This is a genomic window from Holdemania sp. 1001302B_160321_E10, from assembly GCF_015552275.1.
GTDB lineage: Bacteria > Bacillota_I > Bacilli_A > Erysipelotrichales > Erysipelotrichaceae > Holdemania.
Genome location: NZ_JADNEM010000018.1, coordinates 1 through 57,671 on the forward strand (window position 1 = coordinate 1; position 57,671 = coordinate 57,671).

49 protein-coding genes, 1 pseudogene and 1 riboswitch (1 of these 51 running past the window's edge) are annotated in these 57,671 nt (G+C 51.3%); of the genes and pseudogenes, 32 read left to right on the plus strand and 18 right to left on the minus strand.

Annotated features, from left to right (window positions below; genetic code table 11):
* Both I2D94_RS18325 and I2D94_RS11525 read left to right on the plus strand, forming a co-directional pair.
* Window positions 1-191, plus strand: a 191-nt coding sequence (locus I2D94_RS18325; RefSeq protein WP_229056867.1) for a hypothetical protein, incomplete at its 5' end; no start/stop codon positions are given.
* Window positions 192-283: 92 nt separating this feature from the next.
* Window positions 284-2,896 (plus strand): response regulator, encoded by a 2,613-nt coding sequence (locus I2D94_RS11525; protein WP_072684636.1) that lies wholly within the window; start codon window positions 284-286, stop codon window positions 2,894-2,896.
* A 244-nt stretch (window positions 2,897-3,140) separates the two neighbouring features.
* Here the strand turns inward: I2D94_RS11525 and I2D94_RS11530 are convergent, their stop codons facing one another.
* Together I2D94_RS11530 and I2D94_RS11535 are read right to left on the minus strand one after the other, a co-directional pair.
* Window positions 3,141-3,536, minus strand: a complete 396-nt coding sequence (locus I2D94_RS11530) for a DUF2871 domain-containing protein (RefSeq protein WP_072684637.1) — start codon at window positions 3,534-3,536, stop codon at window positions 3,141-3,143.
* Between the two features lie 21 nt (window positions 3,537-3,557).
* Complete coding sequence (locus I2D94_RS11535) at window positions 3,558-4,121, minus strand: TetR/AcrR family transcriptional regulator (RefSeq protein WP_159432795.1); 564 nt, start codon at window positions 4,119-4,121, stop codon at window positions 3,558-3,560.
* Window positions 4,122-4,295: 174 nt separating this feature from the next.
* Here I2D94_RS11535 and I2D94_RS11540 point away from each other — a divergent pair, with 174 nt between their 5' ends.
* A complete protein-coding gene (locus I2D94_RS11540) occupies window positions 4,296-4,967 on the plus strand; it encodes a hypothetical protein (RefSeq protein WP_072684639.1) in 672 nt (223 codons plus the stop codon).
* Window positions 4,968-5,087: 120 nt separating this feature from the next.
* Here the strand turns inward: I2D94_RS11540 and I2D94_RS11545 are convergent, their stop codons facing one another.
* Window positions 5,088-5,852, minus strand: a complete 765-nt coding sequence (locus I2D94_RS11545; RefSeq protein ID WP_072684640.1) for an HAD family hydrolase — start codon at window positions 5,850-5,852, stop codon at window positions 5,088-5,090.
* A gap of 133 nt (window positions 5,853-5,985) precedes the next feature.
* On the opposite strand from I2D94_RS11545, the gene I2D94_RS11550 reads away from it, so the two are divergent.
* On the plus strand, window positions 5,986-6,510 hold the full coding sequence (locus I2D94_RS11550; RefSeq protein ID WP_072684641.1) for a GNAT family N-acetyltransferase: 525 nt from the start codon (window positions 5,986-5,988) through the stop codon (window positions 6,508-6,510).
* Between the two features lie 17 nt (window positions 6,511-6,527).
* On the plus strand, window positions 6,528-7,319 hold the full coding sequence (locus I2D94_RS11555) for an alpha/beta fold hydrolase (RefSeq protein ID WP_072684642.1): 792 nt from the start codon (window positions 6,528-6,530) through the stop codon (window positions 7,317-7,319).
* Window positions 7,320-7,548: 229 nt separating this feature from the next.
* Here I2D94_RS11555 and I2D94_RS11560 read toward each other — a convergent pair whose 3' ends face one another.
* The 5 genes from I2D94_RS11560 to I2D94_RS11580 form a co-directional block, all read right to left on the minus strand.
* A complete protein-coding gene (locus I2D94_RS11560; RefSeq protein ID WP_072684643.1) occupies window positions 7,549-8,721 on the minus strand; it encodes an FMN-binding protein in 1,173 nt (390 codons plus the stop codon).
* 322 nt (window positions 8,722-9,043) lie between these two features.
* On the minus strand, window positions 9,044-9,985 hold the full coding sequence (locus tag I2D94_RS11565) for a carbohydrate kinase (protein ID WP_195396998.1): 942 nt from the start codon (window positions 9,983-9,985) through the stop codon (window positions 9,044-9,046).
* Complete coding sequence (locus I2D94_RS11570; RefSeq protein WP_195396999.1) at window positions 9,982-11,298, minus strand: glycoside hydrolase family 32 protein; 1,317 nt, start codon at window positions 11,296-11,298, stop codon at window positions 9,982-9,984. The genes I2D94_RS11565 and I2D94_RS11570 overlap by 4 nt, the downstream gene beginning before the upstream one ends.
* Complete coding sequence (locus tag I2D94_RS11575; protein WP_072684646.1) at window positions 11,295-13,196, minus strand: sucrose-specific PTS transporter subunit IIBC; 1,902 nt, start codon at window positions 13,194-13,196, stop codon at window positions 11,295-11,297. The genes I2D94_RS11570 and I2D94_RS11575 overlap by 4 nt, the downstream gene beginning before the upstream one ends.
* A 240-nt stretch (window positions 13,197-13,436) precedes the next feature.
* Complete coding sequence (locus tag I2D94_RS11580) at window positions 13,437-14,420, minus strand: LacI family DNA-binding transcriptional regulator (protein WP_072684647.1); 984 nt, start codon at window positions 14,418-14,420, stop codon at window positions 13,437-13,439.
* 674 nt (window positions 14,421-15,094) lie between these two features.
* Here I2D94_RS11580 and pflB point away from each other — a divergent pair.
* From pflB to pflA, 4 genes and pseudogenes are all read left to right on the plus strand, one after another.
* Window positions 15,095-17,152: a formate C-acetyltransferase gene (pflB, locus tag I2D94_RS11585; RefSeq protein ID WP_195397000.1), complete on the plus strand. Its 2,058-nt coding sequence runs from the start codon at window positions 15,095-15,097 to the stop codon at window positions 17,150-17,152.
* A 3-nt stretch (window positions 17,153-17,155) separates the two neighbouring features.
* Entirely contained in the window at window positions 17,156-17,395 is a 240-nt protein-coding gene (locus I2D94_RS11590) for a hypothetical protein (RefSeq protein ID WP_072684649.1), read from the plus strand.
* A gap of 26 nt (window positions 17,396-17,421) precedes the next feature.
* Window positions 17,422-17,652, plus strand: a pseudogene (gene grcA3, locus I2D94_RS11595) (autonomous glycyl radical cofactor GrcA3); the annotation flags it as partial.
* Window positions 17,653-17,658: 6 nt separating this feature from the next.
* Window positions 17,659-18,408 (plus strand): pyruvate formate-lyase-activating protein, encoded by a 750-nt coding sequence (gene pflA, locus I2D94_RS11600; protein ID WP_195397001.1) that lies wholly within the window; start codon window positions 17,659-17,661, stop codon window positions 18,406-18,408.
* Between the two features lie 170 nt (window positions 18,409-18,578).
* On the opposite strand, the gene I2D94_RS18330 is transcribed toward pflA, so the two are convergent.
* From I2D94_RS18330 to I2D94_RS11620, 4 genes are all read right to left on the minus strand, one after another.
* Window positions 18,579-18,788 (minus strand): hypothetical protein, encoded by a 210-nt coding sequence (locus tag I2D94_RS18330; RefSeq protein WP_229056868.1) that lies wholly within the window; start codon window positions 18,786-18,788, stop codon window positions 18,579-18,581.
* Window positions 18,788-19,288 carry a flavodoxin family protein gene (locus I2D94_RS18335; protein ID WP_229056869.1) on the minus strand — a complete coding sequence of 167 codons (501 nt, stop codon included), beginning with the start codon at window positions 19,286-19,288 and terminating at the stop codon, window positions 18,788-18,790. The genes I2D94_RS18330 and I2D94_RS18335 overlap by 1 nt, the downstream gene beginning before the upstream one ends.
* A gap of 69 nt (window positions 19,289-19,357) precedes the next feature.
* Window positions 19,358-20,167, minus strand: a complete 810-nt coding sequence (locus tag I2D94_RS11615) for a MerR family transcriptional regulator (RefSeq protein ID WP_195397002.1) — start codon at window positions 20,165-20,167, stop codon at window positions 19,358-19,360.
* Window positions 20,168-20,608: 441 nt separating this feature from the next.
* Complete coding sequence (locus tag I2D94_RS11620; RefSeq protein WP_195397004.1) at window positions 20,609-22,456, minus strand: FAD-dependent oxidoreductase; 1,848 nt, start codon at window positions 22,454-22,456, stop codon at window positions 20,609-20,611.
* A gap of 131 nt (window positions 22,457-22,587) precedes the next feature.
* Between I2D94_RS11620 and I2D94_RS11625 the strand changes: the two genes are divergently transcribed.
* The 5 genes from I2D94_RS11625 to I2D94_RS11645 all read left to right on the plus strand — a co-directional run bounded on the left by I2D94_RS11625 (window position 22,588) and on the right by I2D94_RS11645 (window position 28,216).
* Window positions 22,588-23,481 carry a LysR family transcriptional regulator gene (locus tag I2D94_RS11625; RefSeq protein ID WP_195397005.1) on the plus strand — a complete coding sequence of 298 codons (894 nt, stop codon included), beginning with the start codon at window positions 22,588-22,590 and terminating at the stop codon, window positions 23,479-23,481.
* A gap of 332 nt (window positions 23,482-23,813) precedes the next feature.
* A complete protein-coding gene (locus I2D94_RS11630) occupies window positions 23,814-25,352 on the plus strand; it encodes a hypothetical protein (protein WP_139248615.1) in 1,539 nt (512 codons plus the stop codon).
* A gap of 13 nt (window positions 25,353-25,365) precedes the next feature.
* Window positions 25,366-26,235: a substrate-binding domain-containing protein gene (locus I2D94_RS11635; RefSeq protein WP_195397006.1), complete on the plus strand. Its 870-nt coding sequence runs from the start codon at window positions 25,366-25,368 to the stop codon at window positions 26,233-26,235.
* Window positions 26,236-26,454: 219 nt separating this feature from the next.
* Window positions 26,455-26,670: a hypothetical protein gene (locus I2D94_RS11640; protein WP_072684656.1), complete on the plus strand. Its 216-nt coding sequence runs from the start codon at window positions 26,455-26,457 to the stop codon at window positions 26,668-26,670.
* 199 nt (window positions 26,671-26,869) lie between these two features.
* Entirely contained in the window at window positions 26,870-28,216 is a 1,347-nt protein-coding gene (locus I2D94_RS11645; protein ID WP_072684657.1) for an MATE family efflux transporter, read from the plus strand.
* Between the two features lie 144 nt (window positions 28,217-28,360).
* Here I2D94_RS11645 and I2D94_RS11650 read toward each other — a convergent pair whose 3' ends face one another.
* Window positions 28,361-29,452, minus strand: a complete 1,092-nt coding sequence (locus I2D94_RS11650) for a YdcF family protein (protein WP_195397007.1) — start codon at window positions 29,450-29,452, stop codon at window positions 28,361-28,363.
* Window positions 29,453-29,551: 99 nt separating this feature from the next.
* Between I2D94_RS11650 and iadA the strand changes: the two genes are divergently transcribed.
* The 8 genes from iadA to I2D94_RS11690 all read left to right on the plus strand — a co-directional run bounded on the left by iadA (window position 29,552) and on the right by I2D94_RS11690 (window position 41,909).
* Window positions 29,552-30,685 (plus strand): beta-aspartyl-peptidase, encoded by a 1,134-nt coding sequence (gene iadA / locus I2D94_RS11655; RefSeq protein ID WP_072684659.1) that lies wholly within the window; start codon window positions 29,552-29,554, stop codon window positions 30,683-30,685.
* A gap of 133 nt (window positions 30,686-30,818) precedes the next feature.
* Entirely contained in the window at window positions 30,819-32,021 is a 1,203-nt protein-coding gene (locus I2D94_RS11660; RefSeq protein WP_072684660.1) for a helix-turn-helix domain-containing protein, read from the plus strand.
* A gap of 74 nt (window positions 32,022-32,095) precedes the next feature.
* A complete protein-coding gene (locus I2D94_RS11665; RefSeq protein WP_072684661.1) occupies window positions 32,096-32,797 on the plus strand; it encodes a DNA-3-methyladenine glycosylase in 702 nt (233 codons plus the stop codon).
* Window positions 32,798-32,855: 58 nt separating this feature from the next.
* Window positions 32,856-33,395 carry a methylated-DNA--[protein]-cysteine S-methyltransferase gene (locus I2D94_RS11670; protein ID WP_072684662.1) on the plus strand — a complete coding sequence of 180 codons (540 nt, stop codon included), beginning with the start codon at window positions 32,856-32,858 and terminating at the stop codon, window positions 33,393-33,395.
* A 363-nt stretch (window positions 33,396-33,758) separates the two neighbouring features.
* A complete protein-coding gene (locus I2D94_RS11675) occupies window positions 33,759-34,385 on the plus strand; it encodes a flavin reductase (protein WP_072684663.1) in 627 nt (208 codons plus the stop codon).
* Window positions 34,386-34,444: 59 nt separating this feature from the next.
* Window positions 34,445-35,203 carry an SDR family NAD(P)-dependent oxidoreductase gene (locus I2D94_RS11680; RefSeq protein WP_195397008.1) on the plus strand — a complete coding sequence of 253 codons (759 nt, stop codon included), beginning with the start codon at window positions 34,445-34,447 and terminating at the stop codon, window positions 35,201-35,203.
* Window positions 35,204-35,827: 624 nt separating this feature from the next.
* The gene (locus tag I2D94_RS11685) at window positions 35,828-38,596 is read left to right on the plus strand and encodes an ATP-binding protein (protein WP_195397009.1); all 2,769 of its coding nucleotides are present in this window, start codon (window positions 35,828-35,830) and stop codon (window positions 38,594-38,596) included.
* Window positions 38,597-39,095: 499 nt separating this feature from the next.
* Window positions 39,096-41,909 (plus strand): transporter substrate-binding domain-containing protein, encoded by a 2,814-nt coding sequence (locus I2D94_RS11690; protein ID WP_195397010.1) that lies wholly within the window; start codon window positions 39,096-39,098, stop codon window positions 41,907-41,909.
* Window positions 41,910-42,296: 387 nt separating this feature from the next.
* On the opposite strand, the gene I2D94_RS11695 is transcribed toward I2D94_RS11690, so the two are convergent.
* Together I2D94_RS11695 and I2D94_RS11700 are read right to left on the minus strand one after the other, a co-directional pair.
* Window positions 42,297-42,500 (minus strand): hypothetical protein, encoded by a 204-nt coding sequence (locus I2D94_RS11695; protein ID WP_139248617.1) that lies wholly within the window; start codon window positions 42,498-42,500, stop codon window positions 42,297-42,299.
* Between the two features lie 97 nt (window positions 42,501-42,597).
* Window positions 42,598-43,611, minus strand: coding sequence for a LacI family DNA-binding transcriptional regulator (locus I2D94_RS11700; protein ID WP_072684667.1), 1,014 nt, complete (start codon window positions 43,609-43,611; stop codon window positions 42,598-42,600).
* Window positions 43,612-43,921: 310 nt separating this feature from the next.
* Here I2D94_RS11700 and I2D94_RS11705 point away from each other — a divergent pair, with 310 nt between their 5' ends.
* From I2D94_RS11705 to mglC, 3 genes are all read left to right on the plus strand, one after another.
* The gene (locus I2D94_RS11705; protein WP_072684668.1) at window positions 43,922-44,956 is read left to right on the plus strand and encodes a galactose ABC transporter substrate-binding protein; all 1,035 of its coding nucleotides are present in this window, start codon (window positions 43,922-43,924) and stop codon (window positions 44,954-44,956) included.
* 79 nt (window positions 44,957-45,035) lie between these two features.
* Window positions 45,036-46,544, plus strand: coding sequence for a sugar ABC transporter ATP-binding protein (locus I2D94_RS11710; RefSeq protein WP_195397011.1), 1,509 nt, complete (start codon window positions 45,036-45,038; stop codon window positions 46,542-46,544).
* A gap of 14 nt (window positions 46,545-46,558) precedes the next feature.
* A complete protein-coding gene (gene mglC / locus I2D94_RS11715) occupies window positions 46,559-47,560 on the plus strand; it encodes a galactose/methyl galactoside ABC transporter permease MglC (RefSeq protein WP_072684670.1) in 1,002 nt (333 codons plus the stop codon).
* Between the two features lie 49 nt (window positions 47,561-47,609).
* On the opposite strand, the gene I2D94_RS11720 is transcribed toward mglC, so the two are convergent.
* The gene (locus I2D94_RS11720; RefSeq protein WP_195397012.1) at window positions 47,610-48,134 is read right to left on the minus strand and encodes a hypothetical protein; all 525 of its coding nucleotides are present in this window, start codon (window positions 48,132-48,134) and stop codon (window positions 47,610-47,612) included.
* Between the two features lie 165 nt (window positions 48,135-48,299).
* Window positions 48,300-48,800 (minus strand): zinc ribbon domain-containing protein, encoded by a 501-nt coding sequence (locus I2D94_RS11725; protein WP_195397013.1) that lies wholly within the window; start codon window positions 48,798-48,800, stop codon window positions 48,300-48,302.
* A 209-nt stretch (window positions 48,801-49,009) separates the two neighbouring features.
* Here I2D94_RS11725 and I2D94_RS11730 point away from each other — a divergent pair, with 209 nt between their 5' ends.
* From I2D94_RS11730 to I2D94_RS11755, 6 genes are all read left to right on the plus strand, one after another.
* Window positions 49,010-50,287 (plus strand): CobW family GTP-binding protein, encoded by a 1,278-nt coding sequence (locus I2D94_RS11730; protein WP_195397014.1) that lies wholly within the window; start codon window positions 49,010-49,012, stop codon window positions 50,285-50,287.
* A 3-nt stretch (window positions 50,288-50,290) separates the two neighbouring features.
* Entirely contained in the window at window positions 50,291-51,229 is a 939-nt protein-coding gene (locus tag I2D94_RS11735; protein ID WP_195397015.1) for a GTP-binding protein, read from the plus strand.
* A 304-nt stretch (window positions 51,230-51,533) separates the two neighbouring features.
* Entirely contained in the window at window positions 51,534-52,043 is a 510-nt protein-coding gene (locus tag I2D94_RS11740; RefSeq protein ID WP_195397016.1) for a methylated-DNA--[protein]-cysteine S-methyltransferase, read from the plus strand.
* Window positions 52,044-52,085: 42 nt separating this feature from the next.
* Window positions 52,086-52,583, plus strand: a complete 498-nt coding sequence (locus I2D94_RS11745; RefSeq protein WP_072684676.1) for a GNAT family N-acetyltransferase — start codon at window positions 52,086-52,088, stop codon at window positions 52,581-52,583.
* A gap of 128 nt (window positions 52,584-52,711) precedes the next feature.
* Window positions 52,712-53,542 carry an undecaprenyl-diphosphate phosphatase gene (locus I2D94_RS11750; RefSeq protein WP_195397021.1) on the plus strand — a complete coding sequence of 277 codons (831 nt, stop codon included), beginning with the start codon at window positions 52,712-52,714 and terminating at the stop codon, window positions 53,540-53,542.
* A 74-nt stretch (window positions 53,543-53,616) separates the two neighbouring features.
* Complete coding sequence (locus tag I2D94_RS11755) at window positions 53,617-54,819, plus strand: cytochrome c biogenesis protein/redoxin (protein WP_072684677.1); 1,203 nt, start codon at window positions 53,617-53,619, stop codon at window positions 54,817-54,819.
* A 551-nt stretch (window positions 54,820-55,370) separates the two neighbouring features.
* On the opposite strand, the gene I2D94_RS11760 is transcribed toward I2D94_RS11755, so the two are convergent.
* Window positions 55,371-56,156, minus strand: a complete 786-nt coding sequence (locus tag I2D94_RS11760) for a copper homeostasis protein CutC (protein WP_072685048.1) — start codon at window positions 56,154-56,156, stop codon at window positions 55,371-55,373.
* A gap of 231 nt (window positions 56,157-56,387) precedes the next feature.
* Window positions 56,388-56,488: riboswitch (purine riboswitch) on the plus strand.
* A 61-nt stretch (window positions 56,489-56,549) separates the two neighbouring features.
* On the opposite strand from I2D94_RS11760, the gene I2D94_RS11765 reads away from it, so the two are divergent.
* A protein-coding gene (locus tag I2D94_RS11765; RefSeq protein ID WP_072684679.1) for an NCS2 family permease crosses the window boundary here: on the plus strand, window positions 56,550-57,671 show its 5' portion. 192 nt of this gene lie beyond the right edge of the window; only the first 1,122 of its 1,314 coding nucleotides appear in the window; its start codon is at window positions 56,550-56,552; its stop codon lies beyond the right edge, outside the window.

Genomic DNA, 57,671 nt, shown 5'->3' on the forward strand with positions numbered 1-57,671 from the left:
ACAGGGAGATACAAGATGACTATAACTCATTTGCACGAGTAAATGCAGTCCGCGTCTTTGCAAAAGTAAATGCAATTCCTTTTAGTCTTAAGGCTGCGTTTACTTTTTCAATTCACTTAAAAACTAACAATATCCGTAAAAACAGATGTTTTTTCAATATGGAATTGTTTTTTTCTTATTTTAATTTATAATGAATAGGATTGAAGAATTTTCGGCCATCGCACTTAGAAAAAAGGCTAAAATGAACCTCAGGTGCTGATCAAACAAGTAAGGGAGAAAAAAGATGAAGTCTAACTTTGCTTCCAGTAAAGCAACTGTGGCCAGTACGCTGGTTATTTGCGTCATTTCGATTATTTTTTCATTGAGTTGCATTTATTCCATACGGAACATGGAGGCCGCGGCTTCCCGCATTTATGATCATCCATATACAGTTTCCAATTCCTCCCGCGAAATGCGTTCGCGGCTTTTGGACATGAAACAGTTCATCAGTATTTTCCTGACGGACAGCTTCCATTCCATTGAAGAAACAGAAGACCTGCTGAACAGCCGGTATACGATGCAGCAGCAGTCGCTGGATCGGATTGCCGAAAATTATTTGGGGCCAGCGGCGGATACCGAACGCCTGCAGGAAAAAATGAACGCGCTGATCGAGGCGCAGGCGGTCTTGCTTCAACAGGTTCCCAACCTTACGAACGTTGAAATTAACGATTATTTGAATGAGAATATCTATCCGATTTACGATGAAGTCAGCGACACGCTGACAACGATTATCACGTTTGCCAATCAGAAAATTTTATCGCTTGAAAAAGAGATGAAAAGAACAAGTTCGCTGGCGATCATCACCGCGATCCTGCTTTCCCTTTTCATTATTGTATTAAGTATCAAAACGACGCGCAATCTCGAACGCCGCCGCGTTCATGACGTCGCCGATCGGGAAAAAATGTTCGATTTACTGTCCACGAACGTCGATGACGTCTTCTTTATTTATAGTTTAAAGGACAAGCTGATGGAATATATCAGTCCCAACTGCACGCGGATTCTGGGATTGGATGAGGAACAGTTGGAAGACTATGATAATTTTATGTCGCGGCTTTCGGAAACGGACAGCGCCGCACTCTATCAATTATTTCATTCCGGCGTTCTCCGCAGCCAGGCTGAGCTGAACCTCAAGCTGGAAGTCCATGGACAACGGGAGAGCTGGCTGTTATTAAAAGTTTATCCAATTTTAGTTGACGATCAGGTTGTACGGTATATTATCAGCATCAGCGATCAGACTGAGGCGCTTCTGGCGCAGCAGAATCTGCGCGACGCTCTGGCTCTGGCGCAGAAAGCCAACGATGCGAAAAAAGACTTTTTATCGCGGATGAGCCATGAAATTCGCACGCCGATGAATGCGATTATCGGGATGGCGACGATCGCCGCGGCGAACATTCAGGATCAGCGGCGGGTAGAGGATTGTCTGACAAAGATCGGGTTCTCTTCCAAACACCTCCTTTCGCTGATCAACGACGTGCTGGATATGTCAAAAATTGAAGAAGGCAAGCTGACGATCAGCCGCGAACCGTTTGAATTCCGTCAGCTGATTCAGTCCATAACCGCGATCATTGATTCTCAGGCTCGTTCCCGCAATCAGAATTTTGAAGCGACGGTCGTTGATTTCACTGAAGAAGTCATTATCGGCGACGCAATGCGTGTGAATCAGATTTTATTGAATCTGTTGTCCAACGCCGTCAAGTTCACGCCGGAAAATGGAAAGATTCGCCTGGAAGTCCGGCAGATCGGTTTCCGCAACAATCAGGTGCGCCTGCGCTTTACCGTCAGCGATACGGGGATCGGCATGAACGAGAAATTTTTACAGAAGCTCTATATGCCGTTTGAACAGGCGGATGGATCAATTTCGCAGCGGTTTGGCGGAACGGGATTGGGAATGTCGATCACGAAGAATCTGGTATCGCTTTTAGGCGGAACCATTCAGGTCTTCAGTAAAGAAAACGAAGGGACGACGTTTATCGTCGAGCTGGCGTTTGATCGGATGGAAGCTTCGGCGCACGTTTCTGAGACGCAGAAGCTGGAAACGCTGGGCGTTCTGGTTGTCGACGATGATCAGGACACCTGTATCCATACGTCGATCCTGTTGGAAAAAATGGGAATTCAGGCAAAGTGGGTTCTGACGGGCGAAGCCGCGGTGCAGGTCATTGCGGATGCGCATGGAACGGACGACGAATTTGACGTCTGCTTCATCGACTGGCAGATGCCGGATATGGACGGCATTGAAACGACACGCCAGATTCGCAAGCTTGTCGGGGCGGATACGTTGATTATCATCATTTCAGCTTATGATTGGAGTCCGATCGAACAGGCGGCCCGGGAAGCGGGAGCGAACGCGTTCATTTCCAAGCCGATGTTTGCCTCAACGATTTATAATACACTGATGGCGGTAACGCGCCGTCCGAATTTCGAGTCCGCACCGGCTCTGGACTTACCCAAGACAGTTACGCCGCATGATCTTTCCGGCCGGCGGGTCTTATTGGTTGAAGATAACGAATTGAATATGGAAATTGCGACGGAGATTTTAAGAATGGCAGATATGCAGGTGGAACATGCCCTCAATGGTCAGGATGCGGTGGATCAGATATTAAATTCTGAGGCGGATTACTTTGATCTGGTCCTGATGGATATCCAGATGCCGGTTATGAATGGCTATGAAGCGACTCAGGCTATCCGGAATTCGAATCATCCCAACGCTAAAACGCTGCCGATTCTGGCTATGACAGCGAATGCGTTTGTTGAGGATATCGCGCGGGCCAAGGAAGCGGGAATGAACGCCCACATTGCCAAGCCGATCGACGTCAGCCAGCTGTATACGACGCTGACGGAAATCCTGAATCAGGCATAAAGACAAGAATGAACCGCTGAATCGGGAAAAATCCGGCTGGTAATGTAATTCCGGGTGAATTGCGCTGTCTAATCCAAAGTAAAAGAACTTGACTACTTTCCAGTCAAGTTCTTTATTAATTTGTGCGCTCTTTTGCGCACCGGCGGGATCAGGCTTTGTTTTCAATTCCGGGAGAATCTGAACGAGAAGCTGAATAGCCGAAGATCACCGCCAAAGCGAAAGAGCAGCGCTTCTTAAGTGTCAATTAAGCGCGGGAACGGATCAGATTCAGGATCCAGACTAACCCGACGCCCCATAAAATATGGCCTAAACCGGCGATCCCGGCGATCATGGCGCCGACTGCCATTCCCTGCACTTCCATCCAACCGTGAACTAAGAACAAGGCGACAGTCCAGATCAGGCCGACGTTATAAACGATGAATGCCTTGCGGAAAGAAGCAGTTTCGGTGAAATCAATGAACTTGCTTAACAGCGCGACGATCAGGAAAAATAAGACGCCTAACAGAAACAGATGGCCATGAGCCAGCGACAGATAAGTCCGGCCTGTATAATTGAGCATCCGCGTAACTTCGCGGTAGAAGACGCCGGCGGCCATGGCGGCCAGGGCATAGATAAAAGCGGTATTGATCAGTTTTTTCATTCAATGAATTTCCTTTCTTTTTTATTGGTTTTGAGTTTGTTCAGCTGACGCCAGGACGACTTTTAGCCAGTCCCGCAGCGAAGCATAGCAGTAACCGCGGTTTTCCAGACAACCCAGCAGGCTGTAAAACAGGAAAGCTGCCCGCTCGTTGAGCTGATCGTCAGTTTCATCAGGAAAGCTGTTCTTGAGCGCTAAGGCCAACTGATGGGTCAGATGTTTCTGGGCGTGCAGTTCCCGGCTCTTGGCTTCTTCTAAAGCCGCAGGAGATAACCCGGAGGCGGCATGCAGAAATTCTGCCGAGAATTCGTCGACACTTTCCTTCATTGTGGAATAAAGCCAGTCCAGCTTGACTAAAACGTCGCCCTCGGGAAACGTCTTCTGGTGAAAACAATTTTGCCAGAACTGCTGGACCACGTCCAGAACCAGACTGTCTTTCGTCGGATAATAGTTATACAATGTGCCTAACGCGATATTGCATTCGCGGGCTAAATCACGCAGCTTTAATCCGCTTAAGCCGCCGGTGCGCGACAGCTCGATTGCTTTTTCGATTAAAGTCTGCCTTAAATTCGGCAAGAGTTTAGGCAAAGAAATCCTCCTTTCATGATATGAACTATGTTCATTATAGGAAGAAGAAGCCTGAAAGTCAACGCTGACGCTCAAAATGAACAAAAAAAGAAAGGGATGAAAAAGCCGTAAAAGTGTTGACAGAAGCGATCTTGACGACTATAATGAACAATGTTCATAAAAGGAGGGAAAGTTATGCAGGCTATTGTTGAAACTGTATTCGACATCGTTTATCTTTGTACGGTGATCACGCTCGGACTGATCATGATCCGCGCCGGGCGCGGGCATCGTCAGTATGTTTTGTTCGGCATCATGGCGGTGACCTTAGGCGCAGGGGATGCATTCCATCTTGTGCCCCGGGCGCTTGCGTTGTGTACGACGGGATTGGAAAATTATACGTTCGCGTTGGGAATTGGAAAATTCATCACGTCCATCACGATGACGATTTTCTATGTTTTATTGTATTATGTCTGGCGTCAGCGGTATCAGGTGAGGGGAAAGCAGGGACTGACCAGGATTGTCTATCTGTTGGCGGCGCTGCGGATCGCGCTGTGTCTGTTCCCGCAGAATGGCTGGACCAGCGCCAACGCTCCGCTATCCTGGGGAATTTACCGCAACATCCCATTCGCTTTACTGGGATTGTTGATCATCGTGTTGTTTTATCAAAGCACAAAGGAGCATCACGACGCGGCGTTTCGCTTCATGAGCCTGACGATCATTCTCAGTTTCGGCTTTTATATTCCGGTTGTGCTGTGGGCGGATACCCTTCCGTTAATTGGAATGTTGATGATTCCGAAGACCTGCGCTTATGTGTGGACGGTGTGGATTGGCTATTCCGCCATGCGCAAAGAGCTTCAGGCAAAATAAAGACGCAGCGCGTCTGAGAATACAAACAGCCGCGGTCTGGAGAAATCCGGCCGCGGCTGTTTTGATCGAATGAGATTTGGTTGGGCCGTTAAGAGTTAACGAAAATCCCGGCGGTATTCGTTATTGAAAATCGGCGAGGTGTTTTTCTAACCACCAGGCAACGCCGTCATCTTCATTGCTCAGTGTGTGCTGATCGGCAGACGCTGAGATTTCCCCAACGGCATTGGCCATCGCGACGCCGCAGCCCGCTTCTTGAAGCATTTCCAGATCGTTGTAATCATCCCCAAAGGCGACAACCTCGCTCAAATCCAGCCCCAGATGATCACATAGCGCCCGCAGCGCACTGCCTTTATTGACCTGATCTGCTGTAATGACAAAGATGTCCGGATTTTCGGTTAACGGAACGGCTTTCATGCCATAACTGGAAAAGTCAATCGCCTCAACTGCCGCGTGATTGGACGTTACGATGAAGATTTTCTGGATCTCATGCGTTTCAAAATGATCAAGATCCAGCCGCAGCGATTCGCCTTTGTTGATGTAATACTCGTTGGTCGTATACCCTTGCGTCGGATAGAACAGCGTAATATGCACCGGCTCGATTTTCCGGACAACTTGAATCAGATCGATTACTTTCTGATTGTCAATTTCCGTGCGGTGAATGACCTCGCCTTGATGATAGACGATCGAACCATTGGTGCAGATCATCGAACGGGCGTGAATCAGATCGGCATAGCGCTGAGTCCGTATGATCGCCCGGCCGGTCGCCACGACAATTTCCGTTTCCGGCGGCAGTTTAGCGAAGGCGTCTATGGTTTTTTGAGACAATGATTTATCTTCGTGAAGCAGCGTCTGGTCGAGATCGACGACGACACATTTGTATTTCATTAGAACAATCCCCCTTATAATCATTGAGTATAGCATTTCAAGCCTCAGGGAACAAGCGGCAAAAGGCGGTGTCATGCCCTAATCATGGTATAATGAATAAAACTGGAAATTTGCGGACAGGAGGGATATGTTCATGATTGAAATTCGTAAGGCAGAAGCGGAAGATCGGGAAGCCGTTGCCCGGCTGATCGAACAGCTGGAGGAAGCGCCGATGGATCGGGAAGTTTTTAACGGTGTTTATCTGGAAAATTTGAATAACCCGCAGATTGTGTATCTGACCGCGCTGTCAGAAGGAAAAATTCGCGGCTTTGTGAGCGTGCACGTGCAGAAGCTGCTTCATCACATAGCGCCGATCGCGGAGATTCAGGAGCTGGTCGTCGACGAACAAGCCCGCGGTCAGGGCCTGGGAAAGTTGTTATTCGGGAAGGCGAAAGAAATCGCGGCGCAGGCAGGCTGTCCGCAGCTGGAATGCGCGTGCAATCAACGCCGGACTTCCAGTCATGCCTTTTATAAAAAGCAGGGAATGACGTGCCGGCATTTTAAGTTTACGCTGCCGCTCAGACCGACCGATGTGAAAGCAATATCAGACCCGAGTGAGTCATCGGATTGTTCGTTGACACGGGCTGATCGTGAAAGATCAGCGTCATCCATGCGATAGAAAGAGGGGAAGAAACGATGCTTCAGGAGTTTTTCAGTCCTTCAGCGCAGGCGTTTTTGCGTTATGAGGAAAGGCCGGGAACCGGCCCGGCGCTGATTCTGATTCACGGAATTGGGTGTACCGGCGGCCTGGATTATTCCCAGGTGGCTTCCGCACCGGCCTTGCGGGGAAAACATTGCGTCCTGATCGATTTAATCGGCGCGGGCGAAAGTGAGAAACCGCGGGAGTTTACCTATACCGTCGCGGCTCATGCGCAGGTTCTGACCGAGCTGATCCGCGAGCGGTTCAGCGGTTCTGTAATTCTGTATGGTCACAGTCTCGGCGGGCCCATCGCATTAAGCGCCGCAGAAAACTGCCGTGCCCACGTCCGGGGCTTGATTCTCAGCGAAGCGAATCTCGATCCCAGTCCATCCGATCAGCCCAGCTACAAAACGGCGCAGTTCAGCGAAGCTGTATTTGTGGAAAAAGCCTATCCCCATCTGTTCGACACGGTAGGAAAACCCCATGGAATTCCGCCAACCTGGGCCCTCACGCTGCGGACCTGGCTGCCGGAAGCGATGCACCGGCTTTCCGTGGATGCGGTGCGGGGCGGAAAGCCGTCATGGCGGCAGCGTCTCTATGATCTGGATTGTCCGAAGACGTTTTTGTTCGGGGAGAAATCGCTGCCGGATCCGGATGTCGAGGAACTGGCTCATCATGGCATCAGCGTGCGCATTTTGTCCGGCGTCGGTCACAACATGGCGTATGAGGATCCATCGCTTCTGGCGCAGGCGCTGGCCGATTTTCTGATTCAGGTTGAAAGCGATTGAGAAAATGCGCCTTGACGATAAAAACAATAGGCATTATTGAAGATGACTCCACGATCAGCGATCGGATCGCGGACCTTTGACCGGCCACGCCTGTCAGGGGATCTGTGCTATTTGTCTGTGCCTGGTGAATCGGTGAGAATTTCCGGATGGGAATAGCATAAAGAAGAAAAAAGACTGGAACGTTTCGGTTTTTACCTTTCACGTTACAGTCTCTTTCTTTATTTTCAGCCTATAAACTGTTGTAATATTCGATAGCGAACTGAACCGCTTTTACCAGTCCGTTGGATGTTTTTGTCGCCCCGGCAACCGCATCGACGGAATCCGGCGCTTCCTGATTGTCGATCAGCTTCTGAATGAATTCTGAACCTTCCGCAGTTAACAGGCCGCCGACCGTATCGGTTTCCTGATCGTCACGGACTGTGATCGCCGTGATTTTTTTCGTGCTGTCATCGAAGCTGACATGCGTTTCAATTTCTCCGGCATAGCCCTGCGTCACGACTTCCACCGTAGTGACACCCTCCGCGGTGCTGTGATTGGTGACGCCTTCAAATAATTCGCCATGGATCGCCATGTAGACCATCCGCTGGAAATCGCCGACAAACGCGATGGTCGCGCCGGTGATCGTATCACGTTCCTCGATCGGCTCGCTCTGCTGGTTTACTGTTTTGAACATTTCATAGACGTCTTGAAGCGTCATGTTGTTAGCCAAGATGTAATCCGCGATCGCGTCGATCTGTTCGCCATAGCTGCGTCCGCCATGGAAGCCGGCGAAGGAAACACGCTTTGTGCCTTCCACAAACGCGCCGTCTTTATAGAGATCAAAAAGCGCAAGCAGATCCTTCAGCGGCGTATCCTCCGTCAGCTGAAGCTTGGCTTCGTTGGCCAGATATTGATAAATCATCAGCGAATCTTCCATGTTCAGCTGTTCGCCGGTGTAGTTGGTGATTGTCAGATCCTTAAACGTCGAAGCGTCGGTCAGATCCTTGCAGACGGCGGTGATCATGTACTGTCCGAATTTCGTTTCATAGCCGTTCATGCCCAGATTTGTCAGCTCAAAGCCATCGCCGGTTTTAGTCACAGCGGCGTCGGAGACGTTCATCTGATAGCCCATGATGTCTTTCTTGGAGTATTCTCCTTCCAGTCCCTTGTTGCGGATGATATCGAAGTTCAGTTCGGTGATGATGCCGTCGGTCGTTTTACCTTCAAAGATAAACGTGTCGTTTTTCGGCTTGCCGGCCGAGGTGGTGCCGACCATTTCATATTCGGCGGAAAAGCTTTCGACCACAGGAGCGGTAGATTCCTCTGGCGTCGGCGTTGGCGTATCCTCCTTCGGCGTTGAAGCGCAGGCTGTCAGGCCCATGGCCATGGCGCAGGCAGCCAGGATCGCGAGCAGTTTTTTCATTTCTTAAATCCTCCCTTTGTTTAACTTTTATCATATTTGAAAAATAAAAACAACTTGTTAGCGGATGAACGAACTATTCTGAAGCAGGAACATAAATTTCTGGTTTAAAAGCTTAAACCGCGGGACCATCGTTTCCAGAATTTGTGATGACTCTTTATCAACGGTTTGTCCAGGCGAAGCGGAAACGCAAGGATCAGGTGAAATTGATGAATTAAAAAAGATCCTGCACTTCAGGCAGGATCCAGGTAAAAGGGAGGGGATTATTGGCCGTGACTGATTTTAAGGAGAGAAGCAGTGAGAGGATGAGCAGGAAAATTGGAAATTATTCTGTCAGCGTGGTCGGATAGGAGGAAATTGCGCCTTTCTGCTGGATGCTGGCGGCGCAGAAAGCGGCGCTGGCCCGGAGGTAGCGGCGCAGCTGTTCTGGGGAACAGGCAGTCAGATCGCTGACCTGATCGCGGGCGCATTGATAAAGGAAGGAGCCGATAAAGCCATCCCCCGCCCCGGTCGTATCCAGCGCTTCTACGGATAAGGAAGGTTCGTAAATTTCCGCGCCGCGCGTCAGGGCATAAGCGCCCCGGCTGCCGCAGGTATACAGCACCAGCTGCGTCCGCTCGGTAAACAGGAACGCCTTCGCTTTTTGCAGATCCGTCGTTCCGGTGATGAATTCCAGCTCTTCGTCGGATATCTTGATGATCTCCGCCTGCGGCAGAAATTCCCGCACCGCTTTTTGACAGGCTTGGGCATCGGGCCACAAGGGCAGGCGGATGTTCGGATCGAAGCTGATCAGCGCGCCTTGTTCGCGAGCCATCGCGATGGCCTGCCTGTGAGCCTGGCGCATTGGAAAATCGCCCAGGCTGACGCTGCAGAAATGCAGGAAGCCGCAATTCTGGAAGCCTTCTTTCCGGAGCTGGTCCGGCCGCATCAACATGTCTGCGCCGGGTTTGCGGTAGAAGCTGAATTCCCGGTTGCCATCCGCTTGCAGAGCGACGAAGGCCAGCGAGGTGTTGGCCGCGGATGTCCGCTCGATCATCGTCGTATCGACGCCATAAGACGCTAATTCGCTGACGATTTTATCGCCGAAGCCGTCCTGGCCCAGCTGCGTGATCATCGCACTGGTTCCGCCCAGGCGGGCAAACGCGCCGCAGACGTTGCACGGCGCTCCGCCGACATGCGGCTCAAACGACGCCACGTCCTGAAGCCGGCCGGTCTGGGCGGGGATGAAGTCGATCAGCGCTTCGCCGATCGCAATCAGTTTTTTCATTCGGAATCCCTGCTTTCTATTTCAATTCGCGGCGCCTGATACAGCGTAAAGTCACAGCTGGCGGCGACATTGCGGACGGAACCTTCAAAGAAACAGCGCGAGGTCAGGCTGACATCGCCGTCATTGATGAAAATTTCAACACTGGAGACGTCCATATACAATTCCAGACTGTCCAGTTTGTCCAGCTCGACATGCCGCTGAGTCCGGCCGCAGCCGCATTGCGAACAATCCAGCGTCAGTAAGCCGTTTTCATAAACAAGTTTCAGGCCGTCGATCGTTAAGGTCAGCGCCCCATGCGGGCAAGCTTTTAAAACGAAGGTCTCCGGCGCCTTCGTCTGCCTGACGGTTTTGGTCAGAGCTGGCCCGGCCTGCAGCTCTTCAATGACCCGCTGCTTCAGCCGGCCGTCTTCAAAGCGCAGCTCGCGCGGTAAGGTCAGCGCATGCATCCAGGTTTTTGTCGGTATCGTATAGTCCGTGTCCGGCAAGCCCATCCAGCCGATCAGAATCCGCCGGCCGCGAGGATCCAGAAACGTCTGCGGCGCGTAGAAATCGAAACCGTGATCGAGCGTGCGGTATGTTCGTGCTTCATCGCCATGGAGGATGAAATAGCCGTTGTCGTAAACATTTTCATAGTGATAACCCTGACGCTCTAGCCCCTGCGGACAACAGAGCAGCACATCGGCTTGATCAAAATGAAGCAGATCCGGGCATTCCCACATATAGCCCATCTTCGCGGCGGAACGCAGCACGGCATCCAGCCGCCATCGTTGTAAATCACGGCTGCGGTAAAGCAGGGCGCAGCCTTCGTCGTCCAGCGTGCGCGCCCCCAGAATCATTTCATAGCCGTCGGCGGTTGGATTGACCTTCGGATCGCGGACATGGCACGAGCAGAAATCCGGATAATCGGCGTTGGTCAGCACGACCTGTTTCTGATCAAAGCGCAGCCCGTCTTGACTGACGGCGTGGATTGTATTGTGCTGGCGGCCGGAGCGGATGTAATCGTGATCGCCCGGTTCCTTGACGTTGCCGGTGTAGAAGAGGTGCAGCTGCCCGTCCAGCGAAAGCGCGCTGCCGGAATAAGCGCCGTGCGATTCAAAGCGTTCCACCGGTTTGACCGCCAGACCGCAGTCGGTGTAATGGCGGAAATCGATCGTTGTGAAGTGTCCCCAGCACTTGCGGCAGCCGCCGGTCAGGCTGTCAGGATCCGCTTGATAATAGATCTGGATTTTCCCGTCATGGACGCACAGCCCGTTGGGATCGTTCAGCCATCCCCGCCGGGGCGACAGATGATAAGTTAAGCGGTAATCGGTCATTGTTTGTCTCCTAAGGTGATGATCGGCTGGGCTTGCGCTGCTTCACCCTCAAAGGTCCAGTGAAACGGTGTCGGCGCGGTGAAGATGCAGCAGATTTCCGTCGAACAGCCCTCGTCTTCGATCTGTTTCAGATTCATGATTGCCAACGGTTCCCCGGCGCGGACGTTCTGGCCTTCCTGAACGAGAATCGTGAACGGTTCGCCGTTTAAGCTGACGGTATTGATGCCCATGTGGATCAACATCTCCACGCCGTCCTCGTTGACCAGTCCGATTGCGTGTTTGGTCGGAAAGATGAATTTCACGGTGCCGTTGATCGGTGCGCAGACTTCTCCGCAGGTTGGGAAAACCACGAAGCCGTCGCCCATCAGCTTTTCACTGAATGTCCCATCAGTGGACTGCTCGATCGGTTTTACCATACCGGCAGCCGGTGCTAAGAGCGTCTGGTTGTCCACCGCGGGAAGCGCGTTCCGTTTGTCTGTCTGCGGTTTTGTATTTCCAGTTGGGTTCTGTTGCTTTTTCGTGAAGACCAGCGTCAGGATGAAGGCGGTGACCATGCTTAACGCCAGCCCGATCGCAAAGTGCAGCCAGTCGGCCGGACGGATTGAGATGAAGCCCGGCAGGCCCGCGGCGCCCAGCGCGACGGCTAAGACATGGTGGAAGGCGACGTAGGCCGAACCCACAGCGGAACCGATGATCGCCGCGTAAAACGGCGTTTTCAGCTTCAGGTTGACGCCGAACATTGCCGGTTCGGTGATCCCCAGCAGCGCGCTGATTCCGGAAGCCGAACACAGACTTTTCAGCTTGGAATCTTTAGTTGTTGCCAGAACAGCCAGCACGGCCGCACCCTGCGCAACGTTGTTCATGGAGGCGGTGACAAAGATGAAGCTGCCGCCGGTGACTGCGGTTTCCGCCAACAGCTGCGTTTCAATCGCGATGAAGCTGTGGTGCATGCCGGTTAAAACGATCGGAGCGTAGAACAAACCGAACAAACCGCCGCCGATGAAGCCCAGCGAATGATACAGCCACGAAATCCCGAAGGCCAACAGGTTGCCGGCGGTGCGCATGATTGGTCCGACCGCAAGGAAGGTGACAAAGCCGCAGACGAGAATTGAAATTAGCGGCGTCGTCAGATTATCCAGCCAGCTCGGTGTGATTTTATGCAGCGAGGTTTCCAGTTTGGCGAGGAAGAACGACATCACCAGAACCGGCAGCACCGTGCCCTGGTAGCCGACCGCTTCGATCGACAAACCAAACAGATTCCATGTCGGAACGAGCGCGCCGGTACCATAGCTGTACGCGTTCATCAGTTCCGGATGAACCATGATCATGCCCAGGACTGCGCCCAGGTAAGGATTGCCGCCGAATTTCTTCGTTGCGCTGAAACCGATCAGCACCGGCAGAAAAGTAAAGGCGGCGTTGGAAAACAGGTTGATCATGGCCGCCAGATCAGCGAACTGCGGAGCCAGCTCGATTAAGGTTTTTCCACTGACAAATAAGCCTTCGGCGGTGAAGATATTGTTGATGCCCATCAACAGGCCGCCGGCGACAATCGCCGGAATGATCGGTACGAAGATATCGCTGAGCATCTTGATGAAGCGGTTGATCACGCTGCCCCCGGCTTCCGCTTTGGGCTGCGGCTGGACAGGCTGGCTGCCGGTCAGCTTCAGGACTTCGTCACAGACCTGATTGACGGTGCCGGAACCGAAGATGATCTGAAACTGCCCTTTGGCGTTGAAGACGCCCTTGACGCCTTCAATTTCGGCGATCGTGTCGGCGTCGATTTTGGATTCGTCCAGGCAGGTTAAACGCAGCCGGGTCGCGCAGTGCATGACGTTGCTCAGGTTTTCCCGGCCGCCGACGGCGGCGACGATCTGAGCGGCGATGGATGGATAATTCATAGTTTCTTCCTCCTTGTGGTACCGTTCCCATAATTAATATAGACCTGTCATTCGGAAATGTCAACAGGAAATATGGGAACGGTACCATATTTTTTAATAATCGTTTATTTTTATCGTTTTCCCTTTCTTTCAACTTGGCTTTTCTCCCATTTTCGGCGTTGATTTTTTTATCATGATCTGAAGGACGGTGAAAAAAAGCGGGCTGTGCCCTTCATAGCGACAGGGGAAAACAAAAAAGCGCTATCGGTCGATAACGCTTTCGCCTTCGATTAAAGTATACCCGATCTTAACGGATTCCACCGGATTGCCCGCGATCAGTTCGAGAATCAGCTCGGCGGCGGTGCGGCCTTCCAGCTCATAGTCGAAACGCACCGTGGTTAACGCCGGAGTCAGGACTTCAGAGACATCGTAGCCGCCAAAACCGACTAACGATACATCCTGCGGAATCCGCAGCCCTGCGCTGTGCAGTTCCTTAAATGCGGCCAGCGCCAGATTGTCCGTTGCGCAGATCAGACAGTCCGGGCGGTGCGTTTTGAGGTATTCCCGCACAACCTGACGGGAGGTCGCAAAACTGAAATCGGTTTCCAGAAAATCAATCCGGGAAAGTCCGGTTTCCTGTAAGCCGTCCAGAATTCCCTGCTTGCGCGTGATCCCGACGGCCTTATCCGTTTCGCTGACGCCCAGCAGGCAGACCGCTTGATGATGAGTCTGTCCGATCCGCAGTCCAACCTCGCGGCCGGCTTCGTAATCGTTCAGTGTGATCGTGACGACGTCCGCCATTTCCTGCGCCAGCACGATCACCGGCAGGCGCAGCTTATGGATGATCCGTTCATGTTCCGGCGTGATCTGCGTGGCTAACAAAATAATTCCCTCGACGTTCATCCGGCTGAAGCTTTCCAGACTCGACAGCTCGCGGATTTCATTGTGATTTGTGTTGATCAGCAGCGGCGTATAACCCGATAAGCGCAGCTGCTCGTCCAATGCCGTCAGCACCCGCGCACTGGTGCGGGAATCAATCGAGGGCGTGATCACCCCGATCTGATAGGAATGCCGGGCTTTCAGCGTCTTCGCTACGGAATTGGGCTGATAGTGATATTCCCGGCAGACCGCTTCAATCCGCAGCCGCGTTTCTTCTTTGACATAACCGCCGTTAAAGTAGCGGGATACTGTGCTTTTGCCTACGCCCGCAAACTCGGCGATTTCCTTCATCGTTATTTTCGTCATTCTGTCGTCTTCCTTTATGCGTTTCATCATAGCATAACCGCCGGGCCGGATTCAAGGCATGTGGGTTAAACCTGCGGCGAAGAGCCGATCTATATTGATCAATTTCTAAACTGAGGGCAAAGGTATGATCGTCTTGTTTTCAAGCGGCATAAGGGTAAAAATGTGATGCTGCATCAGAATCGAAGGGAAAATCAGGGTTTTGTCATTTCGCCCTGGATTCACACTTCCCCTTCACTTTGCAGCGTCGTGACTAATTCTGGGTGTCTTAGCGGACGTCTTTTCCTTGTTGCCTGTTCGCTGAAGCGTATAGAAAGTTTTGGCGCCTGTTTGCGGTTTAAAAGATAAAAAAACGGGAAGAAGCTCAGAACAGAAGAAAAGCGGGTTCGGGTTGCCATGGGAAGCAAGTGGACGGAAGCGGCCTGTGCAGGCAGGGGAGCATCGCCATGGGAAAGAATAAAAAAGGACTCGATCCGCAGAGAGTCTTGCTTGACAATGCAGGATAAATTGGCTATTCTACCATTGTTAGAATAACCTAACATATTTTTTAAACTTGTAACCGATTACAATGGAAAATGATGTTTCCGACCTCTGTTTTTTTATTCTCAAACACGGTAAAATAAAACGGTCTTGTCCCCTGCGACAGGAAATCTTACAAACAGTTATAGGAGGATACTATGGAAGACTGCTACAAGGGATTTGTTGAAGGCGTCTGGTCCCGCGAGATCAACGTCCGCGACTTCATCCAGAAGAACTACACCCCGTATGACGGCGACGATTCGTTTCTGGCGGGGCCGACGGAAGCCACGCTGAAACTGTGGGATCAGGTCATGGAGCTGAGCCGCCAGGAGCGCGAAGCCGGCGGCGTCCTGGATATGGATACCAAGATCATCTCGACGATTACTTCCCACGGCCCGGGTTATCTGAACAAGGATCTGGAAAAGATCGTCGGCTTTCAGACCGACAAACCGTTCAAGCGTTCCCTGCAGCCTTACGGCGGCATCCGCATGGCGCAGAAAGCCTGCTCGGACAACGGCTATGAAGTCGACCCGGAGATTGTCGATTTCTTCACCGTCCACCGCAAAACTCACAATGCGGGCGTGTTCGACGCCTATACCCCGGAGATGCGGGCCTGCCGTTCCAGCCATGTTATCACCGGTCTGCCGGATGCTTACGGCCGCGGCCGGATTGTCGGCGACTATCGCCGGATTGCGCTGTATGGCGTTGATCGTCTGATTGAAGACAAGCAGCATCAGAAGGATTCGACGCGCGTCATCATGTATTCCAACGTCATCCGTGAACGGGAGGAACTGTCGGAACAGATCCGCGCGTTACAGGAGCTGAAAAAACTCGGTGAAATCTACGGCTATGATATTTCCCGGCCGGCCAAGGATACCAGGGAAGCGATCCAGTGGCTGTATTTCGGCTATCTGGCGGCCGTTAAGGAACAAAACGGCGCGGCGATGTCGCTGGGCCGGACCTCGACCTTCATTGATATCTACGCTCAGCGCGACCTGGACAACGGCGTTTACACCGAGGAAGAAATCCAGGAATTCATTGATCATTTCATCATGAAGCTGCGGCTGGTCAAGTTTGCCCGTACCCCGGAATACAACGAACTGTTCTCCGGCGATCCGACCTGGGTCACGGAATCGATCGGCGGCGTCGGCATCGACGGCCGGCATCTGGTCACCAAGTCTTCCTTCCGTTACCTCCATACCTTAAAGAATCTGGGCACCGCGCCGGAACCGAACCTGACGGTGCTGTGGTCGACGCGGCTGCCGCAGAACTTCAAGCGATTCTGTGCCAAGACCTCGATCGAGTCCTCGTCCATCCAGTATGAAAACGACGATCTGATGCGCGTTACCCATGGCGACGATTACACGATCGCCTGCTGCGTCTCCTCGATGCGCATCGGCAAGGAAATGCAGTTCTTCGGCGCCCGCGCGAATCTGGCGAAGTGCCTGTTGTACGCGATCAACGGCGGCGTCGATGAAATTTCCGGCAAGCAGGTCGGACCGGAATACCGGCCGATCACTTCGGAATATCTGGATTACGACGAAGTTATGCACAAATACAAGCAGATGATGAAGTGGCTGGCGCAGGTCTATGTTAACGCGCTGAACATCATCCATTATATGCACGATAAATATTGTTACGAAAAGCTGCAGATGGCGCTGCATGACAAGGACGTCAAGCGCTGGTTTGCCACCGGCATCGCGGGTCTGTCCGTCGTTGCCGATTCACTCTCCGCGATCAAATATGCCAAGGTCAAGGCGATCCGGGATGAACGCGGCATCGTCGTTGATTATGAAGTTGAGGGCGACTTCCCGAAATACGGCAATGACGACGAACGCGTCGATGCGATTGCCAGCGAGATCGTCCACACCTTCATGACCTACATCAAGGGCAACCACACCTACCGCGGCGGTATTCCGACGACCTCGATCTTAACGATCACCTCCAACGTCGTCTATGGCAAGAACACCGGTTCCACGCCGGACGGCCGCAAGAAGGGCGAACCGTTCGCACCGGGCGCCAATCCGATGCACAAGCGCGACAGCCACGGCGCCGTTGCTTCGCTGGCTTCGGTTTCCAAGCTGCCGTTTGCGGATGCGCAGGACGGTATCTCCAACACCTTCTCGATCATTCCCAACGCGCTGGGTAAGGAGATCGTCACCAGCGGCGATCTGGAAGTCGAGCTGGAGCTGGATGAAATTGAAAGCAACGAATAAACGATGAAGCAGGAACAGCTGATCGACGATTTGATCGCGCAGCTGGACCAGTCCTTCGCCGCCGGCGTGGGCCATGTCAACGTCAGCGTCGAGGGATCGACGGTTCAGCTGGAGAAGATCGACAAAAATGAAGAAAGCCTGGTCAAAGAAGTGGAAACGCTGGGCTGTCTGGATTGTGAAAAACAGAATCTCGCGTGCAAGACCCCGACGTTAATGGAGGGGCTGGACCGGAACGAAGAATAAAGGAGGAAACGAATATGAGTACGATGGATCAACAGATCGACAACCTGGTATCGCTTTTGGACGGTTATGCCGAAAAGGGCGGACATCATCTGAACGTCAACGTTTTCAACCGGGAAACGCTGCTGGACGCTCAGGCGCATCCGGAAAAATATCCGCAGCTGACCGTGCGCGTCAGCGGTTATGCGGTCAACTTCAACAAGCTGACGAAGGCGCAGCAGGACGAAGTCATTTCGCGGACCTTCCACGAACAGATTTAACGGCGTATGAGCGAAGGCCGGATTCATTCGCTGGAAAGCTTCGGCACCGTCGACGGGCCGGGCGTCCGGCTGGTTGTGTTTGTCCAGGGCTGTCCGATGCGCTGCCGGTATTGTCATAATCCTGATACCTGGCGGTGCGAGGGTGGTCAAATGATGAGCGCAGCGGAAATTCTTCGGACATACAAACGCAACGAAGCGTTTTACCGCGGCGGCGGAATCACGGTGAGCGGCGGGGAACCGCTGGGACAGAAGGAATTTGTCAGGGAGCTGTTTGCGGCGGCGAAGCAGGCTGGAATTCACACGTGTCTGGATACGTCGGGGATTTTATTTGATCCGTCCCATCCGGAAGCGTTCGATTCTCTGCTTGAGGTCACGGATCTGGTGCTGCTGGACATCAAGCAGATCGATCCGGCTCAGCACCGCTGGCTGACCGGACAGGACAATGAGCGGATTCTGGCGTTCGCCAGGTATTTGAATGCGAAGCAGGTTCCGGTCTGGATCCGGCACGTCTATGTCAACGCGTCCCTGAACCCGCCTGAGCAGTTATTCGCGCTGGGTGAGTTTTTAGGCACGCTGCACAATGTGAAAGCGGTCGACGTTCTGCCTTATCATACGATGGGCAAAGTCAAGTATGAGCAGCTGGGGCTGGCCTACCCGCTGGAAGGGATTCCGCAGGCGACGATGGACCAGGCCCGCCAGGCCCGCTCAACCATTCTTCAAGGCATGCGAAAAGCGCGGCGTCAGACTGTGTCCTGATAGGAACAATCTGAAAGCTGACTGGCATAAAAAAACACGCTGATGGAATTTCTGACTTCGGAGATTCTATGCAGCGTTGTTTTTGTGTGAGTCCGGCGAAGATCAGCATGAGATTTTCGCGGTTTAATCCCTGATCAGATACGCAAACCCGATGCAGGCAATTTCGGCGGTTAGTCCTGTGCGGTATAAATTGTTTTTCCAAACGTATAAGCGGTGTCCAGATAGCCGGTATCCTCAATGTGCTTCGGATCCCCGCAGCCCCCGCAGCCGCCGGCCAGGACATGACCTTTGTCATGCCAGCCCAGATAATTTGAAATCACGTGCTGATAATAGGATAACGCCTGCTCGAAGGTCCACCAGTTGTCATCCGCCGCGCTCATCAGTAAAGCACAGTCCAGATCCGGGTATTTTCATACCGGCCGAACGGCGGATTCGGATCTTCGCTGCAGGTCGCGTACAACCGTTCCAGAACATTTTTGATGACACCGGTCAACGTCCAGTAACGCAGCGCTGAAGCGAAGACGACAAGATCGGTGTTTTTGATCGCTTCATAAATTTCTGTCATGTCGTCCTGCTGCACGCAGCCTTTGCCATACCGGCATTGATCACACCCCAGACAACAGCGGATATCCCGGCTGCCAAGAAAAATCGAAGTGACTTCGTGACCTTGCGAAGCGGCGCCCTGGGCAAAACTGTCGGCCAGCTTCACCGTGTTTCCTTCCGGCGAAGCACCGATTAAAATCAAAATCCGTCGTGATGGGACATCTGTAAACGAGCCGATTTCCTGCGCCGCACAACCAGGCAGGATACTCATTGTCGCAACGCCGCAGGTGCCGACGGCTGCACTTTTAAGAAAAGTTCTTCGAGACATAATTCCCATGATTATTCTCCTCCTTGTTTCTCATCATAAAGTCTGGAATAACTCGAGAGTCAAGGATTTTCTGGAAATTTATTGAACTTCGGCCGGAATCCAGAGTTCATATCTGCGAGTTTGTTTTCCCTGGTCATAGTCCAGGCTTAATACCCGGCAGATCCAATCTCCTTTTAATTGAATCTGCATCTGCCTGAGCTGCGTCAGTAACGGAAGCAGGTCTGAGGATTGAATGACGGCCTCTGTTTGAATGATCGTTCTAAGACATTTTTGATCCGGCAGACTGCGAATCGGATTCTGAGTTTGAAATCCATGCCGGGCTGCCGCCTCCGCTGTGACAATAAAACCAAAATCGAAATCACTTCTCTGCGCTTCAAGGAGATCGACAGGAGCGAGAACGGCGCAGGTAAATAAGTTCCGGTATTGCATGACCGGCTGATAGAGCGGACTGAAAATCATCGCTTCATTCAATTCGTCATGATGGCTGTAACAAAAGAAATAACTGAGTGGCGTATCAATCCAATCCCATCGCATCAGCATTGATGGAAAAAGCGCGCGGGCTTGCTTATAGCCGCTCAATTTATTTAGGGCCAGCTGTGTATCCTCTAATTGATGCCGGAGCGCTTGTTCCCGTTCTTCCAGCAGCCGACTCATTTCGGTTTCCGTCAGGGTATGCATCAGGATTTCGACTTCCCGGATTGTAAAACCCAATGCTGTCCAGTTCGCGCAGTCGTAGAGCCGGCGGATTTCACTGGCGGAATATTCTCGGTAGCGGCTTTCCGGATCCCGCGGCGGATTGATAATCCCTTTCTTTTCATAAAAACGGATCGCGTCGGGACTCATATTCAGAAGCTTGGCAATGACATTGATTTTAACAGGCTGAGTCATCAGATCATCCACCCTGTCTTTCATTTTAACATTGAATATCCTTTTTGCGGGAATTAAGATTATGGAATAAGCAGCTATGGTTAAGCTTTCCCAGATTAGTAATTAAACGAAAGAGAAGGCAGAGAACGAGCAAAAAGCTGTGTTATTTCTATTACGCAAAAGGGAAGATTCCCGCTTCAGAAAAAGATGAAAGAAAGGATCATGAAGGAAAGAAAAACATTGATGGCTCATTTTTGAAAAAGGGATTCATTTTATTCGCTTTCTTGTGCGTTTGGCAAAATTGTAGATTGTCATTCGTCTCAAAAAGCATTCTGTGCAAACTTTCGCGGCGTGATCTTCTTTCTTCACACGGGAAAAGTGCGGCTTGGGTTCGATTGCTTGTCAGGCTGAATATAAAAGAAAAGAGCGATCCGAATGGAGGCTCTTTTCGTTATTGATTGGTTATTTTAAGGCTTCGGCGATCGCTTCCGCGGCCAGTTTGCCGGAGGTCAGCGCCCAGCCGTTGTTGGCGCCGGATGGGGAATCGTCGCCCATGACGCCGCCGACGGTTTCCCCCGCCGCGTACAGCCCCGGAATAACCGTGTCGGAAGTATTCTTCACTTCCAAATTTGTCGTCACAACCAGACCGCCCATGGTTGTCGCAAAGCGCGGTTTCTGTTCGACCAAATAATACGGGCCTTCACCGATCTCTTTTGTCAGATACTCGGCAGCGCGGCCAAATTCTTCATCCTTGCCGTTTTGCACAAAGGTGTTGTACGTCTTGACGGTATTTTCCAGCGCTTGAGCGTCCATGCCGACGATTCCGGCCAGTTCCGCCAAAGAATCCGCATGCGCGAAGACTGGCGTCGTCTTGCCGTTATTGTCCAGCCAGCCGTTGATATCGCCTTCGGAGATTCCGCCGGTAGCCAGCTTGCTTTTAAAGAGATCGAAGGTGGAGGCGTCCATCAACAGGTATAACATGCCGTCCGTCTGCTTCAATTCGGTTTCCAGAATCGTCCGGTTCGACGCTTTTTCATTGACGACGCGCTGACCTTCCTTGTTGATCAGAATTGCGCTTTCGCTGAAGGCCGCGATGTTGCCGGCGATCGTGGACTTCGCGATGCCTTCGGAGACTTCGATGCCGTTGGGATAACGTTTGCCGTATTCCATCAATCGGGTTGCCGCGTTAACGTTTTCCGCCGTGGCCATCACGATGCCGTCGCCCGTGGAGGACGCCGGTCCATAATACAGCGCGCTTTTCATCTCGTCATTTAACAGATCCTTGTTATTGCCATAACCGCCGGTCGCTAACAGCACGGCTTTGGCGTTGATCGTATACTCTGTTTTCTCATCCGCCGCTTTGACCCCGACAACTGCGCCGGTCTGGTCAATGATCAGCTCGCTGGCGCGTGTACTCAACAGAACTTCCGCGCCGCTGGCTTCGACGGCTTCCCGCAGCACTTTCGCGGCTCCCGCGCCGCCGCCTTCATACGCTAATTCGCGGTCGTGCGAATATTCCGCCAGCTTGTGCAGTCCGCCGTCCAGATCAAAGTTCAGCTTAACACTGTCATGCAGCCAGTCGGTCGTTGCGCCGACATTCTCTGCGTACAGCTGGATCAGTTCCCCAACGTTCAGGTTTGCGCCGTTGGCCATGAAATCCTCAACCATGCTTTCGACTGAATCGTCGCTCACGCCGGCCTGCTTCTGCAGGTCGCTGCCCATCACGACCTGATTGCCGCCGCTGATCGAAATCGCGCCGCCCATAAACGACATCTTTTCCACCAAGACGACGTTTAAGCCTGATTCTTCAGCCCGGATTGTCGCAGCCATGCCCGCTGCGCCGCCTCCGACAACGACCAGATCGGTATCCAAGGTTTTGGCTTCTTTTTCTGCCGCCGTTTTGTTTCCGGCCGTCTTCAAGGCTTCCACATCGCCTCCAGCCTGCGTGACGCAGTCTTCCACCGCGGCTAAAATCGCTTCGCTGGTATGCGTGGCGCCGGATACGACGTCGACCGCCAAGGTCTGTCCGTCAACGATCGCCTGCGGAATCGAGGTCAGCGGCGCGGATGCGATCGCTTCGGTTTCCTGCTGATTTTTGACGACGACGCTGCTGATCGCGTCGGCGGTGAAGGTGACTTCCAGTTCTACCGGGCCGTTATTGCCCTGGGCGGAAGCCGTGTAGGTTCCCGCTTTGTACTGCCCGGATGCCGGTTCTTCGTTCTTCGGCGTTCCGGAACACGCCGCTAACGAGAATGCAAGCAGACAGGCGGCCAGCGCTTTGCCGGTCTTGATTGTCCAATTCTTTTTCATTGCTTTTCTTTCCTCCTGAGTTGCCTTTTTATTGTAAGCATATCAATTTTGTGAATAAAGAAATAAAATAGAAAATATTCATAGCTGGAAGCTATAAATTTAAGTATAATAAAGAAAAAGAGGAATTCGTTATGAACCTGAATCAGCTGATTTATTTTGAAACGCTGGCTCAGCTTGAACATGTAAGCCGGGCCAGTGAAAAACTGAATATCGCTCAGCCCAGTCTGTCCAAAGCGATCGCCAATCTGGAACAGGAGTTAGGCGTCGATTTGTTTGAGAAACAAGGCCGCAACGTCGTGCTGACCCGGCAGGGGAAGCTTTATCTGGACTATGTTCAGAAAGCGCTCAAAAGTCTGGAGGAAGGGCGCTCTGCTTTACAGCGGATGCAGTCGGAGCTGAATCTGCGGATTGATATCGGGTTTGTGTCTTCTTTACAGGCGCGGATGATGCCGCAGCTGTTGGCAGACTATCGCCAGGCGACCGGTTCGCAGACGCGCTTTGCCTGTTATGAAGGAACGACGGTCACCTTGTTGGAACAGCTGGAGGAAGGAACATTGGATCTGGCTTTGGGCTCTGAGCCCCGGGATCCCGTACGGTTTGGATCGGATCCGGTGTTCCGTCAGGAGCTGGTCGTGCTGACGCCGAAAACAGCGCGCTGGCAGGGCGTTTCATCTTTATCGTTAGAGCAGGTTGCGGCGCAGCCGCTGATCCTGCATACCCGCAATACCGGGATGCGGAAGATTGTGCTCGATTTGTTTGAGGAAGCAGACTTAAAACCGGAGGTGGCTGAAGAAGCAACGGAAGAAAGCATGATCGCTTCACTGGTCGCGATGGATCTGGGAATCGCGATCGTGTCGCTGTCGCCCGCCGTGCAGCTGCCGACGGTGAATATCCTGCGGCTGGATCATCCGAAAAATTACCGGTATATCCATTTGATTTATTTGCGTCATCATTATTTAAGTCCGGCGGTCCGGCATTTTCAGAACTATGTCCTGAAGTGGGCGCAGACTCCTGCCGCTGCCTGAGACAGGCTGTTTTAAAATCGGTTCACGCGGCTGATTCTTTTGATCGGCCGTTTTTTTATGGATGACAGACCGGCGGTAGTCTTTGAAACCGGAAGATTCTGGATTGTACAGAAGTTGGATATTCCTGCTAAAATGACCGTAATAAAAGTGTAAGAGTCGGGTTGTTCGGATAATGGTAAAATAAAGGTGAAACCGGAAGACCGGTTTGGAATAAAACGTCGGCTTGCAAGCTGCGCAGCGAAGATGTGATATGTTCAGGAATTTATGACGATCAATCCGTTTTACGGAAAAGCCGCGGGGCAGATCGGAAAACGTTCAATTAGAAGGTAGGGATGGCTATGGCGCAACCTTGGAAACGACTGTACTGCTTTCTCATAACCGGACTTCTGCTTTTAGGCGGCTGCGCTCCGGCGATGAGGAAAGCGATGCAGAATGAGGAAAATAAACCGGGTGAGGAAGTTTTGAAGCGGCCGGAAGAAGAGAATTTAAGCTTAACGGAACAGGCGCGCGTGTATCCGATTGAACTGACGCCGGGGCGGATCTGGCTGGTGAACCGCGATGGCGAAACGGTCGGCGCGCAGTCCCAATCAGCATTGATTTACGATCAGCTGACACGCCAGCCGCAATACAAAGTAAAAACGAGGCGGTATCTGGACGGGGAAACGGACGAATATGGGCAGCCTGTTTATACCAACCAGTCGGCGTTGTTCTCGCTGGAGGATGAGTGTCTGGCTGATTGGGATGATGTGATTTACGAGGGCGGCGCCGGCCGTCTGGTCATTCGGCGCGACTACGCCGACGAATTTGATTCGATGATGGATCTTCCGGAAACCTACCGGACTGCGCTGGTGGACGGCGTGACGCAGACGGTGGTGCAGGAGGCGATCTTTCAGCTGAAAGCGATTGACGAGGAACATCTGATCGCGCTGGACAAAGACCGCCGGCTGTTGGGCGTCGTCGATCGTGAAGGCCGGGCGGTATCGGGATTTCCGGCCGCAGAAACGTATTATGATCCGGAAGCGGCGTTGGGACGGATTGTCGCCAGCTCGGTCAGCTTTCTGGACAATGAGGCGCGCCGGACCGATACGCTGCTGGACGTCAACCTGAATCCGCTGTTCAGCGCGCCGCGCATCAATATGGTTTATAAGGGGCTGCATGGTCCGTATTTTATTACCTATCAGAAAAACCGGACTGAAATCATCAGCGCGGATACGCTCAAACCGGTCTATGTCGTCGATCCGGAACAGGAGTTTACGTATTTTGACGGCGAAGTGCTGATCGTCTATGGTGAAAACGCGCAGACCGGCGAAGAAACCATGCGCCTGCTTGATGTGGATGGCAACGAACTGTTTTGCGCCGAAGATCTGATCAGCGCCCAGCCGCAGTCGTCGAAGGCCCGGGCCGAACAGTTTCTGGCGGTCGAAGCGGAAACCGCGATGGTGATCGACCGGAACGGGCAGGTCTTAAAGTCTCAGACGATTCCAGGATTGTCAGGATTGTATTGCGATCGGGAAGGTTTTTATTTCTACGAGGCTTATAATCCGGAAGGCAAGATCCGGACAGGGATGCTCGATGCAACTCTGCAGATCGTAATCCCGGCCGAAACTTATGAAACGCTGGCGATCGCAACGCTGCAGGACTATCTGATCGAACCGATGGATTATTTATTGGCATCGCGCAGCGTTAAGAACGCGGAGCTGACGGATATTCTGGATTTAAACGGAAATGTGATCTTTGCCGGGGCGAGTCGGATTTTCAGCCGTGGGCAGGATCGCTTCGCCGTCTTGCGGGGTGAGGAAGCCGGTCTGATCAACGGGCAGGGCGAGTGGCTTGTAAAGCGGTCGGTTTACAGTCTGGGTTGGGATGATTAAGGAGGAATGCGGGATGAAACGAATAGCGGGATTGTTGATCGCAGCCGGTCTGGTATTGAATGGCTGCGTGGCAAAGTCTGAACCCGAGCCGGCATATCAGGCCGAAAGTTTTCCGCTGGCGGCGGCTTCCTGGCCGCTGCAGTCCTTACTTCAGAATTTGCATCGGCAGCTGAGTCCGGATCCAGACTGGCTTCCGCCCGAGGCCAGCGGCAGTACGCAGGCGGCCTGGCGCAGCCTGATTCAGGTGGTCAATCCGCAGCCGCGGATGATTTTGGCCTATGAGCCTTCCGCCGCGATGCGTCGGGAATTACAGGATTATGATACGCTGTGGCAGGCGCAGACGATCGGCTATGACGCGCTGGTGATGATCACCGGCAGCGAAAATCCCGTCGATTCGCTGAGTCTGGACCAGATCCGCGATATTTACGCGGGGAAGATTACCAACTGGAAGCAGGTCGGCGGACTGGACCAGCCGATCCGGATTTACGCACAGGATGAAAACAGCGGTCTGCAGACGGCGTTTGAACGTCAGGTCATGCAGGGCGTTTCGATTGTCAATCCAACGCTGGACTGGTTCTATGAGCGGGCCGGCGTCGTGCGTCAGGCGGTTGCGGCTTTCACTCCCACCTCAGACGCGCTGGGCTTTTCCAGCCGGCTTCTGGTCAGTCAGGTCAATCCGTCGCCCGATCTCAAGCTCCTTCGCGTCAACGGCGCATCGGCAAATGCGAAAACGTTGGAAAACGGGAAATATCCGCTGAAACTCCCCGTCTTGCTGGCAAGCAACACCGCCTCGGACGCAACGATTGCGGGAATTACCGACTGGCTGTTAAGTGTACCAGGGAAGCGGTGGTTAAGCGATCAGGGGCTGTTTCCCACTCAATAAAAGAAGATGAAAATCATGCTTGGTTTGAAGTCAGCGTCGGCTGTGCTGACGACCCGGCTGTTTTTGACAGCAGTCAGACGGCTTCCGCTCCCATTCGGGAAGAAACCGCAGCGCCTGCCGCGATTTCCGGCATAGAACCAGCCGCGGTGTCCATTTCATTTTTCAGGAAGAACTTCGTTCTCAAAGTCAATCCCACAGGTGTTCACTCTTTAAGAAAGGATGGATCATTCCGACGTCAAGCTGTTGGCTGCAGACGGCGTGAGACCGGATTCTGATTCTATCGCCAGGGATCAATATTCACTGATCCATGAATTTAACGCGGTGATCCGGGCGGACGAGGCGCTGGACTGTCCGGCGTGGATTTTGCCTGAATGGCTGAAAACGGACGACGCCCGCCAGCGGATCCGGGATGAAGGCGATGTCCTGGCGAATTAATGGAGTTTGTAAGCTGTCCCTTCCAGTTTTGATCACAGGTGTAAAAATCCGTTTCCGATGGCTTCCGGCGCGGATTTTTTTATCGTGAAATTTTTATTCATCTACCCTTTACAAATGCAGGAAATTCTTACCGGAAACGGGTGACTTTTTCAGACTGATATGCTACACTGAATTCTGTTTTCGGGATAAGGAGAAGGTTATGGAGAAAGAAGAAACTTTATTATCGGGGGATATTAAAAAGACGTATGTTTCCTATCTGATTCCGACGATCGTGGGGATGCTGACAAATTCGGTCTACTGCATCGTCGACGTCATGTTCGTCGGTTTGTGCATCGGCGCGCAGGGCTTGGCGGCATTTAACATCGCGATGCCGGTCTATACGATTTATTCTTCGTTAGGCTTAATGCTGGGGGTTGGCGGCGCGGTGACCATTTCCGTGCTGATCGGCAAGGGGCAAAAGGAACAGGTCGACAAGGTGTTTACGCTGACTGTTTTGTGCTGCATGCTGATCGGCATGGTGATGAGCGCCTACGGTTTGCTTTTTCCAGACGCCTTCGCGCGGATGCTCGGCGCCAGTCCGCAGCTGATGCAGGGAGTGAAAGATTATTTACAGCCCCTGCATTGTGTCGCGCTGATCTATATTCTCAACTGTACGATGCAGGTCATCATTCGCGCGGATTACAACCCGAAGCTGGTCATGTTAGCGGCGGTATGCGGCAACGCGACCAACATTATCTTTGACTGGCTGTTTGTTTCCGTCTTTCAATGGGGGCTGTTCGGCGCGGCGGCCGCGACGGCGCTGGGCCCCTGCGTCGCCATGAGTATCTGGATTTTCCATTACCTGTTAAAGAAAAATACATTTACGTTTACAAGGCGTTTCTGGGATTTCTCACTGCTGCAGCGGATCTTCAAAAACGGCGTCGGTACGTTTATTCTGGAATTGAGCCTGGGCTGCGTCGTGATTTTCTTCAACATCGTGCTGCTGGATGTCAGCGGTCAGGACGCCGTGGCGGTATTCGCGATCATCTCAAATATCGCGTATGTCGGAAAAGGCATTTTTAACGGAATTTCCCAAGCGGCCCAGCCGATGCTTTCCGTCAACTACGGCGCGCGGAAGATCAAGCGCGTGCAGGCCACGCTGAGAACGGCGTTAGTCTGCGCGTTAATTTTCTCCTTGGGCTGTTATCTGTTGATTCTGATTTTCCCGCAGCCGATCATCGGTTTCTTCATCAGTTCCTCCGATGCCGGCTTGATCGGCCACGGCGTCTGGGCGGCGCGGATTTACTTTATTTCGTTTGTATTTACGGCGGTGAATACAGTTCTGATGTATTACTTTCAATCGGTGGAAAGTATTAAGGTAACGACGATGATCGCGCTGATGCGGGGATTGATCTTCATCCTGCTCGGTCTGGCGGTGTTCCCAAAATTTTTAGGCGAGCTGGGCGTATGGCTGACGATCACCTTCGCGGAGGTGGCGACGTTATTGATCGCGCTGCCAATCAAGCGGAAGCTGGATCGGCTGTTGGCGGGCGAAGCGGTTGAATAGCGGCTGGCGGCGATGAGTGTGAAAAGATCGGATTTCCTGAAACGGAGCTCCGATCTTTATTTATATTCTTAATTTATACTCCGCAAAGACCGCTGCCCTCCTTCGACATTAGAGAAAAGCTTTGGAGCACGTTGAATAAAAGCGCTAAAGCAGCCGGAGGATCAGGGCTGCCAGAAGCACCAGCGCCGAACAGATCCAGGGCAGACATAGAATTCCGGCAGCGATCAGATGAAATTTTTTATGCATCATCATCGCCGCGACATACTCCCGGATAAACGCGTTATAGGAAAAATAAGCGACGGTGCGCGAGCCGATTCCGCTGCATCGGCGAATCCCGGCCTTGCGGGATAACAAACCCGCGCGGAAGACGTGATAATCGCTCGTGCAGAACAGACATTTATAACGCTTTTTCTGTTGATCCATGATTTTCTTGGAAAAGACCATGTTTTCGTACGTGTTGACCGACTGGTTTTCCACCATAATCCGCGTTTCCGGTACACCCTGTTCCAACAAATAGTCTTTCATCACTTCCGCTTCCGCCCGCGGCTCGTCCGGTCCCTGACCGCCGGAGGGGATCAGAATCAGTTCTTTTTTTCTTCCCGGGAAAAAGCGGTGCTTTCTGGCTTCCTGCCGCCAATAGAAGGCTAACGCCCGATCGCAGCGCTGCTTTAACAACGGCGTCAAACCCTGATCGGTCACCTTGCAGCCGAGGATGATCAGAAAATCCTGATTCAGCAGCGGCCGGTTGAGCTTGAACAGCCAGCTGGACACCAGATAACAGACAAAGGTGAAGATCAGATATAAATACAGGACCGCGCCGGCTAAAAACGCCAGGTTGAGAATCCAGGGCAGCGATTGGGAGTGCGAGAGCCCCATGGGGATAACGAACCAGCCCAGCAGAAATGCCAGACCGAAGATCAGCGACAGGCTGTGCTGAACGCTGACACCTTCCTTCGCCCATAGCTGCGGCGAACGCATCAAAAGGACCGCCCCCAGAATCAGCGACAGGATCGGAAAGAGAAACAAGGCGAACAGAAACAGCCCGATCCCGGCTAACAGCCAGAATGAATTCTGGGCATTCAGTGCCAGCAGCGTCAGATCACCCAGAATCAGAAACAGTCCGAATGTCAGCAGCACCCCGTTAAAAATCCGCCGCTTATCGCTGAGATAAAAAATTAAAAATAATCCGAAATAAATGGCTGTCGCCAAAATGGCGAAATTCAGAAGTTCTCCCATTTGTTCGATTCCTCGCTTTATTCTGATTCCATTATACCCTTTCCGCTCTGTTCCGACACGTCTTGTCGTGATAAAATGAAAGAAAAACAGGAGGCATTTATGATTGTTTTACGACAGGCAGAGGTTTATGCCCCGCAGTTTGCGGGACGTCAGGATATTTTGATCGCCGGCGGCGAAATTGTGAAGATGGCAGAACATCTGGATTGCGGGCAGGTGCAGGAGATCGACGCGTCCGGGAAGATTGCGGTTCCCGGCTTGATCGACCAGCACATTCACATCACCGGCGGAGGCGGCGAAGGCAGCTTTCATACGAAAACGCCGGAAGTTCAGCTTTCTTCTCTGATTGAAGGCGGCATCACAACCCTGGTCGGCTTGTTGGGCACCGATGGTTTTTCACGATCCGTGGAAAATCTGGTTTCCAAAGCCAAGGCGCTGAAAGAGGAAGGACTGAGCGTCTATTGCCTGACTGGTTCGTACAGTTATCCCAGCGTAACGCTGACGGGCGATGTGAAAAAAGACATTCTGTTTATCGACGAGGTGATTGGCGTGAAGCTGGCGCTGGCCGATCACCGCAGCTCCAATGTGACGCTGGATGAGCTGATCCGGCTGGCTTCCGACGCTCGTGTCGCGGGCATGCTTTCCGGCAAGGCGGGAATTGTGACGCTGCACATGGGCGATGATCCGCAGGGGTTGAACAAGGTGTTCGACGCGATAAAGCAGACGGCGATCCCGGCGAAGGTTTTCCATCCGACGCATGTGACGCGCAACCCGATGCTGTTTGAACAGGCGCTGGATTTTCTGGAGCTGGGCGGCTGGATCGATCTGACCGCCGGCTCGCGCAAAGAAAAGAGCTGCGGGGATTATATTGAGGCTGCCAAACAACGGGGACTGGATACATGCCGGATCACGGTGAGCTCGGATGGTCAAGGCAGCTGGTCTACTTATGACGCGCGCGGCAATTTGACTCAGATCGGGGTGTCCAGCGTCAAAGCGCTGCACGAACAGCTTGTACGGATGGTCAAGGAGAACGAGTTTGATTTAGCCGAGGCGCTGAGCTATGTCACAAGCAATCCGGCTGACGCGCTGCAGTTAAGCCGCAAGGGCCGGCTTCAGGAAGGGATGGACGCGGATATCGTGCTGCTGGACAAGGATCTGGCGATCGACACCGTGATCGCCCGCGGTCAGCTGATGATGAAGGACAAGCAGCTGCGGGTGCGGGGAACCTACGAATAAAGATTCAAACCCTGAAGTTCACGGTGGAATCGACCGGAAATCCATGATTCGTGGACAAAGTCAAGCAGGCATGGATTGCGCTCATCCCCCGGGTTAATCGTACAATGAAGGCGAGGAAAAGGAGGGATTGAGAATGGATGCGGAAACCATGGGAAAACGCATCGCACAGCTGCGCAAAGCGCGGAATCTGACACAGCAGCAGCTGGCCGATCAGCTCAACGTCACCAACCGCGCCATTTCCCGATGGGAACGGGGCGAGGGTTATCCGGAAATTACGCTGCTGCCCAAGCTGGCGGACAGTCTGGGCGTCACGACGGATGAAATTTTAGGTCATAGAACAAGGAAACAGCCGGGGATGCGGTTTGCTCAGCAGCCGCAGGTCATCATCGGAATCGGTCTGGTGCTGATTTTCGCTGCGGAAATCGGACGCCGGCTGCAGCCTCAGCAGAGCAATCTTCTGGCTTTGGCGGGGCTGACGGTGTTTTTGATTCTGGGGATGATCGTTGTGATGCTGCGGCTGCCGATGAACAGACTCAGCGGTATGATTTACAGCGGCTCCGGATTCTTTTTCGTGACGCAGCTTGCGGCCCAGTGGATTTATCTGTCACTGCTGCGGTATGTAGGACCAGTGCCGTTTACTGGAGCAGTGAACCCCTATTATTTTGCTTTGCAGGAGAAGATGCAGTATCCGGTTGCTTTACAAGTTCAATCGCTGCTGACGCAGGCGATGTGGCTGCCGGGGATGCTGGTGTCGCTGACGGTGTTTCTGCTTCTGAATTGGAAAGTGAACTGGTACGCGAGCACTTCCGGTTGGATCAAACTGATCAAGTCGATGATCTGGCTGGGACTGAGCATTCTGATTCTATCCGTGATTGTATTCAGACAATCGTTGCAATGGGATTGGACGGAACTGCCGCCGCAAAGCTACGCGCGTCTGTCGCAGCTCTATCCGGCCGTGATTTCAGTCTTGATCGTGACGGCGCTGGCAGGTCTGTTGTTTATCTGGCGGTGGCGCCGGCAGGATCGTACCGCCGGAGTCTTGATCCTTTTATTACTGGGCTTTTACGGCAGCGTGCTTCCTGTGCAGAAATTGGATTATTATTTCTTTAAGGCGGAAAAGTTGATTCCGGATATTGCCAAAATTACTGAGGGATGGGACCGGATTCATCTGGTGGTGCAGTGGGACCGTCCGTTCTGGTTTGCGGGCATCGTCTGTCTGGGGATGAGTTTATTTTTGATTTATCGTCAGGAGAACACGGGTTCCGGGAAACTTTCCGTTAAAAACCTTGCGTCGCTGCGGCTGAGGCCGGAAATCTGGAAACGGAAGGCCGATTGATCGGACAGCCATTTGATATGAATTCCAGAATGAACTTCAAAGTTCAATGCAAAGAAAAGGACAGGAATCGCAGGATGAGTGAAACCAAAGAACCGATTTTCCGTTATGGGAAAACGGAAATTGAATATTTAAAGCAGCGGGATCCGAAGCTGGGCGCGCTGATCGATCAGATCGGTCCGATTGAACGGGCTGTCGATACCGATCTGTTTTCGGCAATCGTGCATCATATCGTCGGGCAGCAGATTTCTACGAAGGCTCAGCAGACAATCTGGCAGCGGATGCGGGACGGCTTGGGCGAAATCAGAGCGGAAACGATATTGGCGGCCGGGATTGAGCGACTGCAGGCGTTTGGCATGACGTATAAAAAAGCGGCGTATATCGAGGATTGCGCGCGGAAAGTAACCACCGGCGAGCTGGATCTGGACCAGCTGCCGCGGCTGCCTGATGCGGAAGTGATCCGGCAGCTTGTTTCGCTGAACGGGATCGGCGTGTGGACTGCAGAAATGATTCTTCTGTTCTGTCTGCAGCGGCCGGACGTATTCAGCTATGGCGATCTGGCGATCCTGCGCGGATTGCGGATGGTGTATCATCATCGGAAAATCGACCGCAAGTTGTTTGCGAAATACCGCCGCCGGTTCAGTCCGTACGGCAGCGTAGCCAGTCTGTATTTGTGGGTGATTGCGGGCGGAGCGGTGGAAGGCATGAAGGATTACGCGCCGAAACCGGTTCAGTCCAAACCCGTAAAACGCAAATCGCTGGTGCGGGTGCAGGAATGAACGACGTTCATTCTGTCATTGGCTAGGATAAGAAAGAGGTTTGAAAAGGAGGCTCACGATGATTTATACGACGCATTACGCTTCCCCGCTCGGCGATCTGCTTCTGGCAGAGAATGAGAATCAGCTGATCGGGTTGTGGCTGGAAGGCCAGAAATATTATCGCAGTACGCTGCGGGAAGCGGCGCAGGAACAAGCTGACCGTGCCGTCTTCATTCAGACGTCAGCCTGGCTCGACCGTTATTTTGCGGGGGAACAACCCGCGATCAGCGAATTAAGACTGGCGCCCCGGGGAAGTAAATTCCGGCAGGCGGTGTGGAAAAGCTTGTGTGAAATTCCCTATGGTCAGGTCACGACGTATGGGAAAATCGCCGGGAAGCTGGCCCGGCAGTTCGGCTTGGCGTCGATGTCGGCTCAGGCGGTCGGGGGCGCGGTCGGGCACAATCCGATTTCGATCATCATCCCTTGTCATCGGGTTGTCGGCACTCACGGAAGTCTGACGGGATATGCCGGCGGGCTGGATAAAAAAATTTTCCTGTTGCAGCGGGAAGGCGTCGACGTCAGCCGTTTCTCAATCCCTGAAAAGGGTACCGCACTGTAAACCGTTGACGAGGGAGCGGACGTGATCTATTCGGGAGAAATTGTTCAAGTCAGTCAGGGAGGAGCCGCAGTCAATCCGGCCTCAATGTGGAATCATAGATTAAGGAAGCAGAAGCAGAATGACAGAGAAGCGTTCTGCTTTTCTTGTGGCCCTCCGACTCCGGGAGAATTTGTTATCCAGCCGGATTGGGTTTAAAACCGGAATCATCGGCGATAACAAAAGCGAAGACATCCAGATTCTGTTTGGATAATCGAACATCGGAATTCCATGACGAAATTGAATTTAAAGTAGTTGACAAACAGAACTTATTGGAAGATAATACTAATAGAAAGTGATAATCATTATCAATTAAGGAGGAGAACAATGGATCCGAAAGCATTTTTCAAGCTCAGCTATGGTTTATATATCATCAGCACTGAAAGCGAAGGCAAACAGGCTGGCTGTATCGCAAATACATTCAATCAGGTGACCAGTTCGCCGGCGCAGGTCAGCGTAACTTTGAATAAAAACAACGCGACGGAACAAATGATCGAAAAGAGCGGAAAGTTTGCGGTTTCCGTTCTGGAACAGAGCGCCGGGATGGAATTGATCGGCCGGTTCGGTTTTCACTGCAGCCGCGATACCGATAAGTTCGCCGGGCTGGATTGCGGTATCGACGAACAGGGCCTGCCATTTGTGAAAGAAAACGCCGCTTCCCGCTTTTCCTGCAAAGTTGTAAAAACGGTGGATCTGGGAACGCACGTCATGTTTATTGCCGAAGTGATCGGCTGTGAAGTCCTGGATAACCAACCGGTTATGACTTACGAATATTATCATCAGGTCAAAAACGGCAAGACGCCGAAGAATGCGCCGAGCTATCAGGAAGAACCAAAGAAAACCGGAGGATGGCGCTGCTTGTTGTGCGGCTATGTCTATGAAGGCGAAATTCTGCCGCCGGATTTTATCTGCCCGATTTGCAGTGCTCCGGCTTCCGCGTTTGAAAAAATCTGACGCGCTTGGAAAACGAGTTATTTAAAACAGAATAGAAAAACAACAGAAGGAGAATTTCGATGAGAATGAAATCTAAAACCGTCATCATCACCGGCGGAGGAAAAGGCATCGGCTTCGGCGTTGCAACAGCTTTTGCGAAGGAGGGAGCCGATATTGTCATTACCGGCCGTCAGGAATCCGCGCTGCTCAGCGCCAGGGAAAAGCTGGAATCGGCTTATGGTATCCGCGTCGGTTATGTTGCGGGCGATCTGGGGCAGGAGGAAACAGCGGCGAAGGTTGTCGCCAAAGCGATCGAAATGACAGGCCGGCTGGATGTGCTGATCAACAATGCTCAGGCTTCCAAATCCGGCGTCATGCTTGCGGATCATACCCGGGAGGATTTCGATTTGGCGATTAATTCGGGTTTGTACGCGACTTTCTTCATGATGCGTGCGGCATTCCCTTATTTGAAGGAAACGCGAGGCAGTGTGATTAATTTTGCTTCCGGCGCAGGTCTGGCCGGCCGTTTGGGGCAAGCTTCCTATGCCGCGGCAAAAGAAGGCATCCGCGGTTTATCGCGGGTAGCGGCGACTGAATGGGGCGAATTCGGCATCAATGTCAATGTCGTTTGTCCGCTGGTGGAAACGGAACAGCTGCGGAAATGGAAAGAAGAATATCCGGATGTCTATGCCAAAACGATCAAGGGAGTTCCGTTAGGCCGGTTCGGCGATGCGGAGAAAGATATCGGCAGGACATGCGTCTTTCTGGCAAGCGAGGATGCTTCCTATATCAGCGGCGAAACGATCACGCTGCAGGGCGGCTCCGGCCTGCGGCCCTGAAACAGGCGCCTTACGCTGCGTAAGAATTCTTATTCTAATTTGGGCAAAGAGAAAAAAGACAGGCTGGACAAAGCATGATAACAACGCTTTGTCTCAGCCTGTTTCTTTGCAGGAGAAATTCTGCCTTGCCGCAAGTAAGAAGCTGCGGAATTCCGCAGCATTTTTTTTCCTGCGCCATTCTTTTTTTCGCAAGGAAGCAGGCTGTTCGGATTTGAAATTGATAAAGCGCTGATGCAAAAGCTGAAAAAACAAACAAATTCAAACCGCAGGCAAGGACTTTCAGAGAAATTCACGCTTCGCGAAACGAACAGGACGGAACCATGACGCCTGAATGAAGCAGTGATCAGGAAAGTCTGAACTTTGCGGAACACAAAGCGGGAAAACGGGCAGAATTCAGGCGAAGTCTTTTCCGCTAAAACGCAGCCGAAGTTGTGAAAAACTGCCCTTCAGAAGGGAATCGTATTATTTTCCTGTGGAAAAAACGTAAATTCAGGCAGAAAGAAGTAAGCCGGAAATTTTGTGTTTTCAAATCGTTAGGAATGCTCTAAAATATAACCGTCGGCAGAGCTGCCGGACCACTCCGCAGCTCAGGTTTAAACGCTGAATTTCAGCCGGAGGTTGCGTATGATTTCAAGGTTAAAGAAAATAAGCTGTTTGTTCGCCGTCGTCTTCCTGACGGTGTTTTGTTTTGTTCCCTCAGCGGCCAAAGCCCAGTCCTCAGAAGACGATGGGGAAGTATTAAAAGTTGCTTTCCCTGAAAACACCGGGATCAGTGAAATTTATGAAGACGGCACCTATGGCGGGGCGGTGTATGACTGGCTGCATGAAATTGCCAAGTATACCGGATGGAAATACGAATTCATCACCGGTTCTGCCAACGATCTTTTAAAAGGCATGGCGGATGGCGAGTATGATCTGATGGGCGGCATGTATAAAATCGAGGGAATTCGTGATTTGTACTGCTACCCGGAATACATCATGGGCTCCAATTATAACTTGCTGATTTATCCGCAAAGCGATTCGACGATCAAGAGCTTTGATTATTCCACGCTCAACGGCAAGAAGATCGGCGTTTTCAGCAGGGCGACGGCTAAAATCGAGCGGCTGAACAAATTTCTGTCGTTCAACAAACTGGATTGTGAACTGGTCTATTATTCCGACGCGCAGGCTTATGTTAATTGTCTGGACAATCAGGAAGTGGATCTGATGCTGGGCAACGACGTTTATCTGGAAGAAGATTATAATGTTGCCGCAAAATTTGAAGCCGATCCTTATTATCTGGTGACTTCGCTTAACCGGCCGGATTTGTGCGAGCAGCTCTCCGCGGCCATGAATGCGATTTATTCAGCGAATCCCAACTTTGCGGACGAATTGTATCAAAAATATTTTCCGCAGGATTACGTGAACAGGATTGATTTTACAGCGGAGGAAAAAGCTTACCTTGCCCAGTCGCCAACCCTGCGGGTCGCGGCGCTGAAAGAAAACTATCCGCTGTTGTATCAGGAGGGCGGTCAGCTCAAGGGCATTCTGCCCTCCTGTCTTCAGCTGATCACGCAGCGGACAAATTTGAATTTCGAATATGTATACGGCGAAACGATGACAGAACTGGAAACGCTGGTCCGTGAAGGAAAGGCGGATTTGATCGGCATGTATCTCAACGACGACCAGGCTGCCGATCAGTCCGGCTGGACGCGGACTCCGAGCTATGCCCGACTGGATCTGGTCGTGCTGATGAATAAGCGCACCTCAGCTTCGGCCAGTATGACGATGGCTGTGCCGGAAGGCATCACGATGAAGCCGACTCAGCCGGAGGATAAGATTCGCTTTTATAAGACTTATCTGGACTGCATTCGGGCGGTCAATGAAGGCCGGGCAGATTATGTGCGGATGCCGGCTGCCTTTGCGGAGGATTTTTACTCCCGTGATTATTATGCCAATATCAACCTGATCACGCTCAACAACGATCATGAGGAAGTGACGCTGGCGATGCCGCAGCCTGCCGATGTGCTGCTTTACTCGATCTTCAGCAAGGCTATTCATAATTTCTCACAAATGGAAAAAGAATGTCTGGTGTCGCAGAACCTGCTTCAGATTCGAAAGAGCGCAGTGACGATCAAATCGCTGCTGTATTCAAATCCGCTGATGATGCTGAGCGTATGCGTCGGGGGGATCGGCCTGATCTTTGCGGCGCTGCTGGTTTATTACCGCTCGCAGATGAAGACCCGGATGATGCGGCTGCAGCTGGAAAAAGCGGTTGAAACCGGCCGGGCGAAGTCGGATTTCCTCTCGCGGATGTCGCATGAGATCCGCACGCCGATGAATGCGATTATCGGTTTGACGAACCTCGCGCTGCTTTCCGGCGAGGCGACGCCGGCGATTGAGGAAAAGCTGACGAAAATTGATGCGTCCTCTCAATTTCTGCTTTCGCTGCTGAATGATACGCTGGATATGTCGAAAATCGAAAATCAGAAGATGAAAATCGAGGCCCGGCCGCTGGATCTGTCACGGATCTTAAAGCAGATGCAGGATATCTTTGAAATGCAGGCCCGGGAGAAAGGCAATCAACTGGAATTTGACATCGCTTTGGAAGATACCTGGTTTATCGGCGACGAACTGCGGTTAAGTCAGATCCTGACCAATCTGTTATCGAATGCCTGCAAATATACTGAGCGGGGACGGATCAAGCTGAGCGTTGCCGAGAAACGGCTGACCGATCAGTCCGGCGAGCTGTATTTCAGCGTAAAGGATACGGGCATCGGCATCGGCAAGGCTGAGCAGGAGAAGATTTTTCTGTCATTTGAACAGGCGGACAACCGCAATCAACAGACGCCGGGAACCGGATTGGGTCTGGCGATCAGCCGCAGTCTCGTTCAGCTGATGGGCGGCGAATTGAAAGTGAACAGTAAGCTGGGCGCAGGTTCTGACTTTTACTTTACAATCAAGCTGCCGCTGAGCGAAGCGCCGCAGGTTTGCGAGCCGGAAGTCCCGGAAACGGAACTGGATCTGGATGGGATGCGGATCCTTCTGGCGGAAGATAACGACATTAACGCCGAGATCACGATCCAGCTGCTGGAATTGAAAAATGTGATCGTGGAACGGGCGGAAAACGGGCAGCAGGCGCTTGATCTGTTTCAGGCCCGGCCGCAGGGATATTTCGATCTGATTTTAATGGATGTCAACATGCCGGTGAAAGACGGGATGACGGCGGTTCGCGAACTGCGCGGGCTGGATCGGGAAGATGCCCGTTCCGTGTTGATTTTTGCGATGACGGCCAATACATTCCAGGAAGATCGGGAAGCGGCGGTGCAGGCGGGCATGGATGATTTCCTGCCGAAACCTTTTGAAGTGGATCAACTTTATAACGCTCTGCGCAGCACCTTGCGGAAAAGATGAGCCACGAAGGACCTCTTACGCCGTTTCAAGGAAATTTAAATAACCGGAAGCGGATTGCCCAAAGCTCAACAAACAGCGCCGGCAGTCCGCTGTTTTTTTATTTCCCATTCTTGCTTAAGGAATGGAGAATGCAAATCCATTTTCAGGATGGACTTTCCTCGCAGATCGTGAGGAAATAAGACGCCGATGCCATAAAAGAACGCTTTTCTCAGAAATAATCAAGATTATTCGGAATACGGAAATTGGTTTAACAGCGAACAAAGAGAAAAAATACTGAACTTTGCGCAGCGGCAGCGCTTCGCAAAGTATGTTTGCTTTTTCGCATCTTCGCCAGCGGCGGGACAGAAAAGGCAGCGTCTTTGGTAATTTTACTCATGAAATCGAATTGAAAGTCGCTTTTGCTATTTCAAATTGATCGGGAATGGCATAAAATAAGGGTTAAATAGGACCATGCGGAAAACCGTTTGATTGAAGGCAGAGGATGCAAGAGGAGAAAATTATGCGAAATTGGCGGAAATTATTTGTTTTGGGAATCCTCGCTCTGACGTTAAGCGGCTTAAGCTGGACGCCGCTGAGCATTCAGGCGGAGGCTGCGGAGGGCAGTCAGGCCGGCGAAAATCCAGAAGGCGAAGTATTGAAAGTATCATTTCCGATCAGTCCGGGATTAAACGAGGTTTATGAAGACGGCACTTATGGCGGTCTGGTTTATGACTGGCTGCATGAAATCGCTAAATATACCGGTTGGCAATATGAATTCATTACGGGCGATCCTGATACGCTGCTCAGCTCGTTCATCGCCGGGGAAAATGATATCATGGGCGGCATGTATTACTATGACGGCTATGAAAAAATGTTTAACTATCCTGAATACGTGATGGGCTCCAACTATAATTTACTGATTTATCCGCAAAGCGATACGTCGATCAAGAGTTTTGACTATACGACGCTCAATGGAAAACGAATCGGCGTTTTGCGCAAAGCGACAAGCAAAATCGAGCGGCTGCAGAAATTCCTGAATTTTAATAATCTGCAATGCGAGCTGGTTTATTTTGAAGACGCAAAGACCTATACGCAGTGCCTGGAAACGAAAGAAGCCGATTTGCTTTTGGGCAGCGACGTTTATCTGAAAGAAAATTACAATGTTGCGGCCCGCTTTGAAGCCGATTCCTACTATATGGTCACCACGCTGAGCCGGCCTGATCTGTGCGAACAGCTCAACGAGGCGATGAATGCGATTTATTCCGCGGACCCCAACTTTGCCGACAAACTGTATGAGAAATATTTTACGGCAGATTATGCCAACGCCATTGATTTTACAAGTGAGGAAAAAGCTTATTTAAGTCAGTCGCCGACGCTGCGGGTGGGGGTTCTGAAGAATAACTATCCTTTGTTTTATGAGGAAAACGGAGAAAACCGCGGAATCGTTCCGGCTTGTCTTGAACTCATCCGGCAACGCACCTCGCTGCAATTTGAATATGTGTATGCTCAGACGTATGCGGAACTGGCGGAAAAAGTAAAAGCGGGAGAAGCGGATCTGATCGGCGCTTATCTGGACAATGATCAGGCCGCTGATCAAACAGGCTGGACGCGGACCCCGGCTTACGCAAAGCTGGATCAGGTCGTGCTGATGAACAAGCAGACCGGCGCTTCTCAGCCGATGCGCATGGCCGTGCCTTTCGGATTGACCGGAATGCCTTTGCAGGCGGACGACGAGATTCTTTATTATGACTCTTATGAAAAATGCCTGGATGCCGTCAATCATGGAAAAGCGGATTACGTGCGGCTGCCGGCCTCGTTTGTCGAGGATCTTTATTCACGCAGATACTATGCCAATCTGAATCTGATCACAATGAACAATGTTCAGGAGGAAATCGCTTTCGCTCTGCCTTTGCCGCCGAATGTGCTGCTTTATTCCATCTTCAGCAAGTCGATTCATAATTTTTCAGCGACGGAAAGCGAAACCCTGATTTCTGAGAATTTGTTAAAGGTCCGCCAGAGCGCGGCGACGTTGGAATCGTTGATTTATTCCAATCCAATGATGGCGGTTTTGTTCTGTGCCGGTCTGATCGCTCTGATTGCTTTGTGCGTGCTGATTTATTATCGGATTCAGCTCAAAACCCGGATGATGCGGCTGCAGTTGGAAAAAGCGATGGAAACCAGTCAGGCCAAATCGGATTTTCTTTCCCGGATGTCGCATGAAATTCGTACGCCGATGAACGCCATCATCGGTCTGACGCATTTGGCGCTGATGTCTCAGGAGGCGACGCCGGCGCTAAAAGAAAATCTGAAAAAAATTGAAACGTCGTCGCAGTTTCTATTGACCTTGCTGAATGACACGCTGGACATGTCAAAAATTGAAAATGAAAAAATGCAGATCCTGTCGCAGCCGTTTGAATTGGGAGCGCTGCTGGATCACATGCAGGATATCTTCGAAATGCAGGCGCAGATCCATGGCAACTCACTGACTTTTGACATACAGTTGAAGCATGTTTGTTTCAGCGGCGATGCCATGCGGATATCTCAGGTCTTAACCAACCTGTTGTCCAATGCGTGCAAGTTCACAAAGCAAGGCGCAATTACGCTGAGCGTTCGTGAATCCGCGGGGCAGGAAGGTCGGGCAGCGCTGTTTTTCAGCGTTCAGGATACCGGGATCGGCATTGACGAGACGGACTTGAAGAAGATTTTCCTGTCTTTTGAACAAGGTGGAAATCGGGATCAGCACACCCCGGGAACTGGCTTGGGACTGGCGATCAGCCGCAGTTTAGTGCAGCTGATGGGGGGCGAGCTGGAAGTGCGCAGCGAAGTCGGGAAGGGTTCCAATTTCTACTTTACGATCGAGCTGCCGCTCAGTGAAGAAACGGAATTGAATAAACCGAAACATTCTGCTGCGCAGCAGGCCAAGCTGGAAGGTCTGCGGATTTTACTGGTCGAGGACAACGACATCAATGCCGAGATCGCGATCGAGTTATTGGAACGCCGGAAAATTCAGGTGGATCGGGCAGAGAATGGACAGGTCGCTCTGGACTTGTTTACAGGCCATGAGGAAGGGTATTATGATCTGATCCTGATGGATATCAATATGCCGGTGATGGATGGTTTAACGGCAGCCCGACGGCTGCGGGAATTGCCGCGGAGCGACGCACAGAGCGTATTTATTATCGCGATGACGGCGAACACCTTCCAGGAAGATCGCGATCGTGCTCAGGCGGCAGGCATGAACGACTTTTTGCCGAAGCCCTTTGAGGTTGATCAACTGTACGCCGTGCTGGAAAAAAACAATTCAAAAAATGACCAGCCGGGATGTTCAGATTAAGAAAAGCAGCGGCTGCAACGCAGACGATACGATAAAAAAATCCGGATTGCAGAAACTCCGGATTTTCATTTTATTAGAAAGTATCTTTCAATGGCATGAACAATAGGAAGCTCTTTAGAGCTTTAGGCTGCCAAAGCGCTTCAAAGCGCTGAGTTCCCCTCTTTTTAGTTATGCAATGAAAAGAAAGAGAAGAAGAGTTATTCAGTTTTGAATACTTTCTCCAGGACATCCGCAGGAAGCATGAAATGCGGGACTGTATGGTGTATATGGCCTCGATTGTGATAGCGCAGCGAGGAATGGAATACCAGAATTAAAAGAAAGAACGCAGGTCTTGAATCCTTCGAAGATCGCCATTCTCCCAGGAAAGCTGTTTAAGGCAGAACATTTTTACAGCACCGCGAGGCAATGAAGATGCCTGAGCGAAGCAATCTTGATCAAGCCTTCAGCTGTGGAAACAGAAGAGAAAGGAGGAAGCGATCTGACTTCAGGAATTCGCTTCAGGCTGGAAATTAACGAGTGTTCTGGCTGGCCTTGTCTTTTTAAAGGGCGCGCAGCTTTTTCCTGATCGCCGCTTTGTTTAAATTCTTCCAAGGAGCGCAGGCTGAAATTGATCGCCGGTTAACCTGACAAAAGCGTTCTGGCTGAATTCGCTGAATTGCAGAGGGTTGTTTGTTTAGGGGGCCGGCCGTTATTTCTTTGAGCGCGGCTGCGTGCAGGATTGACGCAGGATGAGCGAGCAAGGAAGCATGATCTGCATCGGATAGACTTTATCTTTCGCCGCGAACTGCGTGATAAACTGCGCGGCCAGTTCGCCCATCTGACGAGCCGGCGCGTAGATCGTCGTCAGCGGCGGATTGGTATAGGCCGTATTTTGATTGTTATTGAAGCCAAGAATCGAGATATCCTCCGGCACGCGGTAATTATTTTCATGCAGAGCCCGCAGCGCGCCCATGGCGACCGCATCGCTGGCGCAGAATAACGCCGTCGGCACCGTATGTGCCTGGATCAGATCCTGCATCAGCGCATAGCCGGATTCCACAGTAAACTGATCCCGGCGGACGAAACGGCTGTTGTCCCAGCCTTTTTGCCGGCAGAATTCCTGATAGTAGTGATAGCGTTGTTCAAAGTAGATCTCGCCGTCGGTTGTATGTTCGATGCCGCCCAGAAAACCGATCCGGGAATGCCCCAGACTGGCGAGGTACTCCAATCCCTCATAGACTGCGGTGCGAAAGTCCATGACGATCGTATTGACAAAGATTTTCGGCATGAACAGATCGACGAAGATGACTTTGTCAGTCAGCTTGCGGAATTCGCTGATTTCCTGAGACGAAAACTTGCCGATGCAAATCAGACCATCGAGCATGGAAAGCTTGCTTAAAAAATCAGGATCCCCGCGGAAAGAGCGGATCATTTCGATATTGTTCTGATTCAAATAACTTTCGGCACCGATGCGGATTGAGAGGTAAAACGGATCGTTTAATTCCTTTTCGATGGAATACCACTGCACGATGCCAATGCGGATCGGATTATAATTATTTTTCGTTTTGATTTTCCGTTTGATATAATTTTGTTTCTTGGCTTCGTCGAATACCCGCTGGCGTGTTTGTTCCGCGACCTTCAACGTCGGATCATAATTGAGGATCCGCGAAACGGTGGCGGCGGAGACACCCGCCTGCTGCGCGATTTCTTTGATCGTAGACATAATTATCAACTCTCTCTCTTACTTACTCTAACGAATTTAAGTGAACAAGTCAAAATAATTTACTAAATCAGCTGATCAGAACTCGAAGTTTTACTAAAAGTGATAACGCTTACATTTTGTTTACATCAGGTAAAAATTGGTAAAAACACATTGAATCAGCCATTTTTAAGCCATAAATTCAATATTTTCACAAAATGAAGTTTACTAAAACTAGTTAAAACCACCTCAAAGTTTATCTCAGTTTGTTGACACCGGCACTTGAACCGTCATAGAATGTAAGCGTATACAGAAGCTATACGGAGGGAAAAAGATGAAAAAACTATTTGCTTTTCTTGCATCAGCATTGATGGTATTATCCCTTGCTGCATGCTCCAACAACGGCGGCGGAAATAATGACAAGCCGGCGGATGACGGCGCAGCCGGTACCGACAAGAAGGTTTATAATGTCGGTGTTTCCATCTACAAATTCGACGATAACTTCATGACGCTTTACCGTAAGGAAATCGAAAGCTATTTCAAGACGCTGAATACGGACGAAGTTGAATACAAAGTTACGATTCAGGATGGCAAAGGCGACATGGCTGAACAGACCAACCAGATTGACAACTTCATCGCGCAGGACTATGACGCGCTGATCATTAACTTAGTCCAGGCGACATCCGCAGCCACTGTTATCGACAAGTGCGAAGCGGCGAACAAGCCTTGTATCTTCATCAACCGTGAACCAAGTGAAGAAGATATGAAGAAGGATCCGGGGATGATCACGTATGTCGGCGCTGACGCTCGTCAGTCCGGTAAATTCCAGGGCGAACTGATCGCGGATCTGCCGAACAAGGGCGACCTGAACGGCGACGGCGTCTTACAGTATGTCATGGTTGTCGGCGATCCGGAAAACGTTGATGCGAAATACCGCACGGAATTCTCCATTTCCCAGTATCAGGAAGTCTCCGGCCTGAAAGTTGAAAAATTAGACGAACAGCGCGGCGATTGGGATCAGGCGAAGGGCCAGGAAATCGTAGCGAACGCTTTAACACAGTACGGCGATAAGATCGAAGCTGTCTTCTGCAACAACGACGCAATGGCGTTAGGCGCAGCGCAGGCGATCACCGCGGCAGGCCGTAAGGTCGGCGAAGACATCTATCTGGTTGGGGTTGACGCTCTGGCAGAAGCGATGGATTTAGTTTCTACCGGCGGCATGACCGGCACCGTTCTAAATGACCACATCAATCAGTCACACAAAGCGGTTGACTGCACAGTCCAGGCGATCAATGGCGAAAAGCTGGACGCTTACTACTGGATTGACTACATTAAGGTTACTCCGGAAAACGTAGCAGAATACAAATAAGCAGAAAGAATCCGAAAATTAAGTGTGCCTCCGCGCACACTTAATTTTTCTGGATTATTAAGAGGAAGGGGATTTACGAATGAGCGATTATATTTTACAGATGAAAAATATAAGTAAAAGCTTCCCTGGCGTCAAAGCGCTCGATCATGTCTGTCTGAATGTCCGGCCGGGAACCGTGCACGCATTAATGGGTGAAAACGGCGCCGGGAAATCCACGCTGATGAAATGTCTGTTCGGCATCTACAAAAAGGATGAAGGACAGGTTATTTTCAACGATGAAGAAGTGGATATCAAGGATACCAACGACGCGCTGCATCGAGGCATCGCGATGGTTCATCAGGAACTGCAGCCGATTCCGGACCGCAGCATCGCCGAGAATATTTTCTGCGGCCGCTATCCGATGAAAAAGTTCGGGCCGATGCAGGTGGTGGATCACGCGCGGATGTATAAGGAAACCGAAGAGCTGCTGAAAGAAGTCAACCTGGACTTCAATCCGAAGGTGAAATTGGGAACATTGTCCGTTTCGCAGATGCAGTCGGTTGAAATTGCCAAAGCGGTTTCCGTCAACGCCAAGATCGTCATCATGGACGAACCGACATCGTCGCTGACCGAAAATGAGGTCGAGGGATTGTTCGATATCATTAATAAGCTCCGTTCTAAGGGCGTATCGATTATTTATATTTCTCATAAGATGGAAGAAATTCTGAAAATCTCCGATGAAGTGACGATCATGCGCGATGGCACTTATGTCGGCACCTGGCCGGCGAATGAGCTGACGACGGATCTGATCATACAGCGGATGGTCGGCCGCGAACTGACCAACCGGTTCCCGCCGCGGTTTAACGAACCGGGCGAAGTCGTCCTGAAGGTGGAAAACTTTACTTCGATTGACTCACGCAGCTTCCGCGACGTGACCTTTGAATTAAAGAAAGGCGAAATTCTGGGCATCGGCGGTCTGGTCGGCGCGCAGCGGACCGAGCTGATGGAAGGTCTGTTCGGCGTGCGGCATATTGAAAAAGGCACGGTTACTTATAAGGGCGAAACGATCAAGATTCATCATCCGCGGGACGCGATTAAAAAGGGTATCGCGCTGCTGACGGAGGATCGCCGGGCGACCGGAATCTTCGGCGTCCTGTCGATTTCCGACAATGTTGGCGTCGCTTCGCTGGATAAGTATATTGATTACGGCGTCGTCCTGAACAATAAAAAGTTGGAAAGTCTGGTCAAGGATAACATTGACAAGATGAGCATTAAAACGCCGAGCACGAAAACCCAGATTCAGTCGCTGTCGGGCGGCAACCAGCAGAAAGTCATCATCGCCCGCTGGCTTGCCAATGACCCGGAAATCCTGATCCTGGACGAACCAACCCGCGGCATCGACGTCGGCGCGAAGTATGAAATTTATACGATCATCGCCGATCTGGCCAAACAGGGGAAATCAATAATCATGATCTCCAGCGAAATGCCGGAACTGATCGGTATGAGCGACCGGATCATGGTCATGTGCGAAGGCCGCGTCACCGGTTTCGTTGACAGTAAAACCACGACTCAGGAGGAAATCATGAGTCTGGCGACTAAATATATGTAAGGAGAGGGACTGTTATGGAATTCAATAAGAAAAAAGTCACCGATTTTCTAAGCAATAATGCGATTGTCATACTCCTGGTCCTGTTGGTTCTCTTTGTCGGCTTTACCCGCAAGGGATTCTTCAGCGGCCCGAATTACAGCAATATTATCACCAATGTTACACCGCGGTTCATCATCGCGCTGGGCGTCAGCGGCTGTCTGATCACCAAGGGCACGGACCTGTCGGCTGGCCGAATGGTCGGTTTCGGCGGCGTTATCGCCTGTACGCTGCTGCAGCGTCCGGATTATACTGCGAAATTCTTTGCGAATCTGCCGCAGATGCCGTTAGTCGTCGTCCTGTTGATCGTCATGTTGATCACGGCGTTCTTCGGTCTGCTTAATGGCTGCGTCGTCGCGTATCTGAAAGTTCCGCCGTTTCTGGCGACGCTGGGCATGCAGACGATCGTTTATGGCATTAACCTTGTTTATTCGGGCGCGGATCCGATCGGCGGTCTGCGTTCAGATTTCACCGGCGTGGCGACCAACGCCATGTTTACGGTCGGGAAGTTCAGCTTTAAATGGTTATTCTTGATCGCAATCGCCGCAGGTTTGATCTTCTGGTTCCTTTATAACAAGACCCGCTATGGCAAATATATGTACGCGATCGGCGGCAATGAAAACGCGGCGGAAGTTTCCGGCGTGAACGTCAACCGTTCCAAACTGAAAATCTATACGCTGGCGGGGCTGATGTATGGTCTGGCAGGCTTCCTGTTAGCGGCGAAGTCCGGCGGTGCTTCGGTCAACCTCGGCTTGGGCTATGAGCTGGAAGCGATCGCCGCTTGTACGATCGGCGGTGTTTCCACCAACGGCGGCGTCGGCAAGGTTTCCGGAATTCTGTTAGGCGTCCTTGTCTTTGAATTATTGAAGACGTCGATGCAGTATCTGCGGATTGATACGTCGTATCAGTTCATCGTGCAGGGCATCGTCATTATCGTGGCGGTGGCGCTGGATATCCGCAAATATACAGCGAAGAAATAAGCTGAGATTCAGTCGCTAAATTCAATATCAAATAAAAAAGAGTCCGGAATTACTTCTGGGCTCTTTCATTGCGTATCGCCAAGCGAACTTTAATTACGGTCAGCATGAGGAAGGCGGCGATCAGGATGAAGAAGAAGGGGATGAATTCCGGCTGTGTGCCGAACATGAACGCCACAAGCATAAACAGAATGAATTGCGTTTTGAGGCGTTTGCGCACGGTGTTGACGTCCTCCTGAATGACTTTATTTTTGATGTCCGCTTTGAAATAAGCTTTTTCATACAACATCGCACTGCCATATTTCATCGCAAAATAGGTGGCGACAAACAGGCCAACCGCCAGGATCAGAATCCAGACCTGCATCTTCCAGTTTAATAAGAAGAAGATGAAGACCAGCACGATCGAATACAGAACGGCGCTGAAGCAGAAATAGATCAACAGATCCGCTTCGCTGATATAACGCTTTTGTTTATGACCGCAATGCGGGCAGACGACACGGCCGGGTTCGAATTGTTCAAAGCGGGAATTAACCTGAGATGTAATTGGTTTTCCACAGCTTTCACAGTTAATTTTCATGAATATCACCTTGTCTTATTGTACCATATTCTGAGGTGCGAATATAGCGTAAAATCAGGACTGAAGCATAGTGGAAAACGGGCGGACAAGTCCGGGAAATGAAGGGGGGAGCAAGGCTTTAAGGAGGCACTGAAGGGGAAGTTAAGAATTCAGAAGGGGGAAGCTTCAGTAAAAGCGCAGAAGAAGCAGACAGAAAACGACAACGATCAGGCTGACGGTTAAAACTAAAATTACTGACGAACGCGTGTTGAAATAGATTAACGTTAGAATCAACCCGCCGAAGCAGATCAGCCGCAGTCCGTTGGCTCGGTTTTTTACATTGCATTGTTCCTGTGCCGATAAAGGTTTGGAAGTCGTTGGTGAAACGCGGTACAGCAGAAACCGGAATTGATCCAGAAACAGAATGCCGCTGCCCAGAAACAGAAGATTTAGGAATGAGCGAAGTTCGGTCCGGATCCCGGCAAAAACAGGCAGGAGTAAAACCAGAGCCAGAAGTAAGCTCAGCATGACCCCCAGATCAATTAAAAAGTCAACCTGCGTCAGGCGGCGCGATTGCAGCGCATGGCAATCAGGACATTCAATCGGTCCGGCGTCATAGCGGGCGAAAGCAGTCCTGACCGTTTTTGTGAGGTCGCCGCCGCAATGTTCACATCGGATTTTCATCATTGCCACCTCTTTCTTATTTAAATTAAGTATAGCATAGACGGATGAGGAAGGAAAATTTGGTCAACAATGGAAACTGAGCAGGCAGAAGCCTGTCATTTCCAAGCGGAAAGTGCTAAAATAAGGAACACAGACCAGTCGGATCCTAACGAAAGTTTCGGCTGAATCAAAGATCGCGGATCTGCGGATAAAAAAGGAAAGAAGGATAAATCGTGACACAAATTGATATTATTTCAGGATTTCTCGGCGCCGGAAAAACAACGCTGATAAAAAAACTCTTGCAGGAAGGTTTCCCAAAAGAGAAAACCGTGCTGATTGAAAATGAATTTGGCGAGATTGGCATCGACGGCGGCTTCTTAAAGGAAGCTGGGGTTGAGATTAAGGAAATGAATTCCGGATGCATCTGCTGCAGTCTGGTCGGCGACTTTGCGGAAGCTTTGAAAAAGTGTGCGGAACAATTCCAGCCTGATCGGATCATCATTGAACCGTCCGGCGTGGGTAAACTGTCGGATGTCATCGGCGCCGTTCAGGGAGTTCAGGCAGAAACAGGAATGGAACTGCACAGCTTTACCACGGTAGCGGACGCGACAAAATGTAAGATGTATATGAAGAATTTCGGCGAGTTTTTCAACAATCAGATCGAACACGCCAACACGATCGTTTTAAGCCGGACACAGAAGCTGAGTGAAGAAAAACTGGCGGAATGCCTGGCGCTGATCCGGGAAAAGAACCCGAAAGCGGTCGTCATTACGACCCCATGGGATGCGATCAGCGGCGCACAGATTCTGGAAGCGATGGAACAGAAGGAACTGATGGAACAGCTGATGAAGGAAGATGAATGTCTGCCGCATCACCATGATCACGACGAGGAATGCGAATGCGGACATCATCATGATCACGATGAGGAATGGGAATGCGGACATCATCATGATCACGACGAGGAATGCGAATGCGGACATCACCATGATCACGATGAGGAATGTGAATGCGGACATCACCATGATCACGATGAGGAATGCGAATGCGGACATCACCATGACCACGACGAGGAATGCGAATGCGGACATCACCATGACCATGACGAGGAATGTGAATGCGGACATCACCATGATCACGATGAGGAATGCGAATGCGGGCATCACCATGACCACGACGAGGAATGCGAATGCGGGCATCACCATCATCATCACCATCATGGCCATGATGCGGATGAGGTTTTCACCAGCTGGGGTGTTCAGACAGCCCATGTCTATGATGAGTCCGAGCTGCAGCAGGCTTTAAATCAGATCGCTGAGGGCGCGGCAGCCGGCACGATTCTGCGCGCGAAGGGGATTGTTCCATGCACAGATGGAACCTGGCTGCATTTCGATATGGTACCGGGCGAATGCGAAATCCGCCGGGGCGCGGCAGCGGTAGCGGGTATGTTGTGCGTCATCGGCGCACAGCTTGACGAAGCTCAGCTGGCCGGACTGTTTCATGTAAAGGGGTAAACTATGGACGTTCCTGTATATTTATTTACCGGTTTTCTGGAGAGCGGAAAATCATCCATGATGAAGGAAACGCTGTCCGATCCGGAATTCAACGACGGATCAAAAACCTTGATTCTGGCATGTGAACAAGGCGAAGTGGAATTTGACAAGCCCTTTTTAAAACAAACTCACTCTGTTTTGGTGAATGTGGAAGAGAAGGAAGAACTGACAGCTGATTATCTGGAAAAACTGGAGCACGAATACCGGCCGAAACAGGTATTCATCGAGTTTAACGGTATGTGGAGCGTGACGGAATTTCTGGATATGGAATTTCCCATCAACTGGATGCTGGTTCAGATCATTTCCACTGTGGACGCGCAGACATTTATGATGTATGTCAACAATATGCGTTCGCTGATGTATGATCAGCTGGTGCATTCGGAGATGATCCTGATCAATCGCTGCGACTCCAATACGAAGAAGTCTTTTCTGCGAAGCAATATCAAAGCCATCAACAAAGGCGCGCAGATTATTTATGAATCGGTCGACGGCGGAATTAACGATCTGCCGGAGGATGATCTGCCTTTCGATCTCAACGCCGAGGTGATCGACATTCAGGATGACGATTACGGTCTGTGGTATATGGACGCTCTGGATCATCCATACAAATATGACGGCAACGTCGTGCGGTTTAAGGGAAAAGTCGTGCATGTGGAAAAGGATAAGCGCTCCTTTGTGATGGGACGTTATGCGATGGTCTGCTGCGCGGAGGATACATCGTTAATCGGTTACCTGTGCAAGTGCGCCAAACCTGTCAACCTGGCGGTGAATGAATGGATTACCGTCACCGCCCGGATTGAAGTCGAATACGATGAGGAATATCAGCGCAATCTGGTCGTTCCGCATGTTCAGGCGCTGAGGATGGAAGATGAATTAAAAGAGGATCTGGTTTATTTCAGCTGAATAAACAAAACAACGTCCGGAAGCACCGTGCTTTCAGACGTTTTCTTAAAGAATCGGGACAGTTTTTTAACCGCGAAGCTGTTTTGCATAGCTGATACAGAAACTCAATGATTTTAAAGGGAAAAGGCTTCAGTCTGATCAGGTTGAACGGATGGGCGCTGAAGCTTGCGCACAAGCCTTTTCTTTTCGGCACAGCGAGAGTAAAATGAATACAGCAATACAGTGAGAACAGGCCGGGGATTGCGGATGAAGCAAAGCGCAGCCGCCGGTGAAAAATGGAATTGAAAAGTTAGGGAGGAGTCTTATGCGCGCATGTTTTTATCGCCGGACAACACTGGGCATGATCCGGATCGAGGAAAAGGACGAACGGATTGTACGCGTTGATTTTGAACAGGAGTTTCCTGAGGACGAGGAATGTGAAGTAGCGGAAACGGCTTGTTTATGGCAGGCGTTCACGCAGCTGCAGGAATATCTGGAAGGCCGGCGGCAAACTTTTGAGCTGATTCTGCATCCGGAAGGAACCGCGTTTCAGAAAGCCGCCTGGCAGGCGCTGATGGAAATTCCGTATGGGGAAACCCGGACATATAAGCAGCAGGCGGAAAGCATTGGCAAGCCGAAAGCGCTGCGGGCGATCGGCATGGCGAATCATCGGAATCCGATTCCGATTTTTATCCCCTGCCACCGGGTAATCGGGGCGGATGGCTCGCTGACCGGTTATGGCGGCGGATTGGATATCAAGCGCACATTATTGGCACTGGAACGCCGGACATTGGAAAAGAAACGGGAAGATGAGCTGAAAAAAGCGGCGCAGTAACCGCGGACAGCTGTGGAAAATCAAAGAAAAGAGGAAAATTTGATGGAATCATTTGAATTGCGCGACGCTGACGCCGCTTTATTGGAACAAATTGCGGCACTTGCGGAAATCATCTGGCATGAACATTATGAATCTATTCTGGGCGTGGATCAGGTTAATTATATGGTCGAACATTTCCAATCGCTGCCTGCGATGAAGGCGCAGATTGCCAATCAGGGTTATCGGTACCGCGGCGTTTTCCATCAAGGCCAGCTTTGCGGTTACGTTGCGACGGCATTGAATCCGGAATATCTGTTTCTAAGCAAACTGTATCTGGCCGCCGATGCGCGGGGGCTGGGGTTGGCGTCAAAGGTATTGGCGGTTCTCAAAGAAGAAGCAAAAGCGGGAAGCGGTCGGATTCAGCTTACCGTCAACCGCTTCAACGCAAATTCCATTGCGGTTTATCAGAAATGGGGCTTCGTCACACTGCGGGAAGAAAAAACGCCGATTGGCGGCGGTTATTTTATGGACGATTATATCATGGAGCTGGATTGCCGCTAGCAAAGCGGTTCAGGTCAAAAAATCAGGAAAAGCGTCGGAAAAGGTAGAGTCCGTGGCATTTCAATGGTATAATAACGAAGACTGTCTGCTAAGATGTTAACAGTGAAGGAGTGAATTCCGTGAATCTGATGATAGAGATGTTGAAGGCAATCCTATTGGGGATTGTCCAGGGGATTACCGAATGGCTGCCGATCAGCAGCACCGGACACATGATTCTGGTTAATGAGCTGATGCCGCTGACCGTGCTGGCGGATGCGGCCGCGAATAAAGAATTTGTCGATATGTTTATGGTCGTCATCCAGTTTGGATCCATTCTGGCGGTCCTGCTGCTGTATTTCCATAAACTGAATCCGTTTTCTCCACGTAAGAACGCTTACGAAAAACGCAGTACGATTGATCTGTGGCTGAAAGTGATCGTCGCGGTGGTGCCGGCAGGCATCATCGGCGTGCTGTTCGACGATCTGATTGACGCATATTTCTACAATCCGGTCACGGTAGCCTCGATGTTAATCATTTACGGCGTGGCGTTTCTGGCGATTGAAAGCCGGCATCGCCGCCCAAGCGTGACTTCGTTTGAAAAGATGAGCTACAAGACGGCGCTGGCAATCGGTGTTTTCCAGGTCTTGGCCTTGATCCCGGGAACCTCCCGTTCCGGTGCAACGATTTTAGGCGCGGTGCTGCTGGGCTGCTCGCGCGGGATTGCGGCTGAGTTCTCGTTCTTCCTGGCGGTTCCGGTGATGTTCGGGGCCAGCCTGCTGAAGCTGATCAAAATGAAAATCGCGTTCTCTCTGGCGACGGCTTCGGTGCTGATCGTCGGCATGATCGTCGCGTTCATCGTTTCCGTGTTTGCGATCCGCTTTTTAATGGGGTATATCCGCAAGCACGACTTCAAGGCGTTCGGCGTGTATCGGATCGCCTTGGGAATTTTGGTATTCGCTTACTTTTTCTTCATGAAGTAAGAGTTCAATAAGGGGGAAATGCTGCGAAGGCATTTTCCTTTATTTTATTGAGAGTAGAAGAAAGGATTTGATGTATGAATAATCAAGCATGGCTTGTACTGACGGAGGGGTTCCTGTCGTTTTTCTCCCCCTGCGTTCTGCCGATTTTACCTGTCTACATGGCGTATCTGAGTCAGGATGCGCTGAAAAAGGATTTAACAGGCTGGCGGAAACGATTGCATATCTTTGGCTTTACGCTGGCGTTTGTGCTCGGCATCTGCACGGTATTCTTCATCGCGGCGATGTCGGCGAAGGGATTGAGCGGCTGGTTAAATGAGAACCGGTTGTTAATCTCGCTGCTGGGCGGGATTCTCATCGTTTTCTTTGGTCTGGTGCAGTTAGGCTGGATTCAGATTCCGTTTCTGATGCGGGAATTCCGGTTTACGCAGAAGCAGGCTGGAAAAGAGGCCGGCAGCCTGCTTCAGGCTTACGCGATGGGGTTCTTATTCAGCTTTGCGTGGACGCCCTGCATCGGACCGATGCTTTCCTCGGTGCTGGTCGCTGCGGCGGCTTCATCCAGCAGCACGCTGCTGATCTTCTGTTACGGTCTGGGTTTCGTCGTTCCATTTTTAATCCTGGGATTATTTACAGAGGAAGCGCTGAACTGGCTGCAGAAGAAAAAGAGCTGGCTGCCGAAAGCGATGAAGCTGGGCGGAATTTTGTTGATCGTGATGGGCCTGTGGATGAGCGTTCCGGCGGTGGGGGCGATTTCCGAACAACTGCGCCGACAGCCGGCGAACTCAACGGCGGCTTCCAGCCAACCGCAGCCGACGGCGACCCCGTCCGTGGATGAAAACGGCCGCGAGATCATTCCGGCCTATGATTTCACCTTGACGGATCAGTATGGCAATACCCATACGCTTTCAGACTATAAAGGGAAGATTGTGATGCTGCAATTTTTTGCCACCTGGTGTACTTATTGCAAGGCGGAATTGCCTTCGGTGCAGGAGTTGTATGAAGAATTACCGGACGATCTGGTCATTCTGGTCGTCAATCAGCCGGGCGGAAGGGAAACCGACAAGCAGGGCGTCATCGACTTCCTGAATAAAAACGGATATACGTTCCCGACAGTCTTTGACGAGGACGGACAGGTCAATTATAACTATGGCGTGACCGGACTGCCGACGACGTATCTGATCAATACGGAAGGCAATGTATATGGCTATATGCCGGGGGCCATGGATAAGCAGACGATGCTGCAAATCATTGATATGGCGCGCAACAACGAAGCATATTGAGCGTGAGATTGAGCGAATTTTCAAAGGTCTGCGGTCGGGAAACGGGGAAGCGGCTGCTTGCTGAGGCCGTGAACTCAGGACGAATTTGCCGCAGATTTGAAAAGAGATAGAAAAGGAAACAGAAAAGGTAAATTTCAGAAATTGAAGTTTATCTTTTTTTTCATAGAAATTGAATGGGATTGCAAACTGCGGAAGAAATGAAAAACAGGGCTAAAAATAAAAAAGTCGGAGCCACCGACTTTTCCAGGAATCAGGGTCTGCGAAAGGAAGCGCAGGACCCACGGGTTAAGTAAAATGAAAGAGAGGAAAAAGAGGAAACTGTTCATAAGGTTAAATTCATTTTACTTAGATCTAAACAGGAATTTGATCAGGACCATCAAGTTTCTGTTTATGGTTAGTAGTTTAAACTGGTTGGTAAAGATTGTCAAGCAATTTTCAACTTTGATTGTAAAAATTTCATCATCAATGAAAACAGTTTCTTTCGTGAAACTTACAAATAAGGAATGCATGACAATGTATTGAAAACTTCGGGACGCCAAGAAAGAACGGGATCATCCCGGAAACAGGGTAACGAGGGGATCCGGCTCTGCTTCGTCAAAGCTCCGGATTTGTTCCATGATCTTTTTCAGATTCATTTCCCCAACGGCCAGATATTCCAGCCCGGAGCGATCGCCGGCAGTATGATAATGACCGGTGGATTCGTCGATCATCGTATTTTTGGCTGTCAGATGAATTTGTCCGGTATGCGCAAGCTTGAGAACCTGCCGGGCATTGTATTCCCGCACTCCGCCCCCGGGCAGAATCTGAATCTGATCGCCATAGAGATCCTGCAGGCGGCCTAATTCTTTGCAGCCTTCCACGATATTCGGATAGACTGCGCCGCCGCTGGTCAGCACACGTGTGATGCCGCAGCGGATCAGAGTCTTCAGCGAGTCTTCCATATTTTCTGTGCTGTCGTAAGCTTTGTGGAAAATGGCTTCCTTGCCCCGGGCAGCCTTAACCATTTGACAGGTCCGGTCTTCGTTAATGCTGCCATCCTCATTCAGAAAGCCGAAAACCAGACCGTCGGCGCCATGATCCATAAAGATCTCAGCATCCTTCAGCATGGCCTGAAACTGCGGCTCAGTATAATCGAAGCCGGCGCCCCGCGGCCGGATCATCACGCAGATCGGCAGGCTGACCCGACGTTTCGCTTCCAGGAATGTACCCAGCGACGGTGTCAGGCCACCCAGCTCCAGCGCGTGGTTCAATTCGATCCGATCTGCCCCCAGCTTTTCCGCCAGCAGGCAGTCGTCGACGCTGCCGCAGCAGACCTCGACAATAATGTGTTTTTTCATAACGATCTCCTTCCTTGAAATGACCTGGTTACCACCATGGATCATTTCCGGTGATTTGATTTCATTGTAGCCTTCATGTTTGGAAAGTGCAATCAGAAGTGATGCCGGAGATGGCATTTCCCCTTTTGATTTCGATTTTGTTTCCAATCCGGAATGTTTTCTTTCTTGATTTCCGTAGAAAATCGTTAAAACGCAGGAAAACACTGGTCACTGTCAGGAACCTCTGCTATAATGACAAACGTAAAAGTTCACCGTATATTCCTGAGGATCGGGCACAGGAGTTTCTACATGGCGGCCGTAACCGTCATTCTACGATGGAAGCCTTTCTTCATGCTTCTGTCCTCGGGAAGCTTTTTCTTTTACGGCGAAGCTTTTTAGAAAGTAAGGGGAATTATGTTAGAAAAGTTATTTAAGCTGTCTTCTCACAAAACGACGGTCAAAACGGAAATATTGGCCGGTCTGACCACCTTCTTAGCCATGGCGTATATTCTGGCGGTTAATCCGGGTATGCTGGGGGCCACGGGCATGCCGGTACAGTCCGTCTTCCTGGCGACGGCGATTGCGTCTGGCATCGCCTCCATTCTGATGGGCGTGCTGGCGAACTATCCGGTTTCCTTAGCTCCGGGCATGGGCGTCAATGCGTTCTTCACTTATACCGTCTGCATGCAGTTCGGCTACAGCTGGCAGGCGGCTCTGGCCGCGGTCTTTGTTTCTGGAATAATCTTCATCGTTATTTCGGTCACAGGCTTGCGTAAAATGATCATCAACGCAATTCCGCAGCAGCTGAAACTGGCCATCGGCGCGGGCATCGGCTTCTTCATCGCGTTTATCGGCTTGAAGAATGCCGGCATCATCGTCGCCAATGAATCGACGTTCGTCGCTTTGGGAAAACTGACGGATCCGGTGGTTCTGCTTGCGATCTTCGGGTTGGCGCTGACGCTGATCCTGTTGGCAAAGAAAGTCACGGCGGCCGTGTTCTGGGGCTTGATCGGCACCGCGGTGGTCGGGGTCATCGCGGGATTGTGCGGAGTAGCGAATATGCCGCAGCTGCCGACGGCGATCATGCAGTTCAACTTTGAAATGCCGACGCTGGGTGCGTTTATGAGCGGCTTCGGCGAACTGTTTTCACATAAGGATTTCATCGTCGTCATCTTCTCCTTCCTGTTTGTTGACTTCTTTGATACGGCGGGAACGCTGGTTGCAGTGGCAAACCGGGCAGGGTTGGTCAATGAAAAAGGTGAACTGGAAAATATTGAAAAAGCACTGCTTTCGGACTCCGTCGGCACCTGTGTGGGCGCTGTCTTGGGGACTTCGACGGTAACGTCGTTTGTAGAATCGACCTCGGGTGTTGAGGTAGGCGGACGGACGGGCTTAACCGCGGTGACGACCGGCGTTCTGTTCTTGTTGTCGATTGTCTTCTTCCCGCTGCTTTCCGTCGTGACCAGCGCGGTTACGGCGCCGGCTCTGATCGTCGTCGGAATTCTGATGGCGCAGCAGCTGGGCGGCATCGAATGG

Excerpts from the sequence above, each read along its gene's own strand:
- I2D94_RS11700 (WP_072684667.1), bottom strand. The coding sequence starts at position 43,611 with ATGTCTACGATCAAAGAAATCGCGCAGCAGGCGGGTGTCTCCGCCGCC.
- I2D94_RS18330 (WP_229056868.1), bottom strand. The coding sequence starts at position 18,788 with ATGAGCGCGGCGGATGACAACTGGTGGACCTTCGAGCAGGCGTTATCC.
- I2D94_RS11725 (WP_195397013.1), bottom strand. The coding sequence starts at position 48,800 with ATGATGAAAATCCGATGTGAACATTGCGGCGGCGACCTCACAAAAACG.
- I2D94_RS11630 (WP_139248615.1), top strand. The coding sequence starts at position 23,814 with ATGGCTATGGCGCAACCTTGGAAACGACTGTACTGCTTTCTCATAACC.
- mglC (WP_072684670.1), top strand. The coding sequence starts at position 46,559 with ATGGAATTCAATAAGAAAAAAGTCACCGATTTTCTAAGCAATAATGCG.
- I2D94_RS11615 (WP_195397002.1), bottom strand. The coding sequence starts at position 20,167 with ATGACTCAGCCTGTTAAAATCAATGTCATTGCCAAGCTTCTGAATATG.
- I2D94_RS11740 (WP_195397016.1), top strand. The coding sequence starts at position 51,534 with ATGCGCGCATGTTTTTATCGCCGGACAACACTGGGCATGATCCGGATC.
- I2D94_RS11760 (WP_072685048.1), bottom strand. The coding sequence starts at position 56,156 with ATGAAAAAACACATTATTGTCGAGGTCTGCTGCGGCAGCGTCGACGAC.
- pflA (WP_195397001.1), top strand. The coding sequence starts at position 17,659 with ATGAGCGAAGGCCGGATTCATTCGCTGGAAAGCTTCGGCACCGTCGAC.
- I2D94_RS11620 (WP_195397004.1), bottom strand. The coding sequence starts at position 22,456 with ATGAAAAAGAATTGGACAATCAAGACCGGCAAAGCGCTGGCCGCCTGT.
- I2D94_RS11545 (WP_072684640.1), bottom strand. The coding sequence starts at position 5,852 with ATGAAATACAAATGTGTCGTCGTCGATCTCGACCAGACGCTGCTTCAC.
- I2D94_RS11705 (WP_072684668.1), top strand. The coding sequence starts at position 43,922 with ATGAAAAAACTATTTGCTTTTCTTGCATCAGCATTGATGGTATTATCC.
- I2D94_RS11755 (WP_072684677.1), top strand. The coding sequence starts at position 53,617 with ATGAATAATCAAGCATGGCTTGTACTGACGGAGGGGTTCCTGTCGTTT.
- I2D94_RS11645 (WP_072684657.1), top strand. The coding sequence starts at position 26,870 with ATGGAGAAAGAAGAAACTTTATTATCGGGGGATATTAAAAAGACGTAT.
- I2D94_RS11640 (WP_072684656.1), top strand. The coding sequence starts at position 26,455 with ATGGATCATTCCGACGTCAAGCTGTTGGCTGCAGACGGCGTGAGACCG.
- I2D94_RS11685 (WP_195397009.1), top strand. The coding sequence starts at position 35,828 with ATGATTTCAAGGTTAAAGAAAATAAGCTGTTTGTTCGCCGTCGTCTTC.
- I2D94_RS11575 (WP_072684646.1), bottom strand. The coding sequence starts at position 13,196 with ATGAATTATCCATCCATCGCCGCTCAGATCGTCGCCGCCGTCGGCGGC.
- I2D94_RS11550 (WP_072684641.1), top strand. The coding sequence starts at position 5,986 with ATGATTGAAATTCGTAAGGCAGAAGCGGAAGATCGGGAAGCCGTTGCC.
- I2D94_RS11690 (WP_195397010.1), top strand. The coding sequence starts at position 39,096 with ATGCGAAATTGGCGGAAATTATTTGTTTTGGGAATCCTCGCTCTGACG.
- I2D94_RS11565 (WP_195396998.1), bottom strand. The coding sequence starts at position 9,985 with ATGAAAAAACTGATTGCGATCGGCGAAGCGCTGATCGACTTCATCCCC.
- I2D94_RS11750 (WP_195397021.1), top strand. The coding sequence starts at position 52,712 with ATGATAGAGATGTTGAAGGCAATCCTATTGGGGATTGTCCAGGGGATT.
- I2D94_RS11555 (WP_072684642.1), top strand. The coding sequence starts at position 6,528 with ATGCTTCAGGAGTTTTTCAGTCCTTCAGCGCAGGCGTTTTTGCGTTAT.
- I2D94_RS11675 (WP_072684663.1), top strand. The coding sequence starts at position 33,759 with ATGGATCCGAAAGCATTTTTCAAGCTCAGCTATGGTTTATATATCATC.
- pflB (WP_195397000.1), top strand. The coding sequence starts at position 15,095 with ATGGAAGACTGCTACAAGGGATTTGTTGAAGGCGTCTGGTCCCGCGAG.
- I2D94_RS11650 (WP_195397007.1), bottom strand. The coding sequence starts at position 29,452 with ATGGGAGAACTTCTGAATTTCGCCATTTTGGCGACAGCCATTTATTTC.
- I2D94_RS18335 (WP_229056869.1), bottom strand. The coding sequence starts at position 19,288 with ATGGGAATTATGTCTCGAAGAACTTTTCTTAAAAGTGCAGCCGTCGGC.
- I2D94_RS11625 (WP_195397005.1), top strand. The coding sequence starts at position 22,588 with ATGAACCTGAATCAGCTGATTTATTTTGAAACGCTGGCTCAGCTTGAA.
- I2D94_RS11745 (WP_072684676.1), top strand. The coding sequence starts at position 52,086 with ATGGAATCATTTGAATTGCGCGACGCTGACGCCGCTTTATTGGAACAA.
- I2D94_RS11580 (WP_072684647.1), bottom strand. The coding sequence starts at position 14,420 with ATGACGAAAATAACGATGAAGGAAATCGCCGAGTTTGCGGGCGTAGGC.
- I2D94_RS11670 (WP_072684662.1), top strand. The coding sequence starts at position 32,856 with ATGATTTATACGACGCATTACGCTTCCCCGCTCGGCGATCTGCTTCTG.
- I2D94_RS11660 (WP_072684660.1), top strand. The coding sequence starts at position 30,819 with ATGGATGCGGAAACCATGGGAAAACGCATCGCACAGCTGCGCAAAGCG.
- I2D94_RS11635 (WP_195397006.1), top strand. The coding sequence starts at position 25,366 with ATGAAACGAATAGCGGGATTGTTGATCGCAGCCGGTCTGGTATTGAAT.
- I2D94_RS11560 (WP_072684643.1), bottom strand. The coding sequence starts at position 8,721 with ATGAAAAAACTGCTCGCGATCCTGGCTGCCTGCGCCATGGCCATGGGC.
- I2D94_RS11710 (WP_195397011.1), top strand. The coding sequence starts at position 45,036 with ATGAGCGATTATATTTTACAGATGAAAAATATAAGTAAAAGCTTCCCT.
- I2D94_RS11680 (WP_195397008.1), top strand. The coding sequence starts at position 34,445 with ATGAGAATGAAATCTAAAACCGTCATCATCACCGGCGGAGGAAAAGGC.
- I2D94_RS11720 (WP_195397012.1), bottom strand. The coding sequence starts at position 48,134 with ATGAAAATTAACTGTGAAAGCTGTGGAAAACCAATTACATCTCAGGTT.
- I2D94_RS11540 (WP_072684639.1), top strand. The coding sequence starts at position 4,296 with ATGCAGGCTATTGTTGAAACTGTATTCGACATCGTTTATCTTTGTACG.
- I2D94_RS11525 (WP_072684636.1), top strand. The coding sequence starts at position 284 with ATGAAGTCTAACTTTGCTTCCAGTAAAGCAACTGTGGCCAGTACGCTG.
- I2D94_RS11665 (WP_072684661.1), top strand. The coding sequence starts at position 32,096 with ATGAGTGAAACCAAAGAACCGATTTTCCGTTATGGGAAAACGGAAATT.
- I2D94_RS11735 (WP_195397015.1), top strand. The coding sequence starts at position 50,291 with ATGGACGTTCCTGTATATTTATTTACCGGTTTTCTGGAGAGCGGAAAA.
- I2D94_RS11590 (WP_072684649.1), top strand. The coding sequence starts at position 17,156 with ATGAAGCAGGAACAGCTGATCGACGATTTGATCGCGCAGCTGGACCAG.
- iadA (WP_072684659.1), top strand. The coding sequence starts at position 29,552 with ATGATTGTTTTACGACAGGCAGAGGTTTATGCCCCGCAGTTTGCGGGA.
- I2D94_RS11570 (WP_195396999.1), bottom strand. The coding sequence starts at position 11,298 with ATGACCGATTACCGCTTAACTTATCATCTGTCGCCCCGGCGGGGATGG.
- I2D94_RS11530 (WP_072684637.1), bottom strand. The coding sequence starts at position 3,536 with ATGAAAAAACTGATCAATACCGCTTTTATCTATGCCCTGGCCGCCATG.